The 56,646-nt window shown below is 65.7% G+C and carries 53 protein-coding genes (1 of these 53 cut by a window edge); 36 read left to right on the top strand and 17 right to left on the bottom strand.

The genetic code is table 11. The annotated features are described in order from the left end of the window. From ACQG3P_RS09185 to ACQG3P_RS09130, 12 genes are all read left to right on the top strand, one after another. On the top strand, positions 1 to 539 hold the end of the coding sequence (locus ACQG3P_RS09185; protein WP_426804855.1) for an ankyrin repeat domain-containing protein. 859 nt of this gene lie to the left of the window's left edge; the window shows 539 of its 1,398 coding nt (coding positions 860-1,398); its start codon lies beyond the left edge, outside the window; the stop codon is at positions 537 to 539. Between the two features lie 78 nt (positions 540 to 617). Next, positions 618 to 929: a DUF5076 domain-containing protein gene (locus ACQG3P_RS09180; protein ID WP_068848692.1), complete on the top strand. Its 312-nt coding sequence runs from the start codon at positions 618 to 620 to the stop codon at positions 927 to 929. A gap of 137 nt (positions 930 to 1,066) precedes the next feature. Beyond that, entirely contained in the window at positions 1,067 to 1,924 is an 858-nt protein-coding gene (locus ACQG3P_RS09175; RefSeq protein WP_426804854.1) for a hypothetical protein, read from the top strand. Between the two features lie 266 nt (positions 1,925 to 2,190). Further along, the gene (locus ACQG3P_RS09170) at positions 2,191 to 2,640 is read left to right on the top strand and encodes a suppressor of fused domain protein (protein ID WP_426804853.1); all 450 of its coding nucleotides are present in this window, start codon (positions 2,191 to 2,193) and stop codon (positions 2,638 to 2,640) included. A 217-nt stretch (positions 2,641 to 2,857) separates the two neighbouring features. Then, on the top strand, positions 2,858 to 3,418 hold the full coding sequence (locus ACQG3P_RS09165; protein WP_426804852.1) for an SMI1/KNR4 family protein: 561 nt from the start codon (positions 2,858 to 2,860) through the stop codon (positions 3,416 to 3,418). Positions 3,419 to 3,608: 190 nt separating this feature from the next. Beyond that, positions 3,609 to 3,989 carry a hypothetical protein gene (locus ACQG3P_RS09160; RefSeq protein ID WP_426804851.1) on the top strand — a complete coding sequence of 127 codons (381 nt, stop codon included), beginning with the start codon at positions 3,609 to 3,611 and terminating at the stop codon, positions 3,987 to 3,989. Between the two features lie 592 nt (positions 3,990 to 4,581). Continuing rightward, positions 4,582 to 5,280, top strand: coding sequence for a RadC family protein (radC, locus tag ACQG3P_RS09155; RefSeq protein WP_426804850.1), 699 nt, complete (start codon positions 4,582 to 4,584; stop codon positions 5,278 to 5,280). A 152-nt stretch (positions 5,281 to 5,432) separates the two neighbouring features. Then, a complete protein-coding gene (gene argS, locus ACQG3P_RS09150) occupies positions 5,433 to 7,121 on the top strand; it encodes an arginine--tRNA ligase (protein ID WP_426804849.1) in 1,689 nt (562 codons plus the stop codon). 18 nt (positions 7,122 to 7,139) lie between these two features. Continuing rightward, a complete protein-coding gene (locus ACQG3P_RS09145; RefSeq protein WP_426804848.1) occupies positions 7,140 to 8,000 on the top strand; it encodes an SPOR domain-containing protein in 861 nt (286 codons plus the stop codon). Positions 8,001 to 8,172: 172 nt separating this feature from the next. Then, the gene (locus ACQG3P_RS09140; RefSeq protein WP_254622249.1) at positions 8,173 to 9,066 is read left to right on the top strand and encodes a hypothetical protein; all 894 of its coding nucleotides are present in this window, start codon (positions 8,173 to 8,175) and stop codon (positions 9,064 to 9,066) included. Between the two features lie 20 nt (positions 9,067 to 9,086). Further along, complete coding sequence (locus ACQG3P_RS09135; protein WP_426804847.1) at positions 9,087 to 9,761, top strand: RES domain-containing protein; 675 nt, start codon at positions 9,087 to 9,089, stop codon at positions 9,759 to 9,761. Between the two features lie 35 nt (positions 9,762 to 9,796). Next, entirely contained in the window at positions 9,797 to 10,153 is a 357-nt protein-coding gene (locus ACQG3P_RS09130; RefSeq protein WP_210133085.1) for a VOC family protein, read from the top strand. Here ACQG3P_RS09130 and ACQG3P_RS09125 read toward each other — a convergent pair whose 3' ends face one another. Further along, positions 10,154 to 10,903, bottom strand: coding sequence for an SDR family NAD(P)-dependent oxidoreductase (locus tag ACQG3P_RS09125; protein ID WP_093534970.1), 750 nt, complete (start codon positions 10,901 to 10,903; stop codon positions 10,154 to 10,156). Between the two features lie 71 nt (positions 10,904 to 10,974). Then, positions 10,975 to 11,469 carry a hypothetical protein gene (locus ACQG3P_RS09120; RefSeq protein ID WP_426804846.1) on the bottom strand — a complete coding sequence of 165 codons (495 nt, stop codon included), beginning with the start codon at positions 11,467 to 11,469 and terminating at the stop codon, positions 10,975 to 10,977. A 157-nt stretch (positions 11,470 to 11,626) separates the two neighbouring features. Between ACQG3P_RS09120 and ACQG3P_RS09115 the strand changes: the two genes are divergently transcribed. Continuing rightward, complete coding sequence (locus ACQG3P_RS09115) at positions 11,627 to 12,097, top strand: DUF1456 family protein (protein WP_210133083.1); 471 nt, start codon at positions 11,627 to 11,629, stop codon at positions 12,095 to 12,097. A 252-nt stretch (positions 12,098 to 12,349) separates the two neighbouring features. Here the strand turns inward: ACQG3P_RS09115 and ACQG3P_RS09110 are convergent, their stop codons facing one another. Next, a complete protein-coding gene (locus ACQG3P_RS09110) occupies positions 12,350 to 13,015 on the bottom strand; it encodes a TorF family putative porin (RefSeq protein ID WP_426804869.1) in 666 nt (221 codons plus the stop codon). A gap of 216 nt (positions 13,016 to 13,231) precedes the next feature. On the opposite strand from ACQG3P_RS09110, the gene ACQG3P_RS09105 reads away from it, so the two are divergent. After that, entirely contained in the window at positions 13,232 to 13,621 is a 390-nt protein-coding gene (locus ACQG3P_RS09105; protein ID WP_426804845.1) for a DUF6165 family protein, read from the top strand. Between the two features lie 72 nt (positions 13,622 to 13,693). On the opposite strand, the gene ACQG3P_RS09100 is transcribed toward ACQG3P_RS09105, so the two are convergent. Then, positions 13,694 to 14,437, bottom strand: coding sequence for a FadR/GntR family transcriptional regulator (locus tag ACQG3P_RS09100; protein ID WP_184126111.1), 744 nt, complete (start codon positions 14,435 to 14,437; stop codon positions 13,694 to 13,696). Between the two features lie 43 nt (positions 14,438 to 14,480). Then, positions 14,481 to 17,369: a TonB-dependent receptor gene (locus tag ACQG3P_RS09095; RefSeq protein ID WP_426804844.1), complete on the bottom strand. Its 2,889-nt coding sequence runs from the start codon at positions 17,367 to 17,369 to the stop codon at positions 14,481 to 14,483. A 397-nt stretch (positions 17,370 to 17,766) separates the two neighbouring features. On the opposite strand from ACQG3P_RS09095, the gene ACQG3P_RS09090 reads away from it, so the two are divergent. Genes ACQG3P_RS09090 through ACQG3P_RS09065 form a run of 6 tightly spaced genes read left to right on the top strand, consistent with a single transcriptional unit; the run spans position 17,767 to position 26,553 of the window. Beyond that, entirely contained in the window at positions 17,767 to 19,929 is a 2,163-nt protein-coding gene (locus tag ACQG3P_RS09090; protein ID WP_426804843.1) for a chondroitinase-B domain-containing protein, read from the top strand. Beyond that, the gene (locus tag ACQG3P_RS09085) at positions 19,926 to 22,163 is read left to right on the top strand and encodes an oligoalginate lyase (protein ID WP_426804842.1); all 2,238 of its coding nucleotides are present in this window, start codon (positions 19,926 to 19,928) and stop codon (positions 22,161 to 22,163) included. The genes ACQG3P_RS09090 and ACQG3P_RS09085 overlap by 4 nt, the downstream gene beginning before the upstream one ends. After that, a complete protein-coding gene (locus ACQG3P_RS09080) occupies positions 22,160 to 23,449 on the top strand; it encodes an MFS transporter (protein ID WP_141236179.1) in 1,290 nt (429 codons plus the stop codon). The genes ACQG3P_RS09085 and ACQG3P_RS09080 overlap by 4 nt, the downstream gene beginning before the upstream one ends. Positions 23,450 to 23,486: 37 nt before the next feature. After that, positions 23,487 to 24,242, top strand: coding sequence for an SDR family NAD(P)-dependent oxidoreductase (locus ACQG3P_RS09075; protein WP_145481097.1), 756 nt, complete (start codon positions 23,487 to 23,489; stop codon positions 24,240 to 24,242). Between the two features lie 29 nt (positions 24,243 to 24,271). Continuing rightward, complete coding sequence (locus tag ACQG3P_RS09070) at positions 24,272 to 25,453, top strand: GDSL-type esterase/lipase family protein (protein WP_426804841.1); 1,182 nt, start codon at positions 24,272 to 24,274, stop codon at positions 25,451 to 25,453. Further along, complete coding sequence (locus ACQG3P_RS09065) at positions 25,450 to 26,553, top strand: sugar kinase (protein WP_426804840.1); 1,104 nt, start codon at positions 25,450 to 25,452, stop codon at positions 26,551 to 26,553. The genes ACQG3P_RS09070 and ACQG3P_RS09065 overlap by 4 nt, the downstream gene beginning before the upstream one ends. A gap of 10 nt (positions 26,554 to 26,563) precedes the next feature. Here the strand turns inward: ACQG3P_RS09065 and ACQG3P_RS09060 are convergent, their stop codons facing one another. Both ACQG3P_RS09060 and ACQG3P_RS09055 read right to left on the bottom strand, forming a co-directional pair. After that, positions 26,564 to 26,989 carry an NUDIX domain-containing protein gene (locus tag ACQG3P_RS09060; protein WP_217537625.1) on the bottom strand — a complete coding sequence of 142 codons (426 nt, stop codon included), beginning with the start codon at positions 26,987 to 26,989 and terminating at the stop codon, positions 26,564 to 26,566. 315 nt (positions 26,990 to 27,304) lie between these two features. Then, the gene (locus tag ACQG3P_RS09055; protein WP_068848647.1) at positions 27,305 to 27,877 is read right to left on the bottom strand and encodes an Ax21 family protein; all 573 of its coding nucleotides are present in this window, start codon (positions 27,875 to 27,877) and stop codon (positions 27,305 to 27,307) included. A gap of 711 nt (positions 27,878 to 28,588) precedes the next feature. Between ACQG3P_RS09055 and ACQG3P_RS09050 the strand changes: the two genes are divergently transcribed. Further along, complete coding sequence (locus ACQG3P_RS09050; RefSeq protein ID WP_282248375.1) at positions 28,589 to 28,948, top strand: DUF1428 domain-containing protein; 360 nt, start codon at positions 28,589 to 28,591, stop codon at positions 28,946 to 28,948. A gap of 48 nt (positions 28,949 to 28,996) precedes the next feature. On the opposite strand, the gene ACQG3P_RS09045 is transcribed toward ACQG3P_RS09050, so the two are convergent. The 4 genes from ACQG3P_RS09045 to ACQG3P_RS09030 form a co-directional block, all read right to left on the bottom strand. Beyond that, entirely contained in the window at positions 28,997 to 29,677 is a 681-nt protein-coding gene (locus tag ACQG3P_RS09045) for a hypothetical protein (RefSeq protein ID WP_426804839.1), read from the bottom strand. Positions 29,678 to 29,687: 10 nt separating this feature from the next. Beyond that, positions 29,688 to 30,395, bottom strand: coding sequence for an NrdJb (locus ACQG3P_RS09040; RefSeq protein WP_184126120.1), 708 nt, complete (start codon positions 30,393 to 30,395; stop codon positions 29,688 to 29,690). A 58-nt stretch (positions 30,396 to 30,453) separates the two neighbouring features. After that, a complete protein-coding gene (locus tag ACQG3P_RS09035) occupies positions 30,454 to 31,386 on the bottom strand; it encodes a histone (protein ID WP_426804838.1) in 933 nt (310 codons plus the stop codon). A gap of 181 nt (positions 31,387 to 31,567) precedes the next feature. Next, the gene (locus ACQG3P_RS09030) at positions 31,568 to 34,849 is read right to left on the bottom strand and encodes an LAGLIDADG family homing endonuclease (protein WP_426804837.1); all 3,282 of its coding nucleotides are present in this window, start codon (positions 34,847 to 34,849) and stop codon (positions 31,568 to 31,570) included. Positions 34,850 to 35,104: 255 nt separating this feature from the next. On the opposite strand from ACQG3P_RS09030, the gene ACQG3P_RS09025 reads away from it, so the two are divergent. The 9 genes from ACQG3P_RS09025 (at position 35,105) to ACQG3P_RS08985 (ending at position 43,123) form a co-directional block, all read left to right on the top strand. Continuing rightward, positions 35,105 to 36,532, top strand: coding sequence for a Do family serine endopeptidase (locus ACQG3P_RS09025; RefSeq protein WP_426804836.1), 1,428 nt, complete (start codon positions 35,105 to 35,107; stop codon positions 36,530 to 36,532). A gap of 135 nt (positions 36,533 to 36,667) precedes the next feature. After that, entirely contained in the window at positions 36,668 to 37,030 is a 363-nt protein-coding gene (locus ACQG3P_RS09020) for a hypothetical protein (protein ID WP_068848632.1), read from the top strand. A gap of 6 nt (positions 37,031 to 37,036) precedes the next feature. Continuing rightward, on the top strand, positions 37,037 to 37,543 hold the full coding sequence (locus ACQG3P_RS09015; protein WP_184126123.1) for a phage holin family protein: 507 nt from the start codon (positions 37,037 to 37,039) through the stop codon (positions 37,541 to 37,543). Next, positions 37,540 to 38,010: a protein sip-5 gene (locus ACQG3P_RS09010; RefSeq protein ID WP_217537619.1), complete on the top strand. Its 471-nt coding sequence runs from the start codon at positions 37,540 to 37,542 to the stop codon at positions 38,008 to 38,010. The genes ACQG3P_RS09015 and ACQG3P_RS09010 overlap by 4 nt, the downstream gene beginning before the upstream one ends. 95 nt (positions 38,011 to 38,105) lie before the next feature. Then, complete coding sequence (locus tag ACQG3P_RS09005; RefSeq protein ID WP_068848627.1) at positions 38,106 to 39,206, top strand: AI-2E family transporter; 1,101 nt, start codon at positions 38,106 to 38,108, stop codon at positions 39,204 to 39,206. 44 nt (positions 39,207 to 39,250) lie between these two features. Beyond that, the gene (locus ACQG3P_RS09000; RefSeq protein ID WP_426804835.1) at positions 39,251 to 39,961 is read left to right on the top strand and encodes an HAD family hydrolase; all 711 of its coding nucleotides are present in this window, start codon (positions 39,251 to 39,253) and stop codon (positions 39,959 to 39,961) included. A gap of 23 nt (positions 39,962 to 39,984) precedes the next feature. Next, complete coding sequence (locus ACQG3P_RS08995) at positions 39,985 to 41,352, top strand: leucyl aminopeptidase family protein (protein ID WP_354277942.1); 1,368 nt, start codon at positions 39,985 to 39,987, stop codon at positions 41,350 to 41,352. 137 nt (positions 41,353 to 41,489) lie between these two features. Beyond that, positions 41,490 to 42,584, top strand: coding sequence for a catalase family peroxidase (locus ACQG3P_RS08990; RefSeq protein ID WP_426804834.1), 1,095 nt, complete (start codon positions 41,490 to 41,492; stop codon positions 42,582 to 42,584). Next, entirely contained in the window at positions 42,581 to 43,123 is a 543-nt protein-coding gene (locus tag ACQG3P_RS08985; RefSeq protein ID WP_184126126.1) for a cytochrome b, read from the top strand. Before ACQG3P_RS08990 ends, ACQG3P_RS08985 begins: the two co-directional genes overlap by 4 nt. A gap of 57 nt (positions 43,124 to 43,180) precedes the next feature. Here the strand turns inward: ACQG3P_RS08985 and ACQG3P_RS08980 are convergent, their stop codons facing one another. Continuing rightward, on the bottom strand, positions 43,181 to 43,783 hold the full coding sequence (locus tag ACQG3P_RS08980; RefSeq protein ID WP_068848617.1) for a response regulator transcription factor: 603 nt from the start codon (positions 43,781 to 43,783) through the stop codon (positions 43,181 to 43,183). Further along, on the bottom strand, positions 43,780 to 44,970 hold the full coding sequence (locus tag ACQG3P_RS08975) for a sensor histidine kinase (protein ID WP_426804868.1): 1,191 nt from the start codon (positions 44,968 to 44,970) through the stop codon (positions 43,780 to 43,782). Before ACQG3P_RS08975 ends, ACQG3P_RS08980 begins: the two co-directional genes overlap by 4 nt. 243 nt (positions 44,971 to 45,213) lie before the next feature. On the opposite strand from ACQG3P_RS08975, the gene ACQG3P_RS08970 reads away from it, so the two are divergent. The 4 genes from ACQG3P_RS08970 to ACQG3P_RS08955 all read left to right on the top strand — a co-directional run bounded on the left by ACQG3P_RS08970 (position 45,214) and on the right by ACQG3P_RS08955 (position 49,762). Continuing rightward, entirely contained in the window at positions 45,214 to 46,458 is a 1,245-nt protein-coding gene (locus ACQG3P_RS08970; protein WP_426804833.1) for an efflux RND transporter periplasmic adaptor subunit, read from the top strand. Between the two features lie 120 nt (positions 46,459 to 46,578). After that, positions 46,579 to 47,268, top strand: coding sequence for an ABC transporter ATP-binding protein (locus tag ACQG3P_RS08965; RefSeq protein WP_068848611.1), 690 nt, complete (start codon positions 46,579 to 46,581; stop codon positions 47,266 to 47,268). Between the two features lie 14 nt (positions 47,269 to 47,282). Then, the gene (locus ACQG3P_RS08960; protein ID WP_068848609.1) at positions 47,283 to 48,440 is read left to right on the top strand and encodes an ABC transporter permease; all 1,158 of its coding nucleotides are present in this window, start codon (positions 47,283 to 47,285) and stop codon (positions 48,438 to 48,440) included. An 11-nt stretch (positions 48,441 to 48,451) separates the two neighbouring features. After that, on the top strand, positions 48,452 to 49,762 hold the full coding sequence (locus ACQG3P_RS08955) for an ABC transporter permease (protein ID WP_426804832.1): 1,311 nt from the start codon (positions 48,452 to 48,454) through the stop codon (positions 49,760 to 49,762). Between the two features lie 42 nt (positions 49,763 to 49,804). Here the strand turns inward: ACQG3P_RS08955 and ACQG3P_RS08950 are convergent, their stop codons facing one another. After that, entirely contained in the window at positions 49,805 to 50,665 is an 861-nt protein-coding gene (locus tag ACQG3P_RS08950; protein WP_426804831.1) for a hypothetical protein, read from the bottom strand. A 393-nt stretch (positions 50,666 to 51,058) separates the two neighbouring features. On the opposite strand from ACQG3P_RS08950, the gene ACQG3P_RS08945 reads away from it, so the two are divergent. Then, positions 51,059 to 52,591 (top strand): MASE1 domain-containing protein, encoded by a 1,533-nt coding sequence (locus ACQG3P_RS08945; protein ID WP_426804830.1) that lies wholly within the window; start codon positions 51,059 to 51,061, stop codon positions 52,589 to 52,591. Here ACQG3P_RS08945 and ACQG3P_RS08940 read toward each other — a convergent pair. From ACQG3P_RS08940 to yedA, 3 genes are all read right to left on the bottom strand, one after another. Beyond that, the gene (locus ACQG3P_RS08940) at positions 52,588 to 53,022 is read right to left on the bottom strand and encodes a hypothetical protein (RefSeq protein WP_426804829.1); all 435 of its coding nucleotides are present in this window, start codon (positions 53,020 to 53,022) and stop codon (positions 52,588 to 52,590) included. The genes ACQG3P_RS08945 and ACQG3P_RS08940 overlap by 4 nt on opposite strands. A gap of 190 nt (positions 53,023 to 53,212) precedes the next feature. Beyond that, positions 53,213 to 54,127 (bottom strand): EamA family transporter RarD, encoded by a 915-nt coding sequence (rarD, locus tag ACQG3P_RS08935; RefSeq protein ID WP_426804828.1) that lies wholly within the window; start codon positions 54,125 to 54,127, stop codon positions 53,213 to 53,215. Then, positions 54,124 to 55,026 carry a drug/metabolite exporter YedA gene (gene yedA / locus ACQG3P_RS08930; protein ID WP_426804827.1) on the bottom strand — a complete coding sequence of 301 codons (903 nt, stop codon included), beginning with the start codon at positions 55,024 to 55,026 and terminating at the stop codon, positions 54,124 to 54,126. Before yedA ends, rarD begins: the two co-directional genes overlap by 4 nt. Before the next feature lie 178 nt (positions 55,027 to 55,204). Between yedA and ACQG3P_RS08925 the strand changes: the two genes are divergently transcribed. Further along, a complete protein-coding gene (locus tag ACQG3P_RS08925; protein WP_068848597.1) occupies positions 55,205 to 56,539 on the top strand; it encodes an MFS transporter in 1,335 nt (444 codons plus the stop codon). Positions 56,540 to 56,646 lie beyond the last annotated feature (107 nt).

Genomic DNA, 56,646 nt, shown 5'->3' with positions numbered 1-56,646 from the left:
ACGGCAAACTTCTGAAGGCGGATGTGCGCCGGTTCAAAGGTACGGAGTTGGAGGCGCAGGTGGCAGCACTGGCCACCAGCGGCCGCACAAGCAAGCCGCCCAGGACGCAGACGAAGCCGGTGGGTGCCGCGCAGGCCGCTTCATGGGACCGCGCGCGCCAGGAGATGAACCACCCTGATGCATGGCAGCGCCCTGCCTGGTTCTGCGCCTACAACAAAGCATTGTTCGAACACCTGGCCAGCGGCGGCCACCCGGCCATTCCGGTAAACCTGCTGTACGCCGATTACACCGACGCGCTACGCACGCTGCACCTGTCGAAGACCAAGGACTGGATCAGCCGCAGCGGGGTGGTGACGGTGAAGCCGGACATCGTGACCTGGGACAGCCTGCGTATCAGCTATTCGCAGCTTGATGGGGATGACCTGGTCTGCCGAGAGGAGATCGTCATGCCGATGTCTCCCGAGCAGCAGCCCAGCATCGAAGCGGTGGTGGGAGCCGTTGGGCAGTTAGGCGCCCGGCACTTGAAAATTGGTGTTTGACCCAACTAGATGGTTTCGCACGTCGCAACGTCGCAAGATCGCAACGCTCGTCCCCCCAGAGAATGAGACTCCAAACAAATGAACGAACGCCCTATTCCGGAGGCCGCTCTGGCGGATGAGCATTCAGTCGAGATGCTGAGAGTCTGGATCGCCGCAAAAGGGCTTCACTGTTCCTTGAAAGTTGGGATGTACAAGGAAGGGAAGACATCATTGGAAGAAAACGCCTGGGGCACCATCTTGGCAGACGTTGCACGTCACATTGCTGCCGCTCTGGAGGATGGATATGGCGTGGATCCTGAGGAGTCACTTCGCCTCATCAGGGCCAAGTTCGATGCTGAGCTCGGTGCCTCGCCACCGCGCATGACAGGCGGCTTTGTGCAAAAGCAGTGACGCCTCGCCCCTCCTTATGCCCCCCCTTCGCGCCCGCATCAGCATTCAATGCGCCGGGCCCGTATATCATGAGGCCTCGAACGCAGCCTTCGGCTCCCTTGCACCTTGCAGGGGCATCAACTCGGGATCATGGCGGGATGAGTTCCAGTATCGACTACAAAGTCTTAGCGTCGTGGTGCCAAGATGCCATTTCGATCCTGGCCAGTACCGGTGTGCCAGATAAGATTGTTGGCATGCAACGGACCGCAGTCGTAAAGCTCGCTGGATCGCCCGCTCTGTACTCAATTGCCGACAGCCTGGCAGAGGGACTCAGCCACCTCCCTGACGAGGAGCGGGTGGATGCCAGTAAAGTGCTGGTCGAACGGCATGGCTTCGATTTCAACTTGTTTGTCGACAGGAATATGAGGAAGGTCTGTGCAGTATTGAGGCGTGGATCAATCAAGAATGATTCAGAGTTCAGAGTACTGGCCGACTTTTCCAGTGACACCACACACGACAGAATGATAGTTGACTTGGCAGACGGCCTCCTTGCCAGCTACCAGACGTCGAAGCGTGCATCTGAAGACTCCGACTTGTTGCGTATCGCCAAACAGATGGCTGCGTTAAGCCCCCTGGTGTCGCTGATCGACTCACAGGCAGCCGAGGAAATCCTTGCGGCTGCAGGAAATATTCACACAGAGGATAGTGAGTCAGTTCATAGGTGGGCGGCGCTTCGAAGCGCAGAGACCATCTACTATGGACATGACCTGGCTGCATGGGGGAACATCGTCTCCCAGAAGATAGGGAAGATGGACGGGGAATCTTTGTGCATCGCCATAACGGATGATGAGCAAGGACCATGGCCGGTGTTGCGGCTCGCCAACAAGTTCATCCTGGTTGAACTTATCCAAAGCCTGCACTTTTTCGAGTACATGGCCTTTCAGGAAGACGGGCGCCAGCTTCTGTTTGATACCCATCACAACACAATCGTGTTCTCTCCAGCTCACGCGCCTTAACGCAGAAGTTGCGAAGGGCGGCGCGAGGCTTACTGGCACCCCACTTCGCTGCCCCCCTTGCAGCGACGTCGCAACGGGGCCGGTCGTATGCAGGATCGTCGTTCCAACGCTCGGATTTACGAAGCCTCCAGCCCTACCCATGGAAGACCTTGATGTTGCCAGCATCCAGATATGTCGAAGTACTTCGTCACCACTATGCAGAAGCATGGAAGGGGACGATGCGGGAGACTGGCTTCCCGGCCAGCCCACACGCCCGGCTTTCACCTATGTTCGAAGTCCTCAGCTTGCCGCCGGGCTCCGGTCGTGACATGTGGACGTACGCAACGGTAGGCATGTCTGAAGGGATGCGCAACCCAATCGAGCTTCATATGTTGAGTTCGCGTCCCAGTGCTGAAGTCCCTGAGGTGTTGGCGACGGTTGCCAGCTATCACCGGGAAATCGGAGGGATAGGGCTGGGGGACACCGTCTACTTTGGCAAGCCGTGGATCGGTGAATCGGCGTGTGAGCATGGCCTCTTGTCGCTCCCGTATCTCGACGGGCCCACCACTGAGATCGCCGATCTTGGCAACGGTGCCAGAATCAGCTGCTACTGGCTTCTTCCAATCACCAGATCAGAGGTTGATTTCAAGAAGGAGAATGGCCTGGACGCGTTGGAGACGTTGTTCGAGGCATCTGGGTTCGACTATCTTGAACCGCTTCGGAGCCCGGTGGTGTAGCAGACGGCACCGTAGGGAACTTGCCGGGCGGTGCATCGCTGAATGGCCAGTGGTCCGCTGGACTGGAGCATGATTCGGGTAGCCTCAGTCAGCTCGAAACCGCCATCGTTGTTGAGGGGGATGTTGAATGAGTGTTGGACCAGCCACGAGGAAGCTACTGGAACTCAGCTCGCCAGCCTTGTCGCCTGGCGGCACGGGGATCGACCTGGAAGCTTGCATGCAGCTTGGCGGCGTACCCATGGAGTTGGCGGGCATTCTTGGCGAGAAGAACGGCTTCCATGCATTCGAATCCGCCCTGCACTTCTTCCCATCCAACGACTCTCCTTCAAGCGTTGGACTTGATGATTGGAACAGCGATTCCGGTTGGCGGAGCGAGTTCGGCGAACTGGCCGACGGATGCCTGTTCTTCGCAGAGGACGTCTTCGGCGGTCAGTTCTGCTTGAAGGATGGCAGGGTTTGGCAGTTTGATCCGGAGACCGGAGAGTTGACCTTGCTTGGCGAATCGCTTGAGGAATGGGCGGCTGCCGTGCTTGGTGACTTCGCGTTTCTGACTGGCCATCCGGTTGCAAGGGAATGGCAACTGCTCCACGGGCCTCTGCCTGCGAACATGCGACTGGTGCCCAAGGTTCCGTTCGTGCTTGGCGGGCCGTTCTCCGTTTCCAATTTGTCGCCCATGGACTCGGAGCGGGCCATGAGGGTGCGTGGGAATCTTGCCAGACAGATCAGCAACCTTGCCGATGGCGAGAAGATTCGCCTCGTGACTGGGGAAGGTCTCTAGGCCGATCGTCGGTTGTCCGGCTCAACCACGGTTCTCCCCGATTGGCCGCGCGACCGCTCTCCAATGTCGCTGACTACGCGCGCCGCGATGCTGGTTCCGACAGCTCCAAATTTGGTGTTCAGTACCAAGATGCCAGCGGAGCTACCATTAAGTCTTACAACTTCCTGCTGGATCAGAACGGGACTCCTTGATGACCACGAGATTTTTTTTATTGGTCTTGTTGCTTGGGATCGGATCTGCGTGCGCTTCACCGAAACCAAAGCAACAAACGCGAAAGCTCGTTCAGGCTACTATCGTGGAGCGATCAGCTATCCCGCCTTTTAGCGGCTACCTGCGCACCTATGTGGGGTTCAAGGTTAAGGCAGATAGTTCTGAGCTTGATTTTTTCTATCCGTATTTTGAAGAGGGCAAACGCTTGCCTGAGGTCGGCGATGTCTGTGATCTCGCATATCACACGGAGTCAGTTGATGGCCATGTTGGAAACATCGCCATCAACGCCAAGGGTTCGAAAGTGGTTGACAGTTTTGAATGCGAATCAAAGGGGACGGAGATGGTTGATTTCCACCCATAACGCACAAGGCCCGCATCGCGGGCCTTGTCGCTTACCGAGCAGGAAGTGGCGAGATTTCTTGCGCAGTCGATGCAGGAAGGCGTTCTTCAACCAGATTCCGGCACTCGCATGTACCGCCTTACTCAGCCCGGTTGATCCCCGGGCGAACTGCCTTCGCCGTCTGAAACGTGCCAGAATTTAAGCGCGAAGCCCGATGGCAGCTCGCACCCGCAGACTCCGATCTTATTGCTTATAGCCAAGCATACGCCTGCGCTGAGCCCACTGGTGTCGCTGATCGACTCAAAGAGTGCTGGGCAATCCTTGCGACTGCAGGAAATACTCGCACAGAGAGTGGCCATGAGAACGGGTTCAAAACTAACCTCGCAACTCTGAATCCAGGCACATCAGGCCCGTTTTTCCAGAGCGGGGATGGACCTCGACCTTCCAGCAGATAGCCCGTACTTCCGCGAACTTAGAGATCGACAAAGGCGTGCTCGTCCAGACCACGACCTAGGGGCCAGATCAGCCTAGGTAAGTCTTCTCATAGTCCCTGACGTTCTTATTGGGCACTTCCCTATCGCCCAACGTCGCGAAGTGGTTAACACTGATCGGCATGACCATCAAGCACTGGCCGAAAGAAGATCGTCCTCGCGAGAAGCTTATGGGGCGCGGACCGGGGGCCCTCACCGATGCAGAGCTATTGGCGCTCTTCCTTGGGACCGGCTGCAACGGGCTGAATGCGCTTGAGCAAGCGCAACTTCTGGTGCAGGCGCACGGTCCCCTCCGCCGTCTATTGGACATGGACGTGCGGCAGCTGAAGAAACTGCCCGGACTTGGACTTGCCCGGGCCTGCGAATTGGTCGCCGCACTTGAACTGACCGACCGCTATCTGCTTGCTGACTTGGAACGCGGAGAGAGCATGCTCGATGCAACGACCTCCATGCGCTACTTCAAGCAGCGCTTGCGCGGACGAAAGCAGGAGATCTTTGCCGCACTGTTCGTGGACACTCGAAATCGGGCCATCGCCTTCGAGGAGCTTTTCACCGGGACCATCGACTCTGCCGTGGTGTACCCCCGCGAGGTCGCGCGCCGCGCCTTGCTCCACAACGCGGCAGCCGTGATCGTTGGGCACAACCACCCCTCGGGAAATTCCACTCCCTCACAGGCAGACCGCCAGATCACCCGGCAGTTGGTGGAGGCACTGCCCTTGGTCGGCGTGCGATTGGTCGACCACATCGTGGTGGGGGATGGCGCCCCGGTTTCTCTGGCATCCCTTGGCTGGCTCCGACGAGACCTCTCTTTCCGAAGCTGAACGGGCCGGTCAGCCCAGTCCCCCTGTCCTTAAGGCCTCCCGCCCCACCCCACGCCCGCCTTCCCGCCCCCGCTGTGTCCCGGTTCAATGGATCGGGGCGGCTTCTGGGCTAAAATTGCCGATTCCGCCGCTCCAGTCTCAAAGCAGGCCCTGTGAAAAATCTCCTCCGCGCCCTGATCAGCCAAGGCATCGAAGCCTTGCGCGCCAACGGCACTCTGCCGGCCGATACCCTGACCCCGGAATTCGTGGTGGAACGCCCGAAGACCCGTGAACACGGTGATTTCGCCACCAATGCCGCCATGCTGCTGGCCAAGCCGGCGCGCAGCAACCCGCGCGCCCTGGCCCAGGCCCTGCTGGATGCGCTGCCCAAGAGCGATGATGTGCTGCGCGTTGAGATCGCCGGCCCGGGCTTCATCAATTTCCACCTCGCCCCCAGCGCCTACCAGCGCGAAGCGGCCAGCGTGCTCAAGGAAGGGGCCGATTACGGCCACAACCTGAGTGGCAACGGCCGCACAGTGGGCGTGGAGTACGTGTCGGCCAACCCGACCGGGCCCCTGCATGTGGGCCACGGCCGCGCGGCGGCCATCGGCGACTGCCTGGCCCGCCTGCTGGATGTGAACGGCTGGAACGCCAAGCGCGAGTTCTACTACAACGACGCCGGCGTGCAGATCGAGAACCTGGCCCTGTCCACCCAGGCGCGCGCCAAGGGCATCAAGCCGGATGACGCCGGCTGGCCGGAAGGCGGCTACCGCGGCGATTACATCGAAGACGTGGCCAAGGCCTACCTGGCCGGCGCCACCGTGGAGCTGGAAGGCCATGCGGTGGTGGGCGAGCGCGACCCGGACAACCTGGATGCGATCCGCCGCTTCGCCGTGGCCTACCTGCGCAACGAGCAGAACCAGGACCTGGCCGCCTTCGGAGTGGATTTCGACATCTACTTCCTGGAGAGCTCGCTGTACAAGGACGGCAAGGTCGAAGAGACCGTGGCCCAGCTCAAGGCCGCTGGCCATACCTACGAGGAAGGCGGCGCGCTGTGGCTGCGCTCCACCGATTTCGGTGACGACAAGGACCGCGTGATGCGCAAGTCCGACGGCACCTACACCTACTTCCTGCCGGACGTGGCCTACCACCTGAGCAAGTGGCAGCGCGGCTATGAGCGCGCCATCACCGAGCTGGGCGCGGACCACCACGGTTCGCTGGCGCGCGTGCGCGCCGGCCTGCAGGCGCTGGACGTGGGCATTCCCAAGGGCTGGCCGGAGTACGTGCTGCACCAGATGGTGACGGTGATGCGCGGCGGCGAGGAAGTGAAGCTGTCCAAGCGGGCCGGCAGCTACCTGACTCTTCGCGACCTGATCGAGGAAGCCGGCCGCGATGCCACCCGCTGGTTCCTGATTGCGCGCAAGCCCGATTCGCAGCTGACCTTCGATATCGACCTGGCCCGCCAGCAGAGCAATGACAACCCGGTGTTCTACGTGCAGTATGCGCACGCACGCGTGTGCAGCCTGCTGCGCCAGGCACAGGAGAAGGGGCTGTCGTACACCCCGGCCGAGGGTCTTGCCGGGCTGTCGACGCTGAACGACGAACCTTCGCTGTGGCTGATGGTGGAAATGTCGCGCTTCCCGGAAGTGGTGGAAGCGGCCGGCATCGCGCTGGAACCGCACCTGATCGCGCAGTACCTGCGTGAATTGGCGCACGCCTTCCACACGTGGTATCACGGCACGCAGGTACTGGTGGCTGACGAAGCCGAGCGCAATGCCAAGCTGACGCTGGCGTGTGCCGCCCGCCAGGTGCTGGCCAATGGTCTGAACATCCTGGGCGTTTCCGCCCCGGAAAAAATGTAAGCAGTGGAGAAGCAGTAAATGGCAGCACGACGCGGCAAGACCCAGGCGCGACGCAACACCAGCCAAGGCACGCCCGGATGGGTGTGGCTGGTGGCTGGCGTGGCGATTGCCGCGGTGGTGTTCCTGGCGGCACCGAACCTGTTCAAGAACGATGGCGACGGCTTCCTGCGGGTAGGCCCGCAGCCGGACCCGAACGCGCAGCCGGCCCCGGTCAGCGACGCGGACACCGACGTGGGCGCCGAACTGCCCAAGCCGGGGGCGGCCACCAAACCTGCCGAGCCGGCCAAGCCCGCCGCCACGCAGTACGACTTCTACACCCTGCTTCCGGGCAAGGAAGTGGAAATGTCCGATGCGGAGCTGGCCGCCAGCGCGCGTGCCGAAGACCAGCGCCGGGCCAAGGCCGAAGCGCAGCGCGCGCAGGCCGCGCTGGAAGGCCGCCCGGTTCCCGCGGCCACGCCGGCACAGACCACTGCAACGGCTACCGCAGCCACCGCCACCACTGCACCGGCCCCGTTGCCGGCGCCAGTGGCCGAGCGCCCGGCAGCCGCCGCTGCACAGCCGAAGCCGGTTGCAGCTGCCGCCACGCCCAAGCCGGAAACCCCTGCTGCGGCCGCGCCGGCTACGGCGGCAGCTGAGCCGGCCAACAACATGCGTTACATCCTGCAGGCCGGCGCCTTCGGGGCATCGGGCGATGCCGAAGCCACCAAGGCCAAGCTGGCCATGATCGGCCTGGCGGCGAGGGTGGAATCGGCGCAGATCAACGGCAAGACCGTATACCGCGTGCGCATGGGCCCGTACGGCACCGCCGGCGAGCTGGCAGAAGCCAAGCAAAAGCTGGACGGTACCGGGTTGCAGGCGATGGCCATCAAGGCGCAGTAGCGCCGACAGTTAGAGCCGACTGTCAGTCGGCTGCGAGTTACCCCGAAAGCCCCGCATTGCGGGGCTTTTTTTCATGGTGCAGCGCCTCGCTCATTGTCGGTTTAACCGGTTTAACCTATGCTCCTGCATTCCCTTCCGGGGATCGGCACTGCACTGGTTATCGGAGAGCCCCATGCGTATCGCCCATGACGTTTCCTATCTGGAAGTGAGCGAATCCAATGGCGAGTTGACCTCCAGGATCGGCATCAAGCCGATGAAGGAGCTCACCCTCAAATTGGGTGCCGCGCAGCGCGCACGCGAGGAAGTCATTCGCGTCATCGATCTCCGTGGCGAGACAGCGCACGACCATCTCCAAAGTGCCCTTCTTACAGCCTTCATGTCTTTGCACTACACCAGACATGCCAATATCCCTCTTCCTCGCGAGGGCGAGCCGACGTATCACTACGTTCTGCTGGGCACGGACAGTACCGCCAGACATATGCACGGGACGTCGATCAAGGATTCGCTGAAAGCACTTCGGGGCAGCGCCGCGGATGATCACTTGCTGATCGACTTCTCATGCGTTGCAGAGGCCAGGCTGTTCGCGATTGAAGAGCTCTATCGGCGTGTGTACGGCCAGCCTTCCGAGCACGCGGAGCCGCAGCAGCTCGAACAGGACGCGGCTGCGCGCCGGATGAAACTCGCCAGTCAATGGCCAACCGCAGCGGAGGTAAGCCGCAACCTGGGCTCGTCCGCCGGGAACGCCAGCCATCTGGCAACCAAGTACCGTCGCTCAGGAAAACTGCTCGGTGTCTATCTTCCCGTGCCGGGTGGCAGCTGGCGCTTTCCGCAGTGGCAGTTCCAACGCGATGGGCAGCCCGTCATGCACCTCGAAGAGATCCTGAAGGTGCTGCACGAGCCGGGTCCATTTCTTGATACTGATCGCCGCAGTACCGGCTGGGGCGAAGTGGAATGGTTTCAGTCCGGCCACGTGTTGCTGGATGGCCACACGCCCGCCGAGGTGCTGGCAACCCATCCGCATCGTGTGTTGGCCGCGGCCAAAGCCGAGTTCAGCGAGGAGCCTTGATGCCGGGTGGCACACCTTGGTTGACCGACGAACCGGTTTGGTTCGAGCCCCCTACCGGGGAGCTTTATCGGGTTCACCCAGGCGTGTTTGATGCAGCCCTGCCCAATCCTGCGAGCAGGGCTCGCTTCGCGCTGCCGGGCACCCATGCCATGTTCTATGCGGCTGATTCGCTTGAAGGGGCGCTGTGGGAAGCGTTATTGCGTTACACGGTGATCGGACGCAAAGGCCTGTGCGAGTTCCCTACCGCCAAGCTCAAGGGTCAGGTTGTATCGCGGGTTCGCTTCAAGGCGGCCCGATCCAGGCTGTTGCCGCTCAGTCGCCCCGGCCTGCAGCACTTGTTTCCTGATGGAGACAGCGCGGCTGTGCAGGCAGTCAAGTTCCTGACCACCACACCTGATCACACCGCCACCCATGTGGAGGCGGCCGAACTGCATGCCTGCTTGCTGGGCCTGACACCTCCGATCGAGGACATGCCGATGTTGAGCTGGAAGTCACGCCAGTTTGAAGATTCGACGGTGTATCTGTCCTATCACCGGCACGGCGCTCCGTCTGGGTGGGAACACGTTGGCGCTTCCCAGTCCTTGGATACTCCGGCGGGAATGGCACTCATCCAGGCAGCGCTGGGCAGGCACAAGTTCGAGTGGACACCGCTCAACACCCTACCGACCCACGTGATCAATGACAGCGGGGTTTGATACGGTATCCACCTATCCCTCAGTACGGAACACGCATGGGCAGCTCAGACGGCAACAACCACCGCATCGACAACATCGAATTCAACGTGGCTGACATCGCGCGCAGCAAGGCGTTCTACGGCGAGGTGTTCGGTTGGACCTTCACCGATTACGGCCCGGGCTACACCGAATTCAACGACGGCCGCCTGCGCGGTGGCTTCACCACCGATGGGCCGGTACGCGCTGGCGGGCCGCTGGTGATCCTGTATGCCGATGACCTCGACGCCACGCAGGCGCGGGTGGAAAAGGCCGGTGCGGCCATTTCCACGCCGGCCTTCGACTTCCCGGGCGGGCGCCGGTTTCATTTCCGCGACCCCGATGGGTATGAGCTCGCGGTATGGACGGCGGCCTGATCAGTCGCGGGCGACCTGGAAGCCGGCAAACGACTGGCTGACCGGCATCAGTTCGAGGCGGTTGATGTTCAGGTGCGCCGGCAGGTTGGCCACCCAGAAGATCTGCTCGGCGATGTCCTCGGCGGTCATCGGGTTGGCGCCGGTGTAGAGCGTGTCCGAGGCGGCCTGGTTGCCGTGGGTGCGGACCAGGGTGAATTCGGTTTCAGCCATGCCCGGTTCGATGGTGGTCACGCGCACGCCGGTGCCGTGCAGGTCCGAGCGCAGGCCCAGCGAGAACTGGCTGACGAAGGCCTTGGTGCCGCCGTAGGCGTTGCCGCCCGGGTAGGGGTACACGCCGGCCACCGAGCTGATGTTGATGATGGCGCCCTTGCGCGCCACCAGCTGCGGCAGCAGGCGGTGGGTGAGCGTGACCAGCGCGGTGACGTTGGTGTCGATCATGGTGCGCCAGTCTTCCAGCGAAGCGCTCTGGGCCGGGGCGGTGCCCTGGGCCAGGCCGGCGTTGTTGACCAGCAGGTCGATGTCGGCGAAACCGGCCGGCAGCGCGGCCAGGGCCGCTTCCATCGCGGCGTTGTCGCGCACGTCGAAGACCGCCGCATGTACGCGCTCGGGGCCGTAAGCATCGACCAGCGGCTGCAGCCGTTCGGCACGGCGCCCGGTGGCGATGACCCGCCAGCCGGCCTGGGCGAAACGATGGACGGCGGCGGCGCCAAAGCCGGAAGTGGCGCCGGTAATCAGAGCGGTACGGGTCATCGGGGGTCTCCGTGGGATTCCCGACCATTTTCGCACCCTGCGCCGCACTGTGTTGGCGGGCGCTGGCGGAATCAGCGGATGCGGAACACCCGGGCCTTGGGCAGGTCTTCGTCCACCTGCAGGAACCAGCGCCCGGCAATGCCCGGCACCACCACTATGGGCGGGTTGCTGCGGCTGGCCTTGAGCTTCATTTCCCCCTTGAGCACCTGCCACTGCTGGCCGTTGTCCAGGGTGAACACGGTGCCCGGCTGCCAGCCATCGACCTGGCCGGCGACGCTGGCATGGATAGGGCCGTCGTCCAGGCCGGGGAACATCGGGGCCGGGGTGGGCGCGCCGGGCAGCGGTGCCGGGGCTGCCTCGGCAACCACCGGAGCCGGCGCCGGGGCGCGGGCGTCGGCCTCGCGCAGCAGGCGGTTCAGGGTCTGCAGCTGGGCGGGGGTGAGCCCCACGTCGGCCAGCTGCTGCGGGTCCACGCGCTGTTCGATCGCCACATACGGGGCCTGGGCCGAGGCCGCCGCGGCCAGCCAGACCATGCCCACACCCGCCAGAACCTGCCACCTGCGCATTGCCTGCTCCACTGCCTGTTGATGCCTGAGGAGCGCACTGTGCTTCACTTTCATGGCAGCCAGATGACAGCCGCAACCGGCCGTTTCGGGGCCCGGCGGCGGGTGGGGGTAAAATGGCGGCCAGCCACGCAGCCGCGTCGGCGGTATTGGACGTCTCATGATCAACAACGATGTACTGCGCAGCATCCGTTACATGCTCGACCTGAGCGACGGAAAGATTGCGGAAATCTGTGCCCTGGCCGACCCGGCCTTCGTGGTGGACAAGGCCGATGTGCCCGGTTGGCTGCGCAAGGAAGACGAGGAAGGGTTCGTGGCCTGCGATGACCGCACGCTGGCGCACTTCCTGGATGGGCTGATCGTGCAGTTCCGCGGCCGCGATGAAAGCCAGCCGTTGCGCCCGGTGGAAAAGCGCATCACCAACAACCTGGTGCTGAAGAAGCTGCGGGTGGCCTTCGAGCTGAAGGATGTGGACATGCATTCGATCTTCGAGAGCGCGGGGTTCCCGGTCTCGAAGCCGGAGCTGTCGGCGTTGTTCCGGCAGCCGGATCATAAGAATTTCCGCGCGTGCGGCGATCAGCTGCTGCGTAATTTCCTGAAGGGTTTGACGCTGCGCGTTCGTCCAGCGTAAGGCGCTGCTTCGATTGGGGTCCATGCGTCAATGCGCTGATGGACCCTATCGGCGGTCGTTTGGGAACCGACCCTACCCTCCCGGCGCGCCGACGGTCAGGTTTTTGCGCACCGGCCCTGGTCGGTGCGCATTGGCGATGCGGCATGGGCGACGCCGGTAGGGTCGCATCCCTATCGACCGCACGCGCGGGTGGGTACCCCGGTAAGGCATGACCGCTGGCGAAACGGTGCGGTTTCAATCACCGCCCGCACCTCAGAACGTTGTCTGGATCGCGAATTCCACGCGGGAGCCGGCGTTGCTGCCGAACAGGCGCTTGGCGGCGCGGTCGGTGTCGTGGGCGGTCAGGCGCAGCTCCCACGGGCCATGCACCTTCCAGATGGCGCTGAGCTGGCCGTGCAGGTAATCGTCGGCGTACGCGCTGTCGAGCCAGTACTGGCCCACCGCGCCTTCGATGCGCCACTGCTCGCCCAGCGGCAGGCGAGCGCCCAGCTGGGCATACGTGCCGGTGCGGCCGCTGGCCAGGGCATCGTCGGAAACACCGACGCTCACCCAGTAGCGCTCCTTCCAGGTCAGCGTGCTGTTGAGCTCGGTCCAGTCCAGGTCCACGTTAGTGGACGGGTAGAGGTAATGGGTGAGGTTGACGTCCAGCGCCCAGTCCGGTGCCAGCGCGCCGCTCCAGCCGGCGACGATGTCGAACTCGCTGCGTGCACCGGCATCCGGTTCGAACGACACGCCGGAGCCCCACACCGAGGCATACCAGCCCGATTCGCTGCTGAGCTTGACCCCGGCCTGCACGGTGGGATCTTCCATCGTCTGCGAGCTGCCGCGCCAGACGTAATCGGAGGTCAGCGTGGCGCTACCGTCCACGCCCGCGAGCGCCGAGCCACTGAGCGCCAGGCCAAGTACCAGTCCGCTCATCCGGCGCAGTGCGCGCCCTGTTTCCTGCTTTGCCACCACGTCCACCACTCCTGAAAACGGCCGCGCCGTTGAAGCGCACAGTGTGGTGAGCGTGGCCGTAAAGGCGCCATGCGCCGCAGCGGCGGGGCGCGCAAATTCGGCGTAAAAGCTGCCCACCAGGCCTTCAGGCGGCCCGCGCTATCATGGCGGCCCTGACTGACCTGCAGCGAGAAACGCGTGGACGCGATCCTGACCCCGGTATCGATTGGCGAACTGATCGACAAGATCACCATCCTGGAAATCAAGGCCGAACGCATCACCGATGCCGGCAAGGTGGCCAACGTGCGCACCGAACTGGAGGGGCTGCTGCCGCTGTGGCAGGAACAGCTGTCCGCGCAGCCGGGGCTGGAGGCGCTGAAGACCCAGCTCAAGGCCATCAACGTGCGGATGTGGGACATCCAGGACCAGCTGCGCGACAAGGAAGCGGCGCAGGTGTTCGATGATCAGTTCATCCAGCTCGCGCGAGGGGTGTATGGCACCAACGGCGAGCGGGTGAGGGTGAAGAACGAGATCAACCGGATTGCCGGGTCACAGCTGGTGGAAGAGAAGCAGTATCAGGGGGAGTGATTGCGCCAGCCACGCAGGGCGTGGCTCTACCGCGCGCATCCCGTAGAGCCACGCCCTGCGTGGCTGGATCCCTCAACGGGCGGTAGCGGCCAAAAACCGTTCGCGGTCCTGCTGGGTGCGCCGGCGGATCTCCGCCAGCGCTTCATTTTCCGTGGCTTCCAGCATGGATTCGAACAGCCGCTGGAAGTGATTGCGCATTGCCGTGCGCGCCGCGCCGGGGTCGCGCAGGCGCAGGCCATCGAGGATGGCGGTGTGTTCGTCGTTGCGGGTGTCGCCGTCGTTGTGGCACACGTTGGCATACACCTGGCGCACCCGCGGCAACTCGTTGCGCATGCGCCAGATCAGCTGCACGCAGTGCTCCACCACCGGGTTGCCGGCAATGCGCGCAATGGCGAGGTGGAACTGGCGGTCGGCCTCGCTGGCGGCCGCCTCGCTCGAGGTCGGGTCGGTCATTGCCGCAATCAGCCCTTCCAGCATTTCCACTTCCGCATCGGTGATGCGGCTGGCGGCCATGGCCGCCGCCTCGGCTTCGATCACCGCACGGGCGGCGGTGAGGTCGAACGCCGATACATCCGGCAGCGCGCCAGGGGCGGCCGCCGGACGTGCCTTCACGTACACGCCCGAGCCGGTCTTGATGGTGATCAGGCCCTGCGCCTCCAGGGCGATTTCCGCTTCGCGCACCGTGACCCGGCTTACCCCCAGCCGTTCGGCCAGGTCGCGTTCGCCGGGCAGGCGCGAGCCGGGCGGGAATTCGCCCTTCTCGATCAGCGCGACGATTTCAGCGGCAATGGACTGGTAAAGGCGGGGTTCGGACATCTTCAAGGCCTGGCTGTACGGTGGCTGGGAACCGGAGTTGCGCTTAGAAACGGTAGCGTACCCCCAGATAATACCGCCGGCCGTAGGTGGTGTACTCGCGGAAGCTGCCCAGGATGGGCATATCCGACACCCGCGGCTCGTCCGTGAGGTTGCTGGCCGACAGCGATACCGACAGGTGCTTGTTCACCTTGTAGGTGGCGCGGAAGTCCAGCGAGCCATTGTCGCGCACGTAGCGGTTCTGCGCCGGGTCGCCCACGAACTGCTGGTAGTAATCGGAGCGGTACTTGTAGATGGCCTGCAGGTCCAGCTTGCCCAGGCCCCAGTACACCTGCGCCGAGGCGACGTGCTTGGACAGGCCGAAGATGTTGGCCGGCTCCACGATGCCCGGGGTGACGATGCCGGTACCCGGGTCGGTGGACTCGCCCAGCCGCAGGTCTTCGGTCTTGAAGTTGGAATGGGCGTAGTTGTAGCTGGCCTTCACGCCCAGCCCGGCGAAGATGCCCGGCAGGTAGGAGAAGCTGTGCGAGCCGGTGAGCTCGAAGCCGATCAGGTCGCTCTTCTGGTCGCTGGTGGCCAACTGCTCCACCGGCACGGTGACGCTCACCCCGTCGATGTCGAAGTTCTCGCCCACCACCACCGGCACCGAGCCACCGTTGAACTGCTTGTAGTACACGGCGGTGGACAGCATGGAATCGGCGTTGGCGTACCACTCCAGCGAGACATCGGCATTCCACGACATCAGGGGGGTGGCGCGCGGGTTGCCGGTGGCGGTGATGTTGCCCAGTGCATCGGCCACGCTGCCGAATTCGGTATCCACTTCATCCAGGTTGAAGCTGCGGCCGTAGCCGAGCGCGGCGAGGTCCGGGCGCGACATCGCGCGGTAGGCACCCACGCGCAGCAGCAGGTCCGGGCGCAGTTCGAAGGCGGCGTTGAAGCTGGGCAGCCATTCGTTGTTGCTGGCCTTGAGCACCTGCCGGGTGAAATCGCCGGTGGGTCGCAGGGTCACGGTGCCGTCGGGGTTGTTGACCACGTCCAGCCCGCTGCGCAGGCCCATCGAACGCACGTCGGTGTGCACCCAGCGCACGCCGATGTTGCCGGTGACCGGCACGCCGAACCACTCGCTGCTGTAGTCGCCCATCAGGTAGATGGCGCTGGTTTTCTCGGTCACATCGTTGTTGGCCGGGTCGCGCAGGTCCGCGCTGAGGCCGGTGTCGTCCACGCCGGTGAAGGCCTTGAACAGACAGCGGCTGTCGAAGGTCGCCCACTGGTCGATCGTGTTGCCGCTGGCGTTGGCCAGGAAATCATCCTGCGGGAAGGCCTGGCGGCAGGCCTGGTTGGCGGCGCGGATCGCGGCGACATTGGTGGTGGTGACATCCACGGTGTCGGTGAAGTCGGTGTAGGTCGCTTCGGAACGGCGCAGGCCACCCTTGAGCGCGGTGAAGAAGCCGCTTTCCGGGGTGAACGCCGCATCGAAGCGGCCGGCGCGGATGGTGTGTTCGCGGTCCTGCTGACGGCGGCGGATCAGGGCTGAATCAGTGAAGTTGTCCGGGTTGTTCACATCGAACGCCGGATCGAGGTAGATGCTGGGCACATCGCCGCTGTAGTCGTAGGTGTAGTCGACATAGCGGGTGTTCTTGATGCCGGCCACCGGCCTGCCGTTGACGTCGGTACGACCGGCGCGCAGGCGGGTGGAGCGCTCGATCTGCGAACGCTGGGTGTTGGAGTAGGACAGATCCGTGGAGAACATCCACGCCGCGCTGGGCCGCACGATCACGTTGAACCCGCCGCCGGTGTATTCCTCGTTGCGTTCCAGGAAGTTGCCGGTGGAATCGATGGTGGTGCTGCCGGTGTGGCTGAGCAGCGCGCCGTCGTCGGTGACCACGCGATTGTTGATGTTGCGCATCATCGACGACAGCGTGAGGTCCGAACGGTCTTCGGTGTAGTCGCGCTTGGAGTGCTGGTAATCCAGGTTCACTTCCACCGCGTCGTTGGGCCGCCACTGCAGCGCGCCGAACTGCGAATCGCGCTTGTCGTGTTCGATGAACTGGCGATACAGGCGGCTGCCGGGCACCAGGTAATACGGCACGCCGTTGGCCACGTCGTTGCCGTTGACCTGGGTGCAGTTGCGGGTGGCGCCCACCACTTCGCGGCCATCGCAGGCCGCCCAGGTGGTGCTGCTGGAGAACAATTCTTCGGGGTTGCTGCCTTCCAGCGCCTGCAGGCCGAGCGAAACGCCGAGCTTGCCGCCGCCACTGAAATCGAACTGGTCGATGTAGCTGGCGGTACCGCGCCAGCCCACGCCGTCGCCATCCTTGAGCCGGTCGTCGTATTCCTGCCAGGTGCCGCGCCCGTCCAGCTGGAAGGTGCGCTTGCCGTACTCGAGCGGCTTGACGGTTTCCATGTTGACGGTGCCGGCGGTGCCGCCTTCGACGAAGTCGGCGCGCTGGGTCTTGTAGATGGCCACGGTGTTGATCAGCTCCGAGGGGAACTGGTTGAAATTCACCGAGCGGTCGCCGCTGCCGTTGGTGGCCTCGCGGCCGTTGAAGGTGGACGAGCCCAGGAACGGGCCCAGGCCACGGATCGAGATTTCCGAGGCGCCGCCCTTCTCGCGGTGGGTGGAGGCGCCGGTAATGGTTTCGATGGCTTCGCCGATGGACAGCGCCGGCAGGTCGCCGATGTCTTCGGCCGACAGCACGTCGGAGACCACGGTCTCGTCGCGCTTCTTGTCGATCGAGGTCTGGATGGTGCCGCGGGTCCCGGTCACCTGGACCTGGTCAAGGGTGGTGGCCTGCGCCGGCGCGGTGGCCGGGGCGGCGTCCTGTGCGTGGGCCAGCGGCAGGGCCGCGGTGGCGCACAGGGCATAGAACAGCGCGCTGTGCAGCGCGGTGTGGCGGAAGCCTCGTGGCGAGGCCGTACGGCGGTCATGCAACATCGTGATCTCCCTCCCAGGATGGATCGTCCGACTACACAGATTCGATCCGGAAGATTCACGGTTGGAGGACCAATGTCAATTAATTGGTACTAAAGTCTACCCCGGTGATGCACCTAGGCCAGTTACAACAAGTTTTATGTGCGGATGCAGCAGATATTTGCGCAAATGGCTTACCAGCTGCGGCTAAAGTGGTATGTGATTGTGGTTGACGTCGTTGCGGTCGAGGCTGTTACCATCCGGACTCGCGTTGGGGTCCATGGTGATCTGGGAGGGTTAACCTGTGGCACAGCAACAAGATGTGGGTATGAGTAGGGCGGTACAGCGTTGGTTTCGGTGGGGTCCATGCGTTATGGGGCCGATCGGCCTTACTGGCCGGCGTTTGGGAACCGCCGCTACCGTGCTGGCGCTCCTGCCTGGCGTTGCCTGGTCGGCCGAGTATCTGGTGCATGACGCCGCTGGGTACGCTGCCGCTGCGAAGGGCCTGAAACCCGGAGATACCATCGTTCTGGCCGATGGGACGTGGCGGGATGTGGATCTTCTGCTGACGGGTACCGGCACAATTGGTCAACCAATTCGTCTGACCGCGCAGACGCCCGGCAAGGTGATCCTGAGCGGGCAATCGCAGCTGCGGCTGGCCGGGGCCTATCTGGAAGTGTCCAACCTGATCTTCCGCGATGGCTGGGCGCCGGGTGGTGAGGTGGTGAGCTTCCGCAGCTCCTCCAAGGCCTGGGCCGAGCACAGCCGGGTCACCGGCATCGTGATTGATGGCTACAACAAGCCCGACCGCGCCCAGTCCGACAACTGGGTGGCGATGTACGGCAAGTTCAATCGCTTCGACCACAACCAGCTGGTGGGCAAGACCAACGCCGGCACCACCCTGGTGGTGGTGCGCAATGCCACCAGCGGGTTGGATAACCGCCACCGCATCGACCACAACTGGTTCGGTCCGCGCCCCAACCTGGGCAGCAACGGCGGCGAGACCATCCGGGTGGGCACCAGCCACGATTCGCAGTCGGCCTCCAACACGGTGGTGGAGAACAACTGGTTCGAGCACTGCGATGGCGAGGTGGAGATCGTCTCCAACAAATCCGGTGGCAACCTCTACCGCGGCAACGTGTTCAAGGAATCGCGCGGCTCGATGGTGCTGCGCCACGGCCACGGCAACGTGGTGGAGCGCAACATCTTCCTGGGCAACGGCAAACCCCATACCGGTGGGGTGCGGGTGATCAACCGCGACCAGATCGTGCGCGACAACTATTTCGAAGGCGTGGCCGGCGATGGCTTTGCCTCGGCCCTGGCGGTGATGGCCGGCACCCGCGATGCGCCACTCAACCGCTATGAGCAGGTGGACAACGCGCTGATCAGCCACAACAGCTTCGTGCAGGCGCGCTACCTGTTCCTCGGCGCCGGGCTGGACGAGGAGCGCAACGCGATGCCGGTGCGCAGCAAGATCGCCGACAACCTGTTCGTCGGCGATGGCAGCGGCGAGCTGCTGCGCACGCAGGGCGACCTTGCCGGCATTGCCTTCAGTGGCAACGTGCAGAGCCCGGCGGCGTCGCCCGGTTTCCCCAACGGCGTGCAGGGCCGCAGCCTCACCCTGCAGCGCGCGGCCAACGGCCTGCTGTATCCGCCGGCCGGTATTGAGGTGGGCGCACCGCGCGACCTGGCGCCGGTGCCGCGCGAACAGGTCGGCGTGGCGTGGTATCCCAAACAAATCACCCAGACCGCGTTGGACAGCGGCCGCGCGCATCGCGTCGCGCCGGGCGAAGACACCCTGGTGACCGCCGTGGCGGCCAGCGCCGCGGGCGACCGCCTGCAGCTGCAGCCCGGTGACTACCGCATCAGCCAGGTGCTGGCGATAAACCATCCGCTGAGCGTGATCGGCCCGGCCAAGGGCAAGGCCACGCTGCGTTTCTCACGACCGTCGCTGTTCGAGATCCGCCCCGGCGGCTCGCTGCGCCTGGCCGGACTGGAGATCGACGGCAGCTTGGCGCCGGATGCGGCCGGCAATGCGGTGATCCGGGTACCGCCGGGCAGCCAGGCCTTCGACTACACGCTGGAGATCGCCAACAGCCGCATCCACGACCTAAGCAGCAACAAGGCCTTTGATGTGATCAACACCGGCAAGGGCACGTTCGCCGCGTTGATCCGGCTGCACGGCGTGACGGTGAACGACATCAGCGGCAGCGTGATCGCCGCCGCCGCCGAGACCGACGACCTGGGCACCTACAACGCCGAAACGGTGGAGATTGTCGATTCGATCTTCCAGCGCATCGGTGGCCCGCTGGTGAACCTGTACCGCGGCGGCACCGATGAGAGCACCTTCGGGCCGGCGTTCGAGCTGCGCGGCAGCCACCTGGAACAGGTGGGCAACGTGGGCGACACCAGCCTGCGCCTGCACGGCGTGCAGCAGGCCCACCTGAGCGACACCACCTGGCTGCGCAGCGGCCGGGTGCATTTCACCCACCAGACAGGCGAGCCGCACCTGCGCCTGCGCAACACCACGTTCACCGCTACGGCGGCGCTGCAGTCCGATACCCCAGCCGAGACTTTGCCATGACGCGTTCCACGCCCCTGATGCTGCTGCTGGCGGCCACCTTCAGCGCCGCCGCGCTGCCCGCCGCGCACGCCCAGGCGCCCAACGCCGCCACGCGCGGTGCCGAAGCCAGCAGCGCACCGGTGCTGGTCACCGCCGCCCAGTGGGAGCAGATGCGCCGCGATGGCGCGGGCTACCCGATGTTCGCCAGGGAACAGGCCCGTGCCGAGAAGCTGGTGCGCGCGATGATGAAGGCCGGCATCGATGTGCCGGTGCCCAAGGACAAGGGCGGCGGCTACACCCACGAACAGCACAAGCGCAATTACCAGGCCATCCAGGCCGCAGGCGCGCTGTACCGGCTCACCGGCGACAAGGCGTATGCGAACTTCGCGCGCGATGTACTCCTCGGCTACGCCACGCTGTACCCCGGCCTGGGCGCGCATCCGGAAGGCCGCGGGCAGATTCCGGGGCGTCTGTTCTGGCAGACCCTCAATGATTCGGTGTGGCTGGTCAACGCGGTGCAGGGTTACGACGCGATCCGCGACAGCCTCAGCGCCGATGAGCGCCGCACCATCGACGACAACGTGTTCCGGCCGATGGCGCAGTTCCTGAGCGGCAACCCGGAGAACTTCGACAAGATCCACAACCACGCCACCTGGGCGGTGGCCGCCACCGGCATGACCGGCTACGTGCTGCGCGACCCGGTGCTGGTGGACCAGGCGCTGAAGGGCAGCAAGCGCGATGGCAACGCCGGCTTCCTCAAGCAGGTGGACCAGCTGTTCTCGCCCGATGGCTATTACGAAGAGGGCCCTTACTACCAGCGCTATGCGCTGGCGCCCTTCATCCTGTTCGCCAACGCGATACAGCGCAACGAACCCGAACGCGGCATCTTCAAGCGCCGCGACGGGGTGCTGCTCAAGGCGGTGGATGCGCTGGTACAGAGCAGCTACGGCGGCTACTTCATCCCGATCAACGACGCGATCCTGGACAAGGGCCTGGACACCGAAGAGCTGGTTGCCGGCATCGACATCGCGTACGCCAACACCGGCGATGCACGGTTGCTGTCGGTCGCCAAGGGCCAGAAGCGCGTGCTGCTCTCTCCCGAAGGGCTGCAGGTGGCCAAGGCGCTGGCTGAAGACAAGGCCAAGCCCTACGCCTTCGTCCCCACCCTGCTACGCGATGGCCCGGACGGCACCGAAGGCGCGCTGGCCATCCTGCGCATGGGCGGCGAAAACGGCCAGGCACTGGTGATGAAGAACACCAAGCAGGGCATGGGCCACGGCCACTTCGACAAGCTCAACTGGCTGTTCTACGACAACGGCCAGCGTGTGGTCACCGACTACGGCGCCGCCCGCTTCCTCAACATCGAAGCCAAGTCCGGTGGCATCTACCTGCCCGAGAACACCAGCTGGGCGCGGCAGACGCTGGCGCACAACACCCTGGTGGTGAACGAGCAGAGCCACTTCGGCGGCGACTGGAAGAAGGGCCAGCCGCTGGCCCCTGCCCCGCTGCTGTTCGCGGTGACCGACGACACCCAGATCGTGTCGGCACGCATGGAGGGTGCGTATGACGGGGTGAGCTTCACCCGCACCCAGGCGCTGCTCGCGCACCCGTCACTGGGCCAGCCGGTGGCGCTGGACCTGCTGCGCGTGGACGGCAGCACGCCGGCCCGCTACGACCTGCCGCTGCACTTCAACGGCCACATCATGGACGTGGGCTTCAAGGCGCAGTCGGCGGTGACCACGCGCCCGGTGCTGGGCAAGGCCAACGGCTACCAGCACGTGTGGGTGGATGCCTCCAGCGAACCGGGCACCGAGGCGCGCAGCCTGACCTGGCTGCTGGATGGGCGCTTCTACACCTACCGCTTCGCCAGCACCGCGCCGGCGCGGGCGTTGATCGGCGAGAGCGGTGCGAACGATCCTTCCTTCAACCTGCGCCGCGAACCGCTGCTGCTGCAGCGCGTGGATGGCCAGGCGTCCACGACCTTCTACGGGGTGCTGGAGCCGCATGGCCAGTACGACGGCACCGCCGAAACCGTGCGCGGCGCCAACAGCCGCATCGACCGGCTGGTGCACTACCGCGGAAAGGACGCCAGCGTGCTGGTACTGGACCTGGCCGGTGGCCAGCGGCTGGCGCTGGGCATTGCCGATGACCCGTCCAAGGGCGGCAGCCATGAGGTGAGCGCCGACGGCCAACGCTGGAACTGGAGCGGTGGCTGGAAGCGCTTCGATACGGCCACCGGCAAGGGCGGCAAATGAACGTGAGCACCCGAACCCGTTCTTACGTGCGCTGGCTGATCGTGGCGCTGATCGCGGTGGCCACGGTGATCAACTACATCGACCGCAACGCCCTGGCGGTGATGTGGCCACAGATTTCCAAGGACGTGGGCGCCACCAAGGAAGACTATGCGCTGCTGGTCACGGTGTTCATGCTGTTCTACGCCGCCGGCCAGTTCGTGTTCGGCCGCCTGTTCGACATCATCGGCACCCGCATGGGCTTTGCGCTCTCGATTGCGGTGTGGTCGATCTCGATCGCGCTGCATTCGGTGACCCACTCGATCCTGTCCTTCAGCATCGTGCGCGCCATGCTCGGCATCAGTGAAGCAGGCGCATGGCCCGGTGCGGTCAAGGCCAACGCCGAATGGTTCCCGGCACGTGAGCGGGCCCTGGCGCAAGGCGTGTTCAACGCTGGCGCATCGATCGGCGCCATCATTTCCGCCCCCCTCATCGCAGTGCTGTTCCTGTGGCTGGGCTGGCGCGGCACCTTCATCCTCATTGGCGCCATCGGGTTCGTCTGGCTGCTGCCGTGGCTGATCATCTACCGCGCCGGGCCGGACAAGCACCCGTGGGTGAGCGCGGCCGAACGCGCGTTGATCCTGGATGCGCCGGCCGAACAGCCGGCCGTTCCCAAGGTCGAATACGTGCCGAACGTGCGCCAGCTGCTGGGCCACCGGCAGACCTGGGGCATCCTCACCACGCGCTTCTTCATCGACCCGATCTGGTGGCTGTTCGTGTCGTGGCTGCCGATCTACCTGGCCGATACCTTCGGTTTCGACATCAAGCAGATCGGCATCTTTGCCTGGGTGCCGTACGTGGGCGCGATGATCGGCAGCCTCGGCGGCGGCTGGTTGTCCGGGCGGCTGATCGGGGCCGGCTGGAGCGTGGACCGCGCACGCAAATGGGTCATCACCCTGGGCGGCGCGATCATGGCCCCGGCGCTGCTGGGCGCGGTGCTGGCCACCGACCCGGTGTGGGCGGTGGTGACCATTGCCTTCGTGCTGTTCGGTTTCCAGATCGCCATCGGCAACATCCAGACCCTGCCCGGCGACATCTTCAACGGCAAATCGGTCGGCTCGCTGGCCGGGCTGGGCGGCATGGCCGCCGTGGCCGGCACGCTGATCACCACCTGGCTGGTGCCGGTGATGACCCGCGACTCCTATGCACCCATTTTCATCCTGGTGGCGGCGCTGGTGCCCGCTTCCCTGCTTGCCCTGTGGCTGGTGACCGGACGCGTCGAGAAGCTCGACGCGCCGCCTTCCCGCTGAGGTTTTCCTTTCCCCCCTCGCATCACTGGAGTACCAAATGAATCAGTTCAAGGACAAGGTGGCGATCGTCACCGGTGGCGGCCGCGATATCGGCCGTGAGATTTCGCTGAAGCTGGCCGCGGCCGGCGCCAAGGTGTGCATCAACTACGCCAACGACGAAGCCAGCGCGCAGGAGACCCTGCAGCAGGTGCAGGCCGCCGGCGGCACCGCCATCGTGCACCGCGCCGACGTGACCGACGCGCAGGCCGTGGCCGGCATGGTTGCCGCCACCCAGGCTGCGTTCGGGCCACGGATCGACGTGCTGGTGAACGTGGCCGGTGGCATGGTGCAGCGCCGCCCGCTGGCCGAGATCGACCCGGCGTTCTTCCACAAGGTGATGGACCTCAACATGAGCTCGGTCTACCTGACCACCCATGCGGTGGTGCCGCACATGCCCGAAGGCGGCGCGATCGTGAACTTCGCCTCGCAGGCCGGCCGCGATGGCGGTGGCCCCGGCGCGTCGATCTACGCCACCGCCAAGGCGGCCGTGATGACCTTCACCCGCGCCATGGCCAAGGAACTGGGCCCGCGCGGCATCCGCGTCAACGCGCTGTGCTGCGGCATGATCGCCACCCGCTTCCACGATGAGTTCACCAAGCCGGAAGTGCGTACCGCCGTGGCCGGCAACACCCCGCTGCGCCGCCAGGGCCGCCCGCAGGAAGCGGCCGACACCGCCGTGTACCTGGCCTCGGATGCCGCCGGCTTCATCACCGGTGCCAACGTCGACGTCAACGGCGGCACCTACTTCTCCTGATAGACCGCTGACCGCCTGGGAGGGCCGCCATGCTGCGCTGGATCACTGCACTTTCATTTGCACTTGCCACCAGCGCCGCGGCGCTGCCCACCCAGGCCCAGGTCTGGGTACCGGCCTGGACTGCCTCGCCGGCGCCCGACCGCCAGGACGGCACGCCGGAAGCACCGGTGCAGTTCGCCAACCAGACCGTGCGCCAGGACATGCGCCTGGCCAGCTCGGCCACCGCGCTGCGCTTCCGCATCACCAACGAGCTGGGCGTGGCGCCGCTGCATATCGGCGGCGCCACCGCACAGCGCACCGGCACGGCCACGCCGGCCAAGCTGGTGACCTTCAACGGGCGCAGCGAGGTCACCGTGCCAGTGGGCGCGGTGCTGCTCAGCGACCCGGTGCCGATGGCGGTGCCGGCGCTGGCTGATGTCTCCCTCACCGTGTATTTCCCCGAACCCACCCAGCCGGCGGTGCGGCGCACCGCGCTGCGCATTGCCGACGGCCGCCAGGCCGAGGTTGCCGACAAGGTGAAGCTGGCCTACCGGCAGAACGTGGTGTCGGCGGTGCTGGCCGAGCGCAGCACCACGCCGATCGTGGTGGTCGCATTGGGCGATTCGATCACCGAAGGTGCCACTGCCACGCGCGGCAGCAATGGTGATTGGCCCTCGCTGCTGGCCACCCGCCTGCAGCAGGCCTGCCCGGACCAGGTGGTGCTGGTCAACGCCGGCATCAGCGGCAACAAGGTGATGGACCATGGCCGCAGCCACAGTGCGCTGGCCCGGCTGGACCGCGATGTGATCGCGCTGCCGCATGTGAACCGGGTGATCCTGTTCGAAGGCATCAACGATATCCGCCATGACGGCGGCACCCCGCCGGTGGCCGGCCGCTACGCCGATGACATGGTGCTGGGCTATCGGCAGGTGGCCGAGCGCCTGCACAGCAACGGCATCCGCGCCATTGCCGCAACGATGACGCCGTTCGGCGGCTCTGACCGCTACGAACCCGTATCGGCCGGCACCCGTACCACGCTCAACACCTGGATGCGCGGTGGGCGCAGTGGCTTCGATGCGTTGATCGACTTCGACCAGATCCTGCGCGATCCGGCCAAGCCGGAATTCCTGCCGGAAGCCATCACCCGCGATTTCCTGCACCCCAACGATGAAGGCTACCGGCGCATGGCCGAGGGCGTGGACCTGGCCGTGCTCGGGTGCAAGGCACGATGAGCACGCAGCAGTTCCAGCTGGCCCGGCACGCCAGCCCACGCTGGGCCGCAATGGCGCTGGGTGAAGTGATGTTGCGGTTCGACCCGGGCGAAGGCCGCGTGCGCAACGCCCGCCAGTTCCAGGTATGGGAAGGCGGCGGCGAGTACAACGTGGCACGCGGGTTGAGCAGTACCTTCGGCCATGACACTGCGGTGCTGACCGCACTGCCGCGCAACGAGCTGGGCCTGCTGGCCCAGCAGCTGATCCAGGCCGGCGGCGTGGACAGCAGCCAGATCCTCTGGCGCGAGTACGATGGCATTGGCCGCAACACGCGGATGGGGCTGAACTTCACCGAGCGCGGCTTCGGCGTGCGCGCGCCGCTGGGGGTGTCCGATCGGGCGTACTCGGCCGCCTCACAGCTGCAAGCCGACGAATACGACTGGGACACGCTGTTCGGCGTGCACGGGGTGCGTTGGCTGCACACCGGTGGCATCTTCGCCGCGTTGTCCGAGCGCAGCGCGCAGACGGCCATCGCTGCCGTGCGCGCCGCGCGCCGGCATGGCGTGGCGGTGTCCTACGACCTCAACTACCGCGCCAGCCTGTGGAACAGCCATCCGGACCCGGACGCGGCGCGGCATGCCAACTGCGCGATCGCCGCCGAGTGCGACCTGCTCATAGGCGATGAGTACTCGTTCGCGGCCTGCCTGGGCATGGACCTTGCCGATCTGGGCCGGCGCGAGACGCCGATGGATGTGGGACCGGCCGATGCGGCCGCGCTCCGCGCAATGGAACGGTTCCCCAACCTGCAGGCGGTTGCGTTCACCCTGCGCGATGCCAGCAACGCGGCCCGCAACGGTTGGGCTGGGGCGCTGCGCAACCGCGAGGCGCTGTTCGTCTCCTCCGCGCGCGAAGTGGACCTGCTGGACCGCGTGGGTGGCGGCGATGCCTTCGTGGCGGGGGTGGTGCATGCCCTGCTGGGAGGCCTGGGCGAACAGGTGGCGGTGGAGCTCGGCGCGGCGCACGGCGCACTGGCGATGTCCACGCCGGGCGATGCCGCATGTACCAGCCGCGAGGAAGTGGAAGCGGTGGCGCGCGGTGACGGGGCCGCCGCCCGGCGATAGCGCGCGCGGTTCAGCGCGGCTCGGCGAGCCGCGCCAGGCCTTCGGTGGCGGAGCGGGTCAAGGGGGCGGGCAACGCGTCGGCCGCAAACCAGTCCACGGCAAGGATTGCTTCGGGTTCGAGCGATGCGGCCGGCGTGTCGTCCAGCGTGCGCGCCAGGTAGACCGGTGCCACCCAGTGCTGGCCCAGCGCCGGCTCGAAATGGTCCACTACGCAGAGCAGCCGCTCCAACGCGATGCGCAGGCCGGTCTCTTCCAGCACTTCGCGCACCACGGTGTCTTCCACCTTCTCCATCCAATCGACCTTGCCGCCGGGCAGGCCCCAGTGGCCCTGCTCGGGCGGACGCCCGCGCTTGACCAGCAGGACGGCACCATCGGCACGCTGGATGACGGCACCACAGCCGACGCGGGGGTGTTGCAGTGGGGTCGGCTGGGACATGAGGTTCTCCGGGAGGCGGCGGCATTATCGCCTGCGGGCCCGCGACCACCAACGGTGGCCGCCTACCGTCTGCTGTGCACCCGGGACCATCCGTGGTGGCCGCCAACCGATGCTTCGGATCCGCGACCATCCGTGGTGGCCGCCAACCGTTGCTTCGGACCCGCGACCATCCGTGGTGGCCGCCTTCCGATGGATGCGGCGGTAGGTACCGACCGTTGGTCGGTACGCTTTTCGCGCCCACAAAAAAGGCCCGGCATGTGCCGGGCCTCCTTTCGCTGCGCCAGTCAGGCACGCAGCGGAGCGATCAGACGCCGCTTACCAGCTGAAGCGCGGGCCGACCGACCATTCCTTGTCACCGTGGCGATCCATCTTGATATCGCCGTTGATGCCCCAGTTCTGGTTCAACTTCACCTGGCCACCCAGGCGGCCGTAGAACTGGCCATCCGGATTGATGCCGTGCTTCTTGCTGTAATCCTCGTAACCGGCCATTGCATAGACTTCAGCGTGCTGGCCGAACGCGGTGCGGATACCGGCTTCAGCGCTGTAGCCGTTGAAGTCCAGGCCTTCCTTCGGGTCGAACTTGTTGTAGGCAACGCGGCCCACGAAGTCGGTGCTGGTGGCGATTTCGTGGTTGTAGCCCACGCCGACGCGCCACTGGTCAACCTTGAAGTTGCCGATGTCGGTCTTCTGCTGGTTGTATTCACCAAACGCATGGAAGTTCGGCAGGAAACCGTACGAACCCTTCACACCCCAACCGTCGGCCTTGCCACCATCGGCATCGGTCTTGACGTAATCGCCTTCGGCGTAATTGTAGGACAGGCCTTCAGCGGCCGAAGCGCCGAACGGCAGAGCGGCGGCGAGCGCCAGGGCAATCAAGGAGGTCTTCATGGGGGTACACCTTTTCTGTTGTTTCGTTCGTGCAGTGGCACAAGCGGCTTCTGCATCGGGAATGTAAATTCTCCGTTATTCGACACAACGCGCCCTGAAGTGAGCCGGTTTCGGCTACGCGAATTTTTGGCATCCATTCAGACGCGTCGTGTCATATACGCGCGCGCTGCATTTTTCAGGTGTGCTGTGTGTGTTCGCGGCACACGATGAACCTCGCGTTTACAACGCGTGGGATAAAGGGAAATGGAAGTGATGGAGAGGTCGCCGCTGGAACCATGCCGAAATGATTCGGCAGGGCGAAGGGAATCCGGTCACGACGATACCCTTGCAGGGCGTCACGCGCTGGGGAAGCCGCTCTTGGGGAGTAGTCGGCTAACGCGTCCATCTTCCGTGTTGCACCGGCTGACGCAGCTCTGGCATCAAACCGCAGGGCCCTTGGGGTGGCCTGCCCGGCGCTTGCATAGTGAGGCCGATAGCGGCGCGCGAATATCAGGATGTTCCTCACCGTCGTTAAGGGTTTTCTTACCCTTGCTTCGCTGCAATGCAGCGCAGCAGCGACTTAACCCTTTGATTTTCCGACTGCACATGTCGGATTAACGAAATCATCACCGCCTCCAGCCTGCTGTGGAGGCACTGTCGATTTCCCGCGCCCCCACGCGTCGTATTCCTTGAAGGTGCCCGCCGTGGCGCACCGGTTACCGGAGGCTGCAGATGTCCTATATCGACGGTTTCGTATTGGCGGTACCTACCGCCAACAAAGACAAGTTCATCAAACACGCCAACGAAGGCGATTCGGTGTTCATGGAATTCGGCGCGCTGCGCGTGGTGGAGTGCTGGGGTGATGACGTCACCCACGGCAAGCAGACCGACTTCTTCCGCTCCGTAGAAGCCAAGGACGATGAGACGGTTGTGTTCTCCTGGATCGAATGGCCGGACAAGGCCACCCGCGATGCAGGGATGGAAAAAATGATGAAAGACCCGCGCATGGATCCGGCCAACAATCCCATGCCGTTCGACGGCAAGCGGATGATCTATGGCGGCTTCGTACCGATCGTGGAACTCAAGAAGTAGCAGGCGCTGTAGCGGGCGAATCGACGACCCAGGCAGCCACCGCCCCGCTCAGCGCGCGTGGCTGCTGTCGTCGTCCTGGCCATGGCTCATGCCCACCCCGGCGCCGCCACCGCCCATGCCGCCCATGCCACCACCGCCGCCGCCCTTGCCCCCGGCGCGGTCGCCGGCCTCGGCCTTGCCCCGCGCACCACCGGCCGCAGGCCGCGCCGGGCCTTGGCGCGGAATCGCCACGCTGGCGGGAATGGGCGCCAGGTCCAGCGCCTCGCGGATGAAGTCGCGCAGCGATACCACCAGCTCGGCGGTCGGCACCGCGCGGCCTGCGGCCAGTTCGTTGGCCGCGTGTGCGGCCAGCCGCACCTGGTCGTCGGTGCCCAGCAGCACGATGTCCGAGAGCGCCGCTTCCACCGCATCGCGGATCCGGCGTGCACGGTCGCTGCCGGTGCTCAGTGGCAGGTTCAACGTTTCGTCGCCCTCGCCGGGTGCCTGGCGCAGGTCACGCAGGTGGCGCGGATCGACATGCAGCGCGCCGGTGAACGACCCGCCGAGCGTCTTGTAGGCGGCAATCAGGGTGCGCAGCCGCTCGTTGATCTGGCGGTTCTCGCGCTCGCGGCGCTGCTGCAGGGTCTGCATGAACACCAGGCGGATGCCCACGCCGATCAGGGTGATGACCGCCAGCCCGACCAGGGTGGAGAGCATGGCCTGCCAGGAGCTGAAGTCCAGGTTGCGCATCGGCGTCAGCTCACCCGCACTTGGAATACCCACAATTCAGGCAGGTGGCGCAGCCGTCCATGAATACCTGTGCCTTGGTGAAGCACTTCTCGCACATGCTGGCGCTGGGCGGAAAGCTGGCGCCGTCGCCGGTGATGGCCAGCTCTTCGCTCTCCCGCGCTTCGTACTCGCGGCGCTTTTCGGCGATCAGCGCGCGTTGCGCGGCGCTCATCTCCGGGTCGTGCAGCAGGCCGATCGACTTGAGGTGGTGTTCGACGATGCTGCCCAGTTCGGCCACCAGCGAGGGCATGTAGGCGCCGCCGATCTTGTAGTAGCCGCCGCGCGGGTCGAACACGGCCTTCATTTCCTCGACCAGGAAGGTCACGTCCCCGCCCTTGCGGAATACGGCAGACATGATCCGGGTAAGCGCCACGATCCACTGGAAGTGCTCCATCGACTTGGAGTTGATGAACACCTCGAAGGGCCGGCGCAGCTCGTGTTCGGTGCCCGGGTTGAGCACGATGTCGTTGATGGTCACGTAGAAGGCGTGCTCCACCATCGGCGATTTGATCTTGTAGGTGTTGCCGACCAAGACGTCGGGGCGCTCGATGCGCTCGTGCATCTGCACGATGTCGTTGGCGGCGTCCGGGAGCGGGGCGGCGGTAGGCGCTGCCTGGCGCGTCTCCTCGGGGGTGACGACGGCATACCCGGTGATCTTCTGATCGATCCTGACAGCCATGGTGCGTTTCCTCGGTGTTCACGGCGCCCGCGCGGGGCGGGCGCCGTGCATTACCTGCTTACTTGCGGGCGCGCTTGGCCGGGGCCTTGCGGGCCACGGTCTTGGCGGCGCGCTTGGCCGGTGCAGCCTTGCGGGCAACCGACTTGCGGGCAACAGCGGTCTTCTTGGCGACAGCCTTCTTGGTGGCGGCCGACTTGCGGGCCACGGTCTTCTTGGCGACAGCAACCTTCTTGCCGACCGTCTTGCGGGCGGTGGCGGACTTCTTGGTGACGGCCTTCTTGGTGGCAGCGGACTTGCGGGCGACCGTCTTCTTGGCGACAGCGACCTTCTTGCCAACGGTCTTGCGGGCAGTGGCGGTCTTTTTGCCCACGGCCTTCTTGGTGGCCGCCGACTTCTTGGCCACAGCCTTCTTGGCGGTAGCGACCTTCTTGCCAACAACCTTCTTGGCGGTGGCGGTCTTCTTGGTCACGGCCTTCTTGGCAGCAACCGACTTCCTGGCGACAGCCTTCTTGGCGGTGGCAGCCTTCTTGCCCACGACCTTCTTGGCGGCGGTGGTCTTCTTGGTCACGGCCTTCTTGGCGGTGGCGACCTTCTTGCCGGCAACCTTCTTGGCGGCCTTGGTGGTCTTGGTCACGGCCTTTTCAGCAGCGGCCTTCTTCTTGGCAACCTTCTTGGTCAGCGCGGCGGCCTCGGCCTTGGCGTTGCTCTTGGCGGTTTCCAGCTTCTTCTTGGCGGTGGCCAGGCTCTTGCCGACCGACTTGGCGGCCTTGTCAGCCTTCTTGGCGACGGTCTTCTCGGCCTTCTTGACAGCCTTCTTGACCTTGGCAACCTGGGTGGTGGCAGCCTTGCGCGCGCGCTTGGCGGTCTTCTTCACCGAAGCGACCACTTCTTCAGCGGTGTGGGCGATGGTCTCGCCAACGTTACCGGCGGTTTCTTTCACAGTTTCCACACCCTGCGACAGGGTCGCGGTGACGCCATTTCCGTTGCTCATGTTTTGCCTCCTGAGGGGCCAGTCAGTGATTTCGCTGGCGATGCTATACCGGCGCGGACGATCGTGGAACGGTCTTGTCGCAGCCCGTGAGCCGCCTTTGTGCTTGCCCGGCCGGCGCCATGAATCCGGCGCGGACGGGAATCACGCATGAAACCACTTGAAAACAGCTTCGGCTGCACAATCAGAACTTGCCGTAATAGCCCTCCTTGAGCGCGTCGAACAGGTTCGCGGCGGTGTGCAATTCGCCGTCATACTCGATCTGTTCGTTGCCCTTTACCTCCACAACTGCGCCGTCCTGGAGTTCGAAACGGTAGGTGGTGTTCTCCAGATCGGCCTCCTTGACCAGCACGCCCTGGAACGCGGCGGGGTTGAAACGGAAGGTGGTGCAGCCCTTCAATCCCTGCGCGTGGGCGTAGCGGTAGATGTCCTTGAACTGCTCGTAGGGGTAGTCGGTGGGGACGTTGGCGGTCTTGGAAATGGAGCTGTCCACCCACTTCTGCGCGGCGGCCTGGACATCCACGTGCGCCTTGGGCGAGATGTCGTCGGCGGCAATGAAGTAGCCCGGCAGGCGGGCACCATCCTCGTCGGCGAAGGGCATGGCCTGCGGGTTGACCAGGTGCCGGAAGGCCAGCAGTTCGTAGGAGAACACGTCCACCTTCTCCTTGCTCTTGCGCCCCTCGCGGATCACGTTGCGGCTGTAGTGGTGGGCGAACGAGGGCTCGATGCCGTTGGAGGCGTTGTTGGCCAGCGACAGGCTGATGGTGCCGGTGGGGGCGATGGAACTGTGGTGGGTGAAGCGGGCGCCGATCTCGGCCAGCTCCTCCACCAGCTCCGGGGCCACGCTGGCGATGCGCTGCATGTAACGGCTGTAGCGGGCATGCAACACCTTGCCCTCGATCTGCTGGCCGGCGCGCCAGCCATCGACGGCCATTTCCGGGCGCTGGCGCAGCATGGCGGCGGTGACCTCGAAGGTCTCCTGCATGATCGGCGCCGGCCCTTTCTCGCGGGCCAGGCTGAGCCCGGTTTCCCACCCCGCCACGGCCATCTCGCGGGCGATGGCCTCGGTGAAGTCGCAGGCGTCGGGCGCGCCATAGGTCATGCGCAGCATGGCCAGGGTGGAGCCCAAGCCCAGGAAGCCCATGCCGTGCCGGCGCTTGCGCAGGATCTCCTGGCGCTGCTGTTCCAGCGGCAGGCCGTTGACCTCCACCACGTTGTCGAGCATGCGGGTGAACACCCGCACCACTTCTTTGTATTCGTCCCAGTCAAACCGGGCCTGGGCGGTGAACGGGTCGCGCACGAAGCGGGTGAGGTTGACCGAGCCGAGCAGGCACGCGCCATACGGGGGCAACGGCTGTTCGCCGCAGTTATGGGCATGCAGGCCGTTGCCGTCGAAGCAGTGGATGCCAGGTACCTGGACGTCGTAGACGTCTTCCACCCCGTCCGGGTCCACGCGTTCAACGGTGGCGAAGAAGCGGCTGCGGTTGAGCGTGCGGCGGTAGGCGGCCAGCGTCCGGGTCAAGCGCGCGGCCTTGTCGGTATCGGCAAACCCGATCAGCGCGTCGTAGCGGGCTACGCCTTCGCCGCGGACCACGAGTTCGAACTGGGCCAGGGTGGGGTAAGCACGCTGGCCACCGCGGCCATCCGGCAGCACAGCGTGTCCGGCCTCACGGCGGGCGTAGAGGGTGGAGGGAATGCCGAGCCGCAGCAGCATGCGCTGCACCGCCTCCAGGCGCGGACGATTAGACTGCGCCAACCGCACGGATACGCCCTTGCCTTGATTGCCCTGCACGCTGCCGTCGGCGTCGAAGAGGCCGCGCAGGAAGCCACGACAGGCATCGCTGGAAAGTTTTTCCAGCGCCGGGGTAATCGGCTTATCACCGGGGGACATGCCCAGCTGCTGGGCAAGATCACGCAATGCCGCGGACTTCAGGCGCCATTCGCTCCGGCCGCCCACCTCGGACCACCCGGTGAAATCGGCCCGGTGCGGCAGCGTCTTCGCGCAGCGCAGCGCTTCACCCATCAGCGCGAGCGCTCCGGGTGCCGGCGTCGCCGGCGCGCCATTGGCCACTGCCGCTGGGCTCCACACCGAGAGCACAGCGCCTTCCTCTTTCAACGTGCCGTCGCCCATCAGCAGCCCCAGCAGGTAACCCTGCTCATGCGCCAGTGCACCCGGCCAGTGCGGCGCGGCGCGATGGTCCTGCAGCAGTACCTCATCCCCCGCCTGCAGCTGGCCCGCCTCGCACCACTCGCTCTGCACCTCCCAGCGGGTGCGGTGGGTGACCCGGCGAACCCGATGGTCGGCAGTCAGCCGCAGCCGATGGCCTTCGCGGGTCTGCAGGGCGAGCACCGGCTTGCGCGCCGTGCGGAAGAACCCGGCATCGGTAGTGGCATGGTCCTGCCCCTCCACGCGCACGTGGAACCCCTTCCCGATCAGCTCGGCCACCTGGCGCGGCCCGGCGGCGGTGTGCACCCAGGTATCGGCGGTGACGCAGGGATTGGTGGCGCGGATGTCCTCGCACCACCAGTTGTTGTTCATTTCATTGACCCGGTCGATCAGGATGAAACCGGGTTCGGCGTAGTCATAGGTGGACACCATGATCATGTCCCACAGGTGCCGGGCGCGGATCTGGCCGTAGACCCGGCAGGCCACCAGGCCATCTTCGCGGACCACGTAGTCGCGGTGGGTGGGCCATTCGCGCCACTGCACGGCGGCCGGATCAGCCAGGTCGAACTCGCCGGCCTCGTGCCGGCTCAGCGGGAACACCAGCGGCCAGTCGGCGTCGTTGTCCACGGCCTGCATGAAGCCATCGGTGATCAGCAGCGACAGGTTGAACTGGCGCAGCCGGCCGTCTTCGCGCTTGGCCCGGATGAAATCGCGCACATCCGGGTGCGAGACGTCGAAGGTGCCCATCTGCGCACCACGGCGGCCGCCGGCCGAGGAGATGGTGAAACACATCTTGTCGAAGATATCCATGAAGGACATCGGGCCGGAGGTGTGCGCGCCAGCCCCGGCCACGAACGCGCCGCGCGGGCGCAGCGTGCTGAATTCATAGCCGATGCCGCAGCCGGCCTTGAGGGTGAGCCCGGCTTCGTGGACCTTGCGCAGGATGCCGTCCATCGAATCTTCCAGCGTGCCCGAGACGGTGCAGTTGATGGTGCTGGTGGCCGGCTTGTGCGCCTGCGCGCCGGCATTGGAAATGATGCGGCCGGCGGGAATGGCGCCACGGCGCAGCGCCCAGGTGAAGCGCTCGCGCCAGTGCCGGCGCTTGTCCTCGGTGAGTTCGGCATCGGCCAGCGCGTGCGCCACGCGCAGGTAAGTGGCGTCGATGTCCGCATCCAGCGCCTGGCCCTGCTTGGTCTTGAGCCGGTACTTCTTGTCCCAGATATCCAGCGATGCCGGCTGCAGCGGCACTTCGCCGGTGGCCAGCTCCGGGGGAATCACGTCCGTTTGCACCGTACGCATTCGAGGCAGGCTCCATCGCGTGGTCACCGGGTGTGCCCGCTGGCGTACCCAACGCCTTGGGGCACTCTGGGTCGGCAACGCAACATCTAGTGGCCGGCCTGGATCCAGCTTACGCCGGCACGGGGGCGTGTCAACGGCACGGAAGGTCGCAGGGGCGGCGGTGGCCGGCTCGATTTCATCGCCGGTTTAGCCGGCAGCGCACAGACTCGTTCAGCTTGATTTACCGTATACGTGTTCTCCGCCCACCGGACTCCCATGCGACCGCTCCCGACCCTGCTCACGCTCGCGCTTGCCGCCGCCTTCGGAGGCTTTGTCGCTTCCGCCATCAACGCCCATCTGGACAACCGCGCTGAAGCGGCGCCGGCCACGCCGGCCATTCCGGCGACCGCTGCGCTGCCTGCGTCGGTGGCCGGCCAGCCGGTGCCCTCGCTGGCGCCGATGCTGGAGCGGGTGATGCCGGCGGTGGTGAGCGTCAATACCAAGCAGGTGGTGCGGGTGCGCAACCCGTACTTCAACGACCCGTTCTTCCGCCGCCTGTTCCCGGAAGTGCCGCAGGAGCGTATCAACGAATCGCTCGGTTCGGGCGTCATCATCGATGCGGCCGAAGGCCTGGTGCTGACCAACCACCACGTGATCGAGAACGCCGACGACGTGCAGGTGACGCTGTCGGACGGGCGCACGGTCAAGGCCGAGTTCCTCGGTTCGGACCGCGACACCGACATTGCGCTGATCCGGATTCCGGCCGACAAGCTCACCGCACTGCCGCTGGGCGACAGCACGCAGCTGCGCGTGGGCGATTTCGTGGTGGCCATCGGCAACCCGTTCGGCTTCAGCCAGACGGTCACGTCGGGCATCGTCTCGGCGGTGGGCCGCACCGGCATCCGCGGGCTGGGCTACCAGAACTTCATCCAGACCGATGCCTCGATCAACCCGGGCAACTCCGGCGGCGCGCTGGTCAACCTGCAGGGCCAGCTGGTGGGCATCAATACCGCCAGCTTCAACCCGCAGGGCAGCATGGCCGGCAACATCGGCCTGGGCCTGGCCATTCCGACCAACCTGGCGCGCGATGTGGTGGACCAGCTGATCAAGCATGGCGTGGTGGTGCGCGGCACGCTGGGCATCGAAGCACAGAACCTCACCCAGGCGCTGGCGCAGAACCTGGGCCTGAGCGAAGCGCGTGGCGCGCTTGTCACCCGCGTGCTGGCCGGTTCGGGCGCCGCTGCGGCCGGGCTGAAGCCGGGCGATGTGGTGGTGTCGGCCAACGGCCAGCGGGTCGATGGCGCGGTGGCGCTGCACAACGTGGAGGGTCTGCAGCCGGTGGGCAGCGCGCTGACACTGGAGGTGCGCCGTGATGGCAAGCCGCTGACGTTCAAGGCCACGCTGAAGGAGCAGCCGCGCGCGGTTGCCGGTGAATCGCTGGACCCGCGGTTGAGCGGCGCCACCTTCGTCGACCTGCCCGAGACATTGCGCCAGGCCGGCAGCAGCGGGGTCATGGTCAGCGAGGTCAAGCGCGGCAGCCGCGCGGCGAATTCGGGCCTGGTCGCCGGCGATCTGATCATCCAGGCCAGCGTGGGTGAATTCGCCGACCTGGCCAGCTGGCGCGCCAATTTCCAGCAGCGCCCGCAGCAGCTGGTGCTGCGCGTGGTGCGCGGCAATGCGCGCGGCGAACTGGAGATGCGCTGAACCGGTCAGGCAACCTTCGCGCGCGGATCACACCAGCTGACGCCCTCTACACCCTGCCAGTGCTATTACCTTCAGTTCGCTTCGACCGGCATGGCCTGCGGTCACCTTCCCCATCGCTTACTACGGAGATACACGATGAGCCCCACCAATACCGAAAACCTCAAGGAACACCTGGGTGAAGCCGGTTCGCACCTGAAGTCGGCTGCCACCGCTGCCGGCGGCGCGATCAAGGGCGCCACCGGCGCGGCGACCGACGAACTGCGTATCGGCAAGGCCAACGTCAAGGCCGAACTCTCCGACACCGCACTGTCCGGGCTGGCTGCTGCTGAATTCGGCGGTGCTGCTGCCAAGGAACAGGTCGATGCGCTGATGGACAAGGGCAAGGACCTGGTCGACAGCGCCGCCGAGCTGATCCGCGAGCGCCCGCTGGCCTCGTTCGGCGTGGCGTTTGCCGCCGGCTGGATCATCGCCAAGCTTGCCCGCAGCGGCGACAAGTAAGTCGGCGTGAGCGATCAAGCACAGTCGACGCCTGACGGTGGGGCGGCAACGCCTCCACCCGAGGGCGATGCCGGGCAGCGCGCGCCGCGCCTGGATGAAAGCATCCGCGAGGTCGGCCAGGCTGGCCGCGCAACCGTGGATTCGGCCAAGCACACGCTGCGTTCGCTGCGTCGGCTGGCCTCTTTTGAATTTGCATTGGCACGCAGTGCGTTCGGTCGGGCATTGGCGTGGAGCGGGGTGGCGATCGTGTTCGGCGCCTCAGCCTGGCTGCTGCTGGCCGGCACGCTGATTGCGCTGATGCAGCGCTGGGGCCTGTCCTGGTTCCATTCGCTGTTGATCACCTCGCTGGTGAGCCTGGCGATGACCGGCTACGCCATCTGGCGGGTGTCGTTCTTCTTCCGCCACACCGGCATGCATGCCACCCGCCGCCAGTTGTCGCGGCTGGGCCTGTTCGATGAGCCCACCGAAGACGATCCCGATGCGGATGTGCGGGCACCGGAGCGTACGCCATGAAGTTCGAAGCCCTTCGCCACCGCGTCAAGCGGGCTGAACAGGTGGTCTCGATCCGGGTCGACCAGACCCAGTGCAGCTGGTTCACCCTCAGCCAGGCCTGGCGCGAAGGCTGGACCCCACTGCGCATCATCAGCGTGGGCCTTGCCGGTGGTTTCCTGGCCGGCAAGCTGGAGCCCGGCAGCACCCGTTTCCACGGGGCCCGCTGGCTGCAGATGATTGGTTCGGTGTCCAACCTGATGGCCAGCGCACAGGCGGCGTTCGCCTCGATGCAGGCCAATGAGGCGGCCGAAACCGCCGAACAGGCCGCGGACAAGGTGGATGAAGCGGTCGACCCGACGCCACCTGCAGCACCGGCTCGGGCCGCCGCCCCTGCCCCTGCGCCACGGGCCCGGGTGACCGCTACGCAGGAGGCGGCGCAGCCGCAGCCACTGCCAGCGGAAGCGGCCACCGACGTTTCCGAACGTTAACCGGTAGCGCCGGCCGTTGGCCGGCCCTCCCATTCCACACGCCGCACGCACCCGGGTTGCCCAATAATGCGTCTCCTCTCCAGCGTGCGACCTGCATGAGCGTTCCTGCGCCCTCCCCTGCCGACGCTCCCCTGCCGGTACCGGTACCGCCCCCGCCGCGCCCGCGCGCGCCGATGTCGCTGGTGGTGCTGGCCATGCTGGCGGTGGCGTTCACTCTGTGGGCCGCGCAGGAAATCATCCTGCCGATCCTGCTGGCCATGTTCTTCGCGCTGGTCGGCAACCCGATCCTGCGCCTGCTGGGCCGGCTGTGGGTTCCGCGCTTCCTGGCGGCGGTGCTGGTGATCGGGGTGGGGTTGAGCGGCACGGCCGCGCTGGGCGTGCAGCTGGTGGGCCCGGCGATGGAATGGGCACAGGAAGCCCCGCAGCAGCTGCGCAAGGTGGCCCGGCAGGTGCAGAACCTGACCAAGCCGGTGCAGCAGGCCAACCAGGCGGCGGAGAATTTCGCGCGCGTGGCGGGTGGCGAGGGCAGCCGCCGGGTGCAGGTGGTGCGCACCCAGCTGGATGACCCGTACAAGGTACTGACCCGGGCGCCGCGCCTGGCCGCGTCCGTGCTGGCGGTGGTGCTGCTGACGCTGTTCTTCATGATCTATGGGCAGAACCTGCAGAAGCATGCCATCGCGCTGTTCCCCAGCCGGCAGCAGCAGCGGTTCACTACTGACATCCTGCGTTCGATCGAACGTGAGGTCTCGCGCTATGTATTGACCATCACCGTGATCAACACGCTGGTGGGGCTGATTTTCTCCGGGGTGCTGTTGCTGCTGGGCATCAGCCTGCAGGAAGCGCTGCTGTGGGGCACGGTGGCGGCGCTGCTGAATTTCGCACCCTACGTGGGCCCGCTGATCGGGGTGACGCTGATGCTGCTGATGGGCTTCGTGGAGTTCAGCGACCCGTTCCATGCCTTGCTGCCGGCGGCGTGTTACCTGGCCCTGCACACCATTGAAGGCCAGGTGGTGACCCCGATCGTGCTGGGCCGGCAGATGGCGATTTCGCCGCTGATCCTGATCCTGGCGCTGATGGTGTTCGGCTGGCTGTGGGGCATGGTGGGCCTGCTGCTGTCGGTCCCCCTGCTGGTCTGCATCAAGCTGGTGCTGGCGCGCCTGGACGGCACCCAGGGGTGGGCCAAGCTCCTGGAGTAGAGCCACGCCCTGCGTGGCTGACCCCACAGGAGTAGAATGGACGGGTGAATTTTCCCGTCCTAGCCATCACCCTCGACCTCGACGACACCCTGTGGCCGTTCGCCCCTATCGGCGCCCGCATCGACCAGGTGTTGTACGAGTGGATGCTCCAGCACAGCCCCGCCACCGCCGCGATGTACCCGGTGGCGGCGATGCGCGAACTGCGTGAGCGCTCCTTCCGCGATAACCCGCACCTGCACTACGACCTGAGCGCCCTGCGCCGGCTCACCCTGCGCGAGGCGCTGGAAAACAGCGGGGCAGACCTGGCCCTGCTGGAACCGGCCTACGAGGCGTTCTACGCCGCCCGCAACCAGGTGGAGTTCTACCCCGATGCGGTGGACGCGCTGGCCCGCATCGCCGCCCGGGTGCCGGTGGCCGCGCTCAGCAACGGCAACGCCGACCTGGCCCGGATCGGGCTGGACCACCACTTCGCCTTCCAGCTGGGTTCGCGCGAACACGGCGCGGCCAAGCCGGCCGCCAGCATCTTCCACGCCGCCTGCGAGCGCCTGGGCGTGCCTCCGGCGCAGGTGCTGCACGTGGGCGACCACATCGAAATGGACGTAGTGGGCGCGATGCAGGCCGGCCTGCGTGGCTGCTGGATCAACCGCGTCGAACACACCTGGCACCATCCTTCGCTGCAGCCTGACCTGCAGTTCGACACCCTGACCGGGCTGGCCGACTGGCTCGATGCGAACGCATCGGCACAGACCGCCTGACCACGAACGGAGCACGACCCCGCATGACCCAGATCACCGGCTTCACCACCGATTCGGCCAACGCCCTGCCGCTGCATGTCATGGAGCGCGAACAGTTCGCGGCGTGGCGCGCGCAGCAGAGCCCGGCCCTGGTTGCCTGGCTGGATGCGCAGCACTTCAACGGCAGCGGTGGCAGCGTGGTGCTGCTGCCGGGCGAACACGGCCTGGCCGGCGCCATCGTCGGCGTGGGCGACCCGGGCGATGCCTATGCGTATGCACACGCCCCGTTCGCCCTGCCCGAAGGCACCGTCTGGCAGCTGGCCAATGCACTGCCGGCCAACATCGAAACCCTGCTGCACCTGGGCTGGGGCCTGGGCAGCTACCGCTTCGCGCGCTATCGCAAGCCCAACCGCGCGCCGGCGCAGCTGGTAGCCAGCCCGGCCGCCGAAGTGCGCGATGTGATCACCGCGAGCCTGCGCGTGCGCGACTGGGTGAACACCCCTACCGAAGACATGGGCCCGCAGCAGCTGGAAGACGCCGCGCGTGAACTGGCCGCCGCCCATGGTGGCCAGTGCGAAGTGATCACCGGTGACGCGCTGCTGGAGCAGAATTTCCCGGCCATCCACGCGGTGGGTCGCGCCTCGCACCGCGCGCCGCGCCTGATCGCGCTGCGCTGGGGCCAGGCCGGCCGCCCGCACGTGGCGCTGGTGGGCAAGGGCGTGTGCTTCGATACCGGCGGGCTGGACATCAAGCCGGCCGACGGCATGCGCAACATGAAGAAGGACATGGGCGGCGCCGCGCACGCGCTGGCGCTGGCCGGGCTGATCATGGCCCAGGAGCTGCCGGTGCAGTTGACCCTGCTGATCGCTGCGGTGGAAAACGCGATCGGCCCGGATGCGTTCCGCCCGGGCGAAGTGATCGCCACCCGCAAGGGCCTGAGCATCGAAATCGACAACACCGATGCCGAAGGCCGGCTGGTGCTGTGCGATGCGCTGACCTACGCCAGCGAACAACAGCCGGAGATCGTGCTGGATTTCGCCACGCTCACCGGTGCGGCGCGCATCGCGCTCGGCCCGGACCTGCCGGCGCTGTTCAGCAACAACGACAGCCTGGCCCAGCAGTGGCTGCAGGCCGGCGAAACCACGCGCGACCCGGTCTGGCGCATGCCGCTGTGGCGCCCGTACCTGCGTTACCTGCACAGCGGCATTGCCGACCTGGCCAACGCCGGTTCGCGCATGGCCGGCTCGGTGACCGCGGCGCTGTACCTGGAGCGGTTCATCGCCGAAGGCCAGGCCTGGGCGCACCTGGATGTGTACGCCTGGAATGATGGCGAACGCCCGGGCCGCCCGGCCGGTGGCGAGGCCCTGGCGCTGCGCTCGGCGTGGTCGATGTTGAAAACGCGATACGCGTAACGCCGAACCGAACCGATCCCCGCCCCGGCGGGGATCGTTCGTTGAATCTTGTCGAAAATGTGAATATCCGGGCGACCGGGGTTCTGACACCATGGCCGCACCCACCCCCTCACGTTCGAGAAGGCAGGTAACGGCCCATGTCGCTCTTCCGCTATACCCGCGCCGGCCGTGAGCCGGATGCCCCGCGCCCCCCGCATTCCCCGCTGCTGTGGATCGCGCTGATCGCGTTGATTGCCGGCGTGCTGGTGCTGGCTTTCGCCTGGCTGGCCGGCTGGCTGGGCCGCGACCGCGTCACCGTGCAGACCTTCACCGACACCATCGAAGCCACCGGCGCCAACCACCCCGGTTTCCGCCGCGCGCACAGCAAGGGCGCGTGCGTAAGCGGCAGCTTCCAGGGCACCCCGCAAGGGGCCGCACTCAGCGCGGCACGGGTGTTCCGCCAGCAGCAGGTACCGGTGCTGGGCCGCCTGTCGATCGGCGGCGGCGATCCTCACGGTGCAGACGCCAATGCGCGCGTGCGCAGCATGGCGCTGCAGCTGGTCAGCGATGACGGCCAGGAATGGCGCACGGCGATGAACAGCTTCCCGTTCTTCGCCGTGCCCACCACCGAGGCGTTCCTGGAACAGACCCGCGCCGGCATTCCCGACCCGGCCACCGGCAAGCCGGACCCGGCGAAGATGGCAGCCATTGCAGCCAAGTACCCATCGGCGAAGGCCTTCGGCGAATGGGCCAAGACCGCGCCGTGGTCCACCAGCTGGGCCAACACCACCTACAACGGCGTGAACAGCTTCCGCTTCACCAACGCCGACGGCCACACCGAAGTGGTGCGCTGGAGCATGCGCCCGCTGGCACCGTTCGAAGCCATGGATGCCGAGCAGCGCAAACAGGCCAGCCTGGATTACCTCAGCGATGAGTTCCAGCAGCGCCTGGCCAACGGGCCGGTGCAGTGGGAGATGTGGGCGACCATTGCCACAGCCGGCGATGCGGTGAACGACCCCTCGATTCCGTGGCCTGAAGACCGCCGCCAGGTGAAGCTGGGCACGCTGACCCTGACCGCGCTGCAGCCGCAGGCCGGCGGTGCCTGCAACAACCTCAACTTCGATCCACTGATCCTGCCCAGCGGCATTGCCGGCAGCGATGACCCGATCCTGGCCGCGCGTTCGGCGGTGTATTCCGAATCGTTCAACCGCCGCGAACGCGAACTGGCCAGTGGCAAGGAGAAGGCGCAATGAGCCGTGATGCCGGGCATTTCAACCTCACCGCGCGCGTGCTGCACTGGCTGATGGCGGTGCTGATCCTGACCATGCTGTTCGTCGGCGTGACCATGGTGGCCTCGCTGCACTGGCGACCGATGCTGGTGGACCTGCACCGGCCGCTGGGCATCGCGATCCTGCTGCTGGCGCTGGTGCGGCTGATCAACCGGTTGCGCCATCGGCCACCGCCGCTGCCGGCGGATCTGCCGGCGTGGCAGGCGGCCGCCGCGCATGCCTCGCATTGGGTTCTGTACGGGTTGATGCTGGCCATGCCGCTGGTGGGCTGGGCGATGCTGTCGGCCGGTGGCTACCCGATCCAGATGTGGAAGGGCGTGCTGCTGCCGCCGATCCTGCCGCACGACGTGGCGCTGTACGCCGCGCTGCGCAGCGCGCACAGCCTGCTGGCCTATGTGTTGTTCGCCACGGTGGTGCTGCATTTGAGTGCGGCGCTGTTCCACCTGTGGGTGCGCAGGGATGGGGTGTTCCAGGCGATGGCGAAGGGCCCAGGAGACCGTTGACAAGGGCACACGACCAACGGTCGTGTGCTACCGGCTGGTTGTAGCCACCGTGGGTGGTTACAACCACCCTTTCTGCCGGGCCAGGCGGTAGGCCTCGATGCGGTTTGCCACGCCCAGCTTGCCGATGCATTCGGACAGGTAGTTGCGCACCGTGCCATGCGACAGCCCCAGCTGCGTGGCGATCTCGCTGGCCGAGCGGCCGTCGCCGGACAGGCGCAGCACCTGGCGTTCGCGGTCGTTGAGCGGGTCGGCCTGCGACCACGCATCGAGTGCGAGCTGCGGGTCAATGGCACGGCCACCGTGCTGTACCTGGCGCAGTGCATCGGCCAGCTTCTCCGCCGGTGCGTCCTTGAGCAGGTAACCGCACACGCCGGCATCCAGTGCGCGGCGCAGGAATCCGGAACGCGCGAAGGTGGTCACGATCACCACCTTGATCGGCAGCGCATGCCGGGCGATGCGCTGCGCCAGCTCCAGCCCGGACAGCCCCGGCATTTCGATATCGGTGACCAGGATGTCCGGCTGCAGCTGCTGCAGCATCCGCCAGGCCGCCTCACCGTCAGCGGCGGCACCCAGCACGTCGATATCCGGCTCCAGCCCGAGCAGCGCCGACAACGCGCCGCGCACCATCGCCTGGTCTTCGGCCAATACGATGCGGATCATGGCAGTGCCTCACTGGTCATTGGGGGCGCACTTGGCGCCGTGGCGACCGCGGCGGTCCTGGCCGGTAGCGGCACCTGCACCACCACCGTGGTGCCCTGCCCGCGCGGGGAGTGCACCTGCAGCGTGCCACGCAACGCAGCCACGCGTTCGCGCATGCCAGTGAGCCCGTTGCCATCGGCCTGCACATCGCCGCGGCCGTCATCGCGGATCTGCAGGCCCAGGGTGCGCCCGTCCTGGCTGAACTCAACCCAGGCCTGGTGCGCGTCGGCATGCCGCACGATGTTGGTGGCCGCTTCGCGCAGCACCAGCGCCAGGCCGCGTTCGATCTCCGCCGGCATCGGCGGCGGCGGGCTGTAGTGCAGGTGCACGTGCTGGCATTCCAGCAGCAGCCGCGCGGCCGCCAGTTCCGCAGCGAGATCGCTGGCACGGATGCCGGTCACGGCGCTGCGCACTTCAGACAATGCCTGCCGCGCGATGGCTTCGGCTTCGGTCACCTCCAGCCGCGCGCGTTCGGGATCGCGTTCGAACAGCTTGCGCGACAGCTCCAGCTTCAGGGTGATCAGCGACAACGTGTGACCGAGCAGGTCGTGCAGGTCGCGGCCGATGCGCTCGCGCTCGGCGGTGGCGGCCAGCCGTCGCACTTCGTCCTGGGAGAGCTGCAGGGCTGCATCGCGATCCTTGTTGGTGCTTTCCACGTTGATGATGACGCCAATGATGAACGCCATCGACGGAATCCAAACCACCAGCTGCCAGTGGTAGCCCACCCACAGCGCGATCGCCACGAAGGCGGCGTTGAGCACCACCAGCTGGCCGAGGTAGCGCCACGCGCTGCCGGTGCGGCACACCCGCAGGGTGACGCAGCCGAAGATGAAGTAGCTGATGCCTGACGGATACCACGGCAGCAGCGCCAGGCCCATGGCCACCATGGCCAGCGCGTAACGCGGCGCGTGCCGGCGCGGCGACAGCAGCTGGCGGGCGTACAGCGCCAGGAACACCGGGTAGGTCAGCAGGGTCAGCCACAGCCACGTCAGGGTGTAGCCGCCGCCGAACATCGGGGTGAGGAACACCCAGCCGGTCCACAACAGGTGCACCGCGTCGGACCAGGCCGGCTTGCCGGCGCGCAGGTTGTCGGCAACGGCCGAATCCGCGGCAGGTCGCAGAAGGGAGGAGAGCCAGCGGGGCGGCATGGTGGGTTCCCGGTCGTGGGGGCGAGGCGCGATCATGGCAGTTTCCCGGTGGGGTGCGGCATACCCATACGATCCCGGGTCGGCGATGGCATTTCCAGTACGCCCCATCACCCCAGGCAGGTGACAGCTGTCACTGCACGGAACCGCGCCGGCCGGGCATCCTGTGCCCCAGCCGGCCCCTTCCGGTTTGCCCGTGACTCCCGTTGCGGTCACACTCGGCCCGATTCCACGTCCAGACTCACGATGAACGCATCCGCTGAACTGCTCAAGGAACTCCGCATCGACCGCAAGAAGGCCGCCGCCCCGCCGCCTTCGTCGCCACGCCGTGGCCTGTGGATCGTGCTCGCCATTGTCGCCCTGCTGATCCTGGGCGGTATCGCCTGGGTGATGTTCGGCCGCGAACGCCCGATCGAGGTGACCACCGCGCCGGTGGTGGCCATCCAGCAGGGCACCGCCAGCAGCTCGGTGCTCGATGCCAGCGGCTACGTGGTGGCCCGGCGCATGGCCACGGTGTCGGCCAAGATCACCGGCAAGGTTCGCGAGGTGATGATCGAGGAAGGCATGCGGGTAGAAGAAGGCCAGGTCATGGCCACCCTGGACCCGATCGATGCCAACGCCCAGCGCAGCCTGTCGTCCTCGCAGCTGGAAGCGGCCCGCAGCCAGCTGGCCGGCCTGCAGGCACAGGTGGCCCAGGCCGATGCCGAAGCCGGGCGCCTGCAGAAACTGGTGGGGCAGCAGCTGGTTTCGCGCTCGCAGTTCGACCTGGCCATGGCCCAGCGCGACAGCCTGCGCGCGCAGCTGCGCACCGCGCAGCGCAACACCAAGGTGGCCGGCGACGCGCTGGCCATTGCCGACCTGGGCGTGGACAACAACATCGTGCGCGCGCCGTTCTCCGGCGTGGTCACCGCCAAGGCGGCGCAGCCGGGTGAGATCGTGTCGCCGCTGTCGGCCGGTGGCGGCTTCACCCGCACCGGTATCGGCACCATCGTGGACATGGATTCGCTGGAAATCGAAGTGGACGTGGGCGAGGCCTTCATCGGCCGCGTGCAGCCGAAGATGCCGGTGGAAGCCACGCTCAACGCCTACCCGGAATGGAAGATTCCGGCCGAAGTCATCGCCATCATCCCCACCGCCGACCGCGGCAAGGCCACGGTCAAGGTGCGCGTGGCGTTGAAGAGCAAAGACCCGCGCATCGTGCCGGAGATGGGCGTGCGGGTGAGCTTCCTGGAAGCGGCCGCCCCGGCCCAGGCCGCAGCGTCCAAGGGCGTGCGCGTGCCGGCGGCGGCGCTGGTCGAGCGCGACCAGAAGACGGTGGCGTTCGTGGTGGGCGATGACAGGCGCGTGCAGCAGGTCCCGGTCACCGTGGGCGTGGCGCTCAACAACGACCGCCAGGTCACTGCCGGCCTCAGCGCCGGCCAGCAGGTGGTCAGCAACCCGCCGCCGGAACTGCGCGATGGCAGCGCGGTCGTGGAAAAGCAGGCGCAGTAAGCAAGGCGGCGCCGCGACCGGGTCGCGAGCCGACGATGTGCGATTCCCGTGCCGGCCCGGCGCGCATGCGCGCGGCTGCCTGCAGGGCTTCTTCTTCCACCGCATCACGGAGAACCACCCATGTCCACCCTGGTTTCGCTCCGCAACATCACCAAGACCTACCAGCGCGGCCCCGAAAAGGTGCAGGTGCTGCACGGTATCGACCTGGACATCCAGCGCGGCGACTTCGTCGCCCTGATGGGGCCGTCCGGCTCGGGCAAGACCACCCTGCTCAACCTCATCGGCGGGCTGGATACGCCCAGCGGCGGCGAGATCGAGATCGAAGGCGAGCGCATCGACCGCATGTCCGGCGGCCAGCTCTCCACCTGGCGCAGCCACCATGTCGGCTTCGTGTTCCAGTTCTACAACCTGATGCCGATGCTCACGGCGCAGAAGAACGTGGAACTGCCACTGCTGCTCACCCACCTGGGTGCGGCGCAGCGCAAGCGCAATGCCGAAATCGCGCTCACCCTGGTCGGCCTGGCCGACCGCCGCAGCCACCGCCCCAATGAGCTGTCCGGCGGCCAGCAGCAGCGCGTGGCGATTGCGCGGGCGATCGTGTCCGACCCCACGTTCCTGATCTGCGATGAGCCCACCGGCGACCTGGACCGCGCCTCCGCCGAGGAGATCCTGTTGCTGCTGCAGCAGCTCAACCGCGAGCACGGCAAGACCATCATCATGGTCACCCACGACCCCAAGGCCGCCGAGTACGCCACCCATACGGTGCACCTGGACAAGGGTGAGCTTGCACAGGCACCTGCGGCCCACTGACGGAGGTCACTGCGATGAAATATTTCTCGCTCATATGGGCACAGCTGTTCCGCAGCAAAACGCGGACCCTGCTGACCCTGCTTTCGGTGGTGGCCGCGTTCCTGCTGTTTGGCATGCTCGATTCGGTGCGCGTGGCATTCAGTTCGGGCGGCAGCGTGGAAGGCGCCAACCGGCTGATCGTAGCCTCGCGCCTGTCCATCACCCAATCGCTGCCGACCCGGCTGGAGCCGCAGGTGCGGCAGGTACCCGGGGTGAAGGACGTCACCTACGGCATGTGGTTCGGTGGCATCTACCAGGACCCCAAGAACTTCTTCGCCAACTTCTCGGTGGCACCCAACTACTTCGACGTGTACCGCGAACTCCAGCTGCCGCCCGAACAGCTCAAGGCCTTCCAGGACACCCAGACCGGTGCGGTGGTGGGCGAAACGCTGGCCAAGGAGTTCGGCTGGAAGATCGGCGACACCATTCCGCTGCAGGCCACCATCTTCCCGCGGGGCGGCAGCAACGACTGGCCGCTGCAGCTGGTGGGCATCTTCCGGTCAAAGGACCGCACCCTGGCAGCAAATGAAGAGCGCCAGCTGATGATGAACTGGAAGTACTTCGACGAGAGCAACGACTACATCAAGAACCAGGTCAGCTGGTTCACGGTCACCCTGGACAACCCGGACCACTCCTCGCGTGTGGCCCAGGCCATCGATGCGATCTCGGCCAATTCGGACCATGAAACCAAGACCCAGACCGAATCGGCGTTCCAGCAGGCCTTCGTCAAGCAGTTCGCCGACATCGGCCTGATCGTCACCTCGATCATGGGCGCGGTGTTCTTCACCCTGCTGCTGCTCACCGGCAACACCATGGCCCAGGCCGTGCGCGAGCGCGTGCCCGAACTGGCCACGCTGAAGACGCTGGGCTTCAAGGACAGCACCGTGCTGACGCTGGTGATGATCGAATCGGTGCTGCTGATCGGGCTGGGCGGCGCCATCGGCATGGGCCTGGCCGCGACCATCCTGCCGCTGCTGGCGCCGAAGACACAGGGTCTGTTGCCGCCGCACGTACCCACCCAGACCTGGTTGATGGGCATTGGCCTGATCCTGCTGATCGGGGTGGTAGTGGGCCTGCTGCCGGCGCTGCGCGCCAAGCGGCTGAAGATCGTCGATGCCCTGGCGGGCCGCTGAGGAGAACCGACATGAGGAAGCAATGGTTGAGCAATCTGTTGTCGGTGCTGCTGCTGGCGGTGATGCTGGCGGTGTGGATCATGCTGCCCTGGCCGGGGGTGCTGGCCGTGGCCGTAGCAGTGGGGTTGTGGCTGCTGTTCACCCGCAGCGGGCGGCTGGCGCTGGCCGCCACGCGCATTGGCGTGGCCAGCCTGCCGCAGCGGTGGGGCGCGTCCTCGGTGGTGGTGGTGGGCATTGCCGGCGTGGTCGGCGTGCTGGTGGCAATGCTGGCGATGGGCCAGGGCTTCCAGGCCACGCTCAACAGCACCGGCGATGACACCACGGCCATCGTGCTGCGCGGCGGTTCGCAGGCCGAAACCAATTCGGTGATCACCCGCGACCAGGTACCGCTGCTGTCCACCCTGCCCGGCGTGGCCAAGGATGCGCAGGGCCGGCCGATGATTTCGCCGGAGCTGTCGCAGGTGGTCAACCTGGTCTCCAAGGGCGACGGCACCGACGTCAACGCGCAGTTCCGTGGCGTGGGCGAAATGGCGTGGGCGGTGCACGACAAGGTCAAGGTCACCGAGGGCCGCCCGTTCAAACCCGGCCTGCGCGAGATCGTGGTCGGCAAGGGCGCGCAGGGCCAGTTCCGCGGGCTGGAGGTGGGTAAGTCGCTCACGCTGGGCAACCAGCAGTGGACCGTGGTGGGTGTGTTCAACTCCGGCGATGCCCATGATTCGGAACTGTGGACCGACGCTGAGACGCTGGCCAACACCTACCAGCGCAGCGCGTGGCAGTCGATCAGCGTGCGCACCGCTGGCAAGGCTGGGTTCGATCAGTTCAAGGCCGGCGTCGCTGCCGACCCGCGTCTGAAGTTGGATGTGGAAACCACGCGGGCGTACTACGCCAAACAGGGCGGTGGCCTGAACACCCTGATCAAGGTGCTGGGCACGGTGATCGGCGCGATCATGGCGGTGGGTGCGGTGTTTGGCGCGCTCAACACCATGTATGCGGCGGTGGCCACCCGCGCGCGTGAGATCGCGACGATGCGCGCGATTGGCTTCCGTGGGTTGCCGGTGGTCACCGCGATCATGCTCGAAACCATGTTGCTGGCACTGATCGGCGGCTTGCTGGGCGGGCTGGTGGCGTGGGCGATCTTCAATGGCTACAGCGTCTCCACCATCGGCAGCAACTTCAGCCAGGTGGTGTTCCAGTTCAAGGTCTCGCCCGAGCTGTTGTGGAGCGGGCTGAAGTGGGCGCTGGGCATCGGCCTGGTGGGCGGGCTGTTCCCCGCGCTGCGTGCGGCGCGGTTGCCTATAACCACGGCGTTGCGCGAAACCTGATGCATGGAACCACCGTGCCCCCGGAGGGGCACGGTGGATGGATCATTCCGCCCGGCACTCAATCTTTCCAGCAATCCGGGCACAGAGGTATGCAACGGTGGAGGTGCCGAACGCAGGCGTCCCCGTGACTTTTACGCCCGCCCAGCCGGCCCGCTGCACGAAGTAGGGCGCGAGCGCCCGCTCGTAAGGCAGCCTGCGCGCGGTGCCGTCTGGATACAGGAAGTCTTCCGCTTTTTCCTGGATCACCCAGTTCCAGTCCCGCGAGTTCAGATACTCCCACTGGCGTGTCTCGTAATCGAAGTAGAACTCGACGTAGCCGAGCGAGGACGTCAGGATCTTCAGCTGCGCGATCAACGGCGACGCGCCATAGGACTGCGATTCGAACCGCAGGATGCGGCCGTGCTCGGCATCTGCGTTCAAGAAGGCGTAGCGGCTTGAGCGGGTGAGCATGCGCCGTACCGTTTCACGCGCTTCCTCACGCCTGGGATTGAGGTCGGAGACGTGATGCCCCCACAGCAGGGTGTCGCTCTGCGGTTGTTCCATCATCACGTGCGGTGATCCCGGTGGCTGCAGCGACACCGTTCCCCACTGGTCAACGAAAGCGCCCTGGACCTCATTGTAGAGCTTCATCAGCGCGTTGTACTGCGTGCGTATCCACGGTGCCGGCACGAAATGCGTGGCCACCAGCTGCCCGTTCTCGTTGGTGACCTGAAACCCCTGAATGTTGGTCTGGCTTGCGGCCTGGTAGACGTAGTGCGAGCCGACGCCCAGCGAGCGCGCCTTCGCGTACATCTCAGCATCGGTACACATGTAGCACGGCTGTGCGACGGGATCTTCAATCTTTTCCTGCGCCATGCCCTGCAATGGCAATGCCGCCAACAGCAACCACCCCAGATTCTTCATTACCCACTCCCTGATAGCCCGCACACGCGGGTGGTGTGAGTGCAGCATCGTGGGAGTGTCCAGGGATATCGGAATGGATCGAATTGCGCCGCCAGGTGTGCGCCATCTGAAATGATGCGGTCGGCGCGCCCTGGACCACGACCGCGTGTCGTTCATGCTCGTTCAAACGGCACATTGCGTCAGCCCAGCTGTATCGCCAGCGATGCCCATCTGAGACGCCGATCAAACCAACGCTGTGACGAGGCTCAACGGAATCAGTGAAGCGGCCTCGTTCTTGTCCGAAAATTCTGCAATCCCGTTGCGCCCTCCATCGCCGGCCGCTATTTTCGCGCCCTCGAAAGAAACACGCGCCGCAGACTGAATGCGACAGCGGGAAACCACAGGAGGGTATGGATGTCGCGCGACGGACTGATCACGAAGATTCAGTCGGGGATTCTGACCCTCCCCGCTGGACTCCTTGCAGCCACTCTCTACGCCATCGCCTGCTGGTCAACGCGACAGATCTCACTGGACCAGTTCTTTCTGCCGTCCGGTATACGCGTGGCCGCATTACTGATCACGCCAGTTCGCATGTGGCCCTACCTCCTGCTGGGGGAGTACGCCTACTTCGCCGAAATGCGCCTTCCTCTGGTAGGCACGTACGGGCTTGAATGGGTATTGGTGTCCTCGGCCTATCAGTTTCCACTCGTCGCACTGATCGTCTACCTGCACCGGCGTGCAGTTTCGGGCAAGAGGCAAGCTTGGATGCTCACCATCGCGGCCACGGCGGCGCTCGCGGTCGGCGTTGGGAATCTCGTGCTGATGCATGCATATTGGCAGTCACCACCGGCGGGCGATGTTTTTGTCATTGCCAGCAGGTTCATGCTTGGACACTACGTCGCCATTCTCACCATTGCCCCTATGGCGGTGCTGTGGAGTCGACGCAAGGAGGTCGATTGGCCAACGTGGCGAGAGCCCCCCAGTACAAGCGCGGCCGCCTCCCTGCTTGCACTTGGCGTGGCATCCATCCTCATCCCGGAGGATGCGTACGCCCACAAGGCCGCGATATTGCTACTCATGGTTGCTCCCATCATCGCCCTTACCTGTATCCATGGATGGTGGGGGGCGGCCATCGGAATGCCGATGATGTACGTCTTCGTACGCATCAGCACGCCAGTGACCGGGCTTCCCGGATCGTTCGACCTTGACTCCTTCAAGGTGCAGTTGGTTACCGCGCTCTCCGGGACGGCGCTGCTCGCGTTGGGCTCGAGGATCACCGACTACTATCATCAGTATCTGCTGCATGCGAAGGCGGGTCGTCAGGCAATCTCCAACGCGCGCGCCTCCCACATCGCCGGTGAACAGGAGTTGCGCAATCGCGTCGACAGCCTCCGACGCATCGGCGAGCGCCTGGATGCGTCGTTGAGCGACACCATCGATTGGCTCCGGAGCAACGGCCACCACGATGTCGCGTCCAATCTGCTCCATGTGTCGACTGTCCACTCGCGGACGTTCCGGGAACAGACCAGCATGGTTTACCCCACCACGATGGAACACGTAGGGTTGTATCTCGCCATCCAGGTAGGCGGTATAGGCGACGCTTGGGACCAGACAGGTCGCCTTGCCAGATCAAGCCTCACCGGCGACCCATGCCGCCTCAGCCTTGATCTGCAACTGACTGCCTACCGTGCAGTGACGGAGGCCGTGTCCCTCTTTCTGGAGCACGAGCGCGGCCCACTGAGGATCCGGGCGCGCTGTGGCCAGTTCGGCGCTACCAGGGGCATCGTGATCACTGTCGGCGTCCTGGATTCACGACACCACATTTCGCGAAGCACTATGACCATGGCGATCGGGCGACTTAGCGGTCGCGCCCAAGCCTACGGCGGCACCATTCAGTGCCGCCGAGATCGGATCCGGATGTTCCTCGCCGACTCGTCCACCTGCTAGGGAATATCGGATACACGCTCAACCCACCACACGGTTGACGGCCCGTGACCGCTGACGAGCAGTTTGAACTCATGGTCACGGTAAGCCTCCACAACATCCGCCACGTGTGGGTAGCGATCCTCCGAAGGGAGCGATATCTGCGTGTCGACTGGGCCAGATGGAAGCACCCAGAAGGTGTCGCCTGACTTTGCCAGGATGAACTCGATGGATCCGGCACTGTCACTGACTTGGAAGTAGTTGACGGCGTCGCGCTCGAAGGCATGTACGCTCCAACGTCGATCCAGACTCAGATTGGCTGATGAGGGTTGGATCTCGCCCATTCCGCTACGCGCTGGCTTCTGCCCAACACTTGGGCAGCAGAGTGCCCAGGCGTTGAGCGGTGAAGCCATCATCAGGATGAGCGGGCACACGTAACGCGTAGTCAACTTCAACACAGTGGACCTCCAGAGGCTTCATCAGTGGATGCGCGCGATGCTATTTGCGCCCAAAGGCCCACACCATGAAGAATGTCGGAAACGTGGTCGCGCAGCCACGTAGGGAATGGCTCCACGTTCGGAGCGCGGCGCCAATGCAGGTCGTTCACAGGCTGCGTAGAGCCACGCCCTGCGTGGCCGCCGGATGTCAGGTGCGCGCAGGTGCCCGCGAGCGCCACAGGCTGTCGCCGATGAACAACAGCAGCCCGGTCCAGATCGCGGCAAAGCCGATCGCCTTGGCGGTGTCGAATGGTTCGCGGAAGAAGAACACGCCCAGCAGCAGGCCCAGGCTCGGGGCGATGTACTGCAGGATGCCTACCAGCGAGAGCGGAATGCGCTTCACCCCATAGGCGAAGCCGATCAACGGCAATGCCGTCACCGCGCCGCCCAGGATCAGCAGCAGGTCGTTGCGCCAGCCCCAGCCGCTGAAGAACGCGCCACCGTGACCGTTTTCGCTCCACAGCGCGAAACCGATGGCCGGCAGGAACAGGTACAGGCTTTCGATGCCCAGCCCGGCTACCGGGTCTACCGAGATCATCTTGCGCAGCAGGCCGTACAGCCCGAACGAACAGGCCAGCCCCAGCGCGATCCACGGCGGGGTGCCGGCGTCGAGGGTCAGCCAGACCACGCCCAGTGCCGCGCACGCCACCGCCAGCCACTGCAGGCCGCGCAGGCGCTCCTTGAGCACCACCACGCCCAGCACCACGCTCACCAGCGGGTTGATGAAGTAGCCCAGGCTGGTTTCGATCACGTGCCCGGCGTTGATCGCCCAGATGTACAGCCCCCAGTTGAAGGCGATGGCCATGCTGCTCAGGGCCAGGGTGGGCAGCGCGCGTGGCTGGGCGGCAATCTGCTTCCACCAGCCGGTGCCGTTGCTCAGCAGCAGCCAGGCCACCACCAGCACGGTGCTCCAGATGATGCGGTGGGCGATGATCTGCTGCGAGGGCACCGCCTTGAGCAGGTGCCAGTACACCGGCACCAGCCCCCACAGGGTGAAGGTGAAGGCGGTAATGGCCAGGCCACGGCGCTGTTCCTGCAGGGGCGTCCGTTCCACAGCGCTCATTTGCGGCGGGTCCGTGCCAGGGTCAGCACCAGCACGCCGCCCAGGATCACGCCCATGGCCAGCAGGTCATGCGGGCCGAAATGCTCGTGGCCGATCAGCGCGCCCAGCAGTACGGCGATCACCGGGTTCACGTAGGCGTAGCTGGCGGCCAGCGCCGGGCGCACGTTCTGCAGCAGCCACACATAGGCGGTGAAGGCGACGATGGAGCCGAACATGCACAGGTAGGCCACCGCCAGCAGCCCATTCATGCTGGGCCAGGTGGTCGGGCGTTCGCCGGTGACCAGGCCCAGCGCGACCAGCATCACCCCGCCGCACAGCATCTGCCCGGCGGCGGTCATGAACGGGCTGGGCAGGTCCAGGCTGCGCGCCCAGACCGAGCCGAAGGCCCAGCCGATCGGGGCGATCAGCAGCAGCACCAGGCCCTGCGGCGAGGCGGTGAGGCTGCTGCCGGCGTTGAGCCAGACCACGCCGAGGAAGCCGATGGCGATGCCCAGCCATTCGCCGCGGGTGGCGTGCTGACCGCGCATGGCGCCGAACAGGGCCATCCACAGCGGCACCGATGCCACCGCCGTGGCGGCCAGCCCGGAGGACACCGTGCGCTCGGCCAGCACCACCATGCCGTTGCCCAGCACCAGCATGGTCAGGCCCATGATCACCAGGTTCCGCCACTGCCGGCCGGTGGGCGCGGGCATGCCGCGCCAGCGCAGCACCGCGTACATCAGGCTGCCGGCGACGATGAAGCGGGCGCCGGATACGGTGGTCAGGGGCAGCGCCCCGCCTTCCAGGGCAAAACGGATGCCCAGGTAGGTAGACCCCCACACCACGTACACCAGCAGCAGGGCCAGGACGACCAGGCCGCTGCGGGGAGCGACCTGCGGAGTTGCGGGGGTGGCGGCCATACGGGACCAGCGGTCGGGGGAGAGGCGATTCTAGGCCTTTGCCGGCGGCCCGGCATGCCCTCTGGTGGCACGCTGTCGTGCTGGACCTAGTTACATGGTGCAATGCCCACCGATCATCACGTGGGGTAAGGTAAAAACCAGTATTGCCATTGCTCCACCGTGAGGACCGTTTTCCAACATGAGCACTTCCCCCACCCTGGCCGCGCCCGCCAATGACAAGGCCGCGCTGAAACGCTCGATCTCCAATACCCTCAAGGGTTCGGCGGGCAATCTTGTCGAGTGGTACGACGTCTACGTCTACTCGGTATTCGCCGTCTACTTTGAATCGCAGTTCTTCTCGGCCGCCGACAAGAATTCCACCATCTACGTGTGGGCGATCTTCGCCGCCACCTTCCTGATGCGCCCGATCGGCGCCTGGTACTTCGGCCGCTTCGCCGACCGTTACGGCCGACGCCTGGCGCTGACCGTGTCGGTGTCGATGATGGCAGCCTGTTCGTTCCTGATCGCACTCACCCCCACGGCCAACACCATCGGTGGCTGGGCCGCGCTGATCCTGCTGTTCGCACGCCTGCTGCAGGGCTTCGCCACCGGTGGCGAGTACGGCACCAGTGCCACGTACATGTCCGAAGCGGCCATCCCGGGCCGCCGTGGCTTCCTGTCCTCGTTCCACTACGTCACCCTGGTGGGTGGCCATGTGCTGGCGCAGCTGACCCTGTTCACCATGCTGCTGTTCTGGGACAAGCCGGAAATTTCGGCCTGGGGCTGGCGCATCGCGTTCGGCATCGGCGGCCTGGCTGCGATCGTGGTGTTCTGGCTGCGTCGCTCGATGGATGAATCGCTGGGCGAAGACTCCATCGAAGCCGCGCGCGAAGGTCGCGCCAAGGCGTCCGGCTCGATGTACGAGCTGTTCGTGAACCAGTGGCGCCCGCTGCTGCTGTGCTTCCTGATCACCGCCGGTGGCACCGTGGCCTTCTACACCTACTCGGTGAACGGGCCGAAGATGATCCAGAGCGCGTTCGCCGGCACCGACGTGATGACCGGTACGCTGATCAACCTGGGCGTGCTGACGTTCCTGATGGTGCTGCAGCCGATTGGCGGCTGGCTGTCGGACATCGTGGGCCGCAAGAGCCTGCTGGTGTTCTTCGGCGTGGGCGGCGTGCTGTACAGCTGGTACCTGATCACCGAGCTGCCGAACCAGCACGACCCGCTGATCGCGTTCCTGACCCTGGCCCTGGGCTTTGTGATCCTCACCGGCTACACCTCGATCAACGCGGTGGTGAAGGCCGAGCTGTTCCCAACCCACGTGCGTGCACTGGGCGTGGGCTTTGGTTACGCGCTGGCCAACTCGCTGTTCGGTGGTACCGCCCCGCTGCTGTACCAGGGCGCGCTGAAGACCGACCGGGTGGGCGATTTCGCCATCTATGTCACCGCGATCATCGCGGTATCCCTGGTGGTGTACATGTTCTTCCTGAAGAACCATGGCCCGAACTACCTGGATGGCACGCGGAAGTAACGGGGCAGCGGCGAACAGCCGCAGCACGGGAAAAGAAAACGCCGGGCATTGCCCGGCGTTTTTCGTTTGGGTTCGCGGGGATCACGACCAACGGTCGTGATCTACCA

It is taken from the genome of Stenotrophomonas sp. SrG, from assembly GCF_050031795.1.
Classification (GTDB): domain Bacteria; phylum Pseudomonadota; class Gammaproteobacteria; order Xanthomonadales; family Xanthomonadaceae; genus Stenotrophomonas; species Stenotrophomonas rhizophila_A.
This window is presented reverse-complemented; position numbering and strand designations above follow the sequence as displayed.

Bases quoted from the DNA above. Each gene is read 5' to 3' on its own strand.
- ACQG3P_RS09030 (WP_426804837.1), bottom strand. From the start codon at position 34,849: ATGCGTACGGTGCAAACGGACGTGATTCCCCCGGAGCTGGCCACCGGC.
- ACQG3P_RS09085 (WP_426804842.1), top strand. From the start codon at position 19,926: ATGACGCGTTCCACGCCCCTGATGCTGCTGCTGGCGGCCACCTTCAGC.
- ACQG3P_RS09070 (WP_426804841.1), top strand. From the start codon at position 24,272: ATGCTGCGCTGGATCACTGCACTTTCATTTGCACTTGCCACCAGCGCC.
- ACQG3P_RS09095 (WP_426804844.1), bottom strand. From the start codon at position 17,369: ATGTTGCATGACCGCCGTACGGCCTCGCCACGAGGCTTCCGCCACACC.
- ACQG3P_RS08950 (WP_426804831.1), bottom strand. From the start codon at position 50,665: ATGAAGAATCTGGGGTGGTTGCTGTTGGCGGCATTGCCATTGCAGGGC.
- ACQG3P_RS09170 (WP_426804853.1), top strand. From the start codon at position 2,191: ATGTTCGAAGTCCTCAGCTTGCCGCCGGGCTCCGGTCGTGACATGTGG.
- ACQG3P_RS09160 (WP_426804851.1), top strand. From the start codon at position 3,609: ATGACCACGAGATTTTTTTTATTGGTCTTGTTGCTTGGGATCGGATCT.
- radC (WP_426804850.1), top strand. From the start codon at position 4,582: ATGACCATCAAGCACTGGCCGAAAGAAGATCGTCCTCGCGAGAAGCTT.
- rarD (WP_426804828.1), bottom strand. From the start codon at position 54,127: ATGAGCGCTGTGGAACGGACGCCCCTGCAGGAACAGCGCCGTGGCCTG.
- ACQG3P_RS09075 (WP_145481097.1), top strand. From the start codon at position 23,487: ATGAATCAGTTCAAGGACAAGGTGGCGATCGTCACCGGTGGCGGCCGC.
- ACQG3P_RS09060 (WP_217537625.1), bottom strand. From the start codon at position 26,989: ATGTCCCAGCCGACCCCACTGCAACACCCCCGCGTCGGCTGTGGTGCC.
- ACQG3P_RS09010 (WP_217537619.1), top strand. From the start codon at position 37,540: ATGAAGTTCGAAGCCCTTCGCCACCGCGTCAAGCGGGCTGAACAGGTG.
- ACQG3P_RS09045 (WP_426804839.1), bottom strand. From the start codon at position 29,677: ATGCGCAACCTGGACTTCAGCTCCTGGCAGGCCATGCTCTCCACCCTG.
- yedA (WP_426804827.1), bottom strand. From the start codon at position 55,026: ATGGCCGCCACCCCCGCAACTCCGCAGGTCGCTCCCCGCAGCGGCCTG.
- ACQG3P_RS08975 (WP_426804868.1), bottom strand. From the start codon at position 44,970: ATGCCGCCCCGCTGGCTCTCCTCCCTTCTGCGACCTGCCGCGGATTCG.
- ACQG3P_RS09005 (WP_068848627.1), top strand. From the start codon at position 38,106: ATGAGCGTTCCTGCGCCCTCCCCTGCCGACGCTCCCCTGCCGGTACCG.
- ACQG3P_RS09110 (WP_426804869.1), bottom strand. From the start codon at position 13,015: ATGAGCGGACTGGTACTTGGCCTGGCGCTCAGTGGCTCGGCGCTCGCG.
- ACQG3P_RS09125 (WP_093534970.1), bottom strand. From the start codon at position 10,903: ATGACCCGTACCGCTCTGATTACCGGCGCCACTTCCGGCTTTGGCGCC.
- ACQG3P_RS09020 (WP_068848632.1), top strand. From the start codon at position 36,668: ATGAGCCCCACCAATACCGAAAACCTCAAGGAACACCTGGGTGAAGCC.
- ACQG3P_RS09040 (WP_184126120.1), bottom strand. From the start codon at position 30,395: ATGGCTGTCAGGATCGATCAGAAGATCACCGGGTATGCCGTCGTCACC.
- ACQG3P_RS09145 (WP_426804848.1), top strand. From the start codon at position 7,140: ATGGCAGCACGACGCGGCAAGACCCAGGCGCGACGCAACACCAGCCAA.
- ACQG3P_RS09025 (WP_426804836.1), top strand. From the start codon at position 35,105: ATGCGACCGCTCCCGACCCTGCTCACGCTCGCGCTTGCCGCCGCCTTC.
- ACQG3P_RS08965 (WP_068848611.1), top strand. From the start codon at position 46,579: ATGTCCACCCTGGTTTCGCTCCGCAACATCACCAAGACCTACCAGCGC.
- ACQG3P_RS08945 (WP_426804830.1), top strand. From the start codon at position 51,059: ATGTCGCGCGACGGACTGATCACGAAGATTCAGTCGGGGATTCTGACC.
- ACQG3P_RS09050 (WP_282248375.1), top strand. From the start codon at position 28,589: ATGTCCTATATCGACGGTTTCGTATTGGCGGTACCTACCGCCAACAAA.
- ACQG3P_RS09130 (WP_210133085.1), top strand. From the start codon at position 9,797: ATGGGCAGCTCAGACGGCAACAACCACCGCATCGACAACATCGAATTC.
- ACQG3P_RS09065 (WP_426804840.1), top strand. From the start codon at position 25,450: ATGAGCACGCAGCAGTTCCAGCTGGCCCGGCACGCCAGCCCACGCTGG.
- ACQG3P_RS09035 (WP_426804838.1), bottom strand. From the start codon at position 31,386: ATGAGCAACGGAAATGGCGTCACCGCGACCCTGTCGCAGGGTGTGGAA.
- ACQG3P_RS08980 (WP_068848617.1), bottom strand. From the start codon at position 43,783: ATGATCCGCATCGTATTGGCCGAAGACCAGGCGATGGTGCGCGGCGCG.
- ACQG3P_RS08925 (WP_068848597.1), top strand. From the start codon at position 55,205: ATGAGCACTTCCCCCACCCTGGCCGCGCCCGCCAATGACAAGGCCGCG.
- ACQG3P_RS09140 (WP_254622249.1), top strand. From the start codon at position 8,173: ATGCGTATCGCCCATGACGTTTCCTATCTGGAAGTGAGCGAATCCAAT.
- ACQG3P_RS09100 (WP_184126111.1), bottom strand. From the start codon at position 14,437: ATGTCCGAACCCCGCCTTTACCAGTCCATTGCCGCTGAAATCGTCGCG.
- ACQG3P_RS09055 (WP_068848647.1), bottom strand. From the start codon at position 27,877: ATGAAGACCTCCTTGATTGCCCTGGCGCTCGCCGCCGCTCTGCCGTTC.
- ACQG3P_RS09120 (WP_426804846.1), bottom strand. From the start codon at position 11,469: ATGCGCAGGTGGCAGGTTCTGGCGGGTGTGGGCATGGTCTGGCTGGCC.
- ACQG3P_RS08955 (WP_426804832.1), top strand. From the start codon at position 48,452: ATGAGGAAGCAATGGTTGAGCAATCTGTTGTCGGTGCTGCTGCTGGCG.
- ACQG3P_RS08995 (WP_354277942.1), top strand. From the start codon at position 39,985: ATGACCCAGATCACCGGCTTCACCACCGATTCGGCCAACGCCCTGCCG.
- ACQG3P_RS09165 (WP_426804852.1), top strand. From the start codon at position 2,858: ATGCAGCTTGGCGGCGTACCCATGGAGTTGGCGGGCATTCTTGGCGAG.
- ACQG3P_RS08970 (WP_426804833.1), top strand. From the start codon at position 45,214: ATGAACGCATCCGCTGAACTGCTCAAGGAACTCCGCATCGACCGCAAG.
- ACQG3P_RS09180 (WP_068848692.1), top strand. From the start codon at position 618: ATGAACGAACGCCCTATTCCGGAGGCCGCTCTGGCGGATGAGCATTCA.
- ACQG3P_RS08960 (WP_068848609.1), top strand. From the start codon at position 47,283: ATGAAATATTTCTCGCTCATATGGGCACAGCTGTTCCGCAGCAAAACG.
- ACQG3P_RS08985 (WP_184126126.1), top strand. From the start codon at position 42,581: ATGAGCCGTGATGCCGGGCATTTCAACCTCACCGCGCGCGTGCTGCAC.
- ACQG3P_RS08990 (WP_426804834.1), top strand. From the start codon at position 41,490: ATGTCGCTCTTCCGCTATACCCGCGCCGGCCGTGAGCCGGATGCCCCG.
- ACQG3P_RS09175 (WP_426804854.1), top strand. From the start codon at position 1,067: ATGAGTTCCAGTATCGACTACAAAGTCTTAGCGTCGTGGTGCCAAGAT.
- ACQG3P_RS09115 (WP_210133083.1), top strand. From the start codon at position 11,627: ATGATCAACAACGATGTACTGCGCAGCATCCGTTACATGCTCGACCTG.
- ACQG3P_RS09080 (WP_141236179.1), top strand. From the start codon at position 22,160: ATGAACGTGAGCACCCGAACCCGTTCTTACGTGCGCTGGCTGATCGTG.